Source organism: Pseudomonas fontis, from assembly GCF_028656955.1.
GTDB classification, from domain to species: Bacteria; Pseudomonadota; Gammaproteobacteria; order Pseudomonadales; family Pseudomonadaceae; genus Aquipseudomonas; species Aquipseudomonas fontis.
The window spans coordinates 1-55,485 of record NZ_JAMDGY010000005.1 but is presented as its reverse complement, the minus strand read 5'-3'; the positions used below and the strand labels follow the sequence as shown (position 1 = coordinate 55,485).

General features: G+C 62.3%; 57 protein-coding genes and 1 pseudogene (1 of these 58 only partly in view). 31 read left to right on the top strand and 27 right to left on the bottom strand.

Going from position 1 to position 55,485, the window contains the following annotated elements:
• From M5G11_RS00870 to M5G11_RS00830, 9 genes are all read right to left on the bottom strand, one after another.
• Positions 1 to 1,398, bottom strand: the 5' portion of a protein-coding gene (locus M5G11_RS00870; RefSeq protein ID WP_273912582.1) for a dipeptide ABC transporter ATP-binding protein. Its footprint begins 276 nt before the window's first position; only the first 1,398 of its 1,674 coding nucleotides appear in the window; the start codon lies at positions 1,396 to 1,398; its stop codon lies beyond the left edge, outside the window.
• On the bottom strand, positions 1,395 to 2,273 hold the full coding sequence (locus M5G11_RS00865) for an ABC transporter permease (RefSeq protein WP_273912583.1): 879 nt from the start codon (positions 2,271 to 2,273) through the stop codon (positions 1,395 to 1,397). The genes M5G11_RS00870 and M5G11_RS00865 overlap by 4 nt, the downstream gene beginning before the upstream one ends.
• A 1-nt stretch (position 2,274) precedes the next feature.
• The gene (locus M5G11_RS00860; protein ID WP_273912584.1) at positions 2,275 to 3,618 is read right to left on the bottom strand and encodes an LLM class flavin-dependent oxidoreductase; all 1,344 of its coding nucleotides are present in this window, start codon (positions 3,616 to 3,618) and stop codon (positions 2,275 to 2,277) included.
• 19 nt (positions 3,619 to 3,637) lie between these two features.
• Positions 3,638 to 4,891 (bottom strand): acyl-CoA dehydrogenase family protein, encoded by a 1,254-nt coding sequence (locus M5G11_RS00855; RefSeq protein WP_273912585.1) that lies wholly within the window; start codon positions 4,889 to 4,891, stop codon positions 3,638 to 3,640.
• Between the two features lie 25 nt (positions 4,892 to 4,916).
• Positions 4,917 to 5,849: an ABC transporter permease gene (locus M5G11_RS00850; protein WP_273912587.1), complete on the bottom strand. Its 933-nt coding sequence runs from the start codon at positions 5,847 to 5,849 to the stop codon at positions 4,917 to 4,919.
• A complete protein-coding gene (locus M5G11_RS00845) occupies positions 5,846 to 7,558 on the bottom strand; it encodes an ABC transporter substrate-binding protein (RefSeq protein ID WP_273912588.1) in 1,713 nt (570 codons plus the stop codon). The genes M5G11_RS00850 and M5G11_RS00845 overlap by 4 nt, the downstream gene beginning before the upstream one ends.
• Positions 7,559 to 7,616: 58 nt before the next feature.
• Positions 7,617 to 9,701 (bottom strand): TonB-dependent receptor family protein, encoded by a 2,085-nt coding sequence (locus M5G11_RS00840; RefSeq protein ID WP_273912589.1) that lies wholly within the window; start codon positions 9,699 to 9,701, stop codon positions 7,617 to 7,619.
• 306 nt (positions 9,702 to 10,007) lie between these two features.
• Positions 10,008 to 11,150 (bottom strand): glycerate kinase, encoded by a 1,143-nt coding sequence (locus M5G11_RS00835; protein ID WP_273912590.1) that lies wholly within the window; start codon positions 11,148 to 11,150, stop codon positions 10,008 to 10,010.
• Positions 11,151 to 11,361: 211 nt separating this feature from the next.
• Entirely contained in the window at positions 11,362 to 12,462 is a 1,101-nt protein-coding gene (locus M5G11_RS00830; protein WP_273912591.1) for a sugar diacid recognition domain-containing protein, read from the bottom strand.
• A 159-nt stretch (positions 12,463 to 12,621) separates the two neighbouring features.
• Here M5G11_RS00830 and M5G11_RS00825 point away from each other — a divergent pair, with 159 nt between their 5' ends.
• Entirely contained in the window at positions 12,622 to 13,950 is a 1,329-nt protein-coding gene (locus M5G11_RS00825) for an MFS transporter (RefSeq protein ID WP_273912592.1), read from the top strand.
• A gap of 161 nt (positions 13,951 to 14,111) precedes the next feature.
• Positions 14,112 to 15,119, top strand: a complete 1,008-nt coding sequence (locus M5G11_RS00820) for an aldo/keto reductase (protein ID WP_273912593.1) — start codon at positions 14,112 to 14,114, stop codon at positions 15,117 to 15,119.
• Here the strand turns inward: M5G11_RS00820 and nahK are convergent.
• From nahK to M5G11_RS00805, 3 genes are all read right to left on the bottom strand, one after another.
• Positions 15,097 to 17,703, bottom strand: coding sequence for a hybrid sensor histidine kinase/response regulator NahK/ErcS' (gene nahK, locus M5G11_RS00815; RefSeq protein WP_273912594.1), 2,607 nt, complete (start codon positions 17,701 to 17,703; stop codon positions 15,097 to 15,099). The genes M5G11_RS00820 and nahK overlap by 23 nt on opposite strands.
• Positions 17,633 to 18,796 carry a nitric oxide-sensing protein NosP gene (gene nosP / locus M5G11_RS00810; RefSeq protein WP_273912595.1) on the bottom strand — a complete coding sequence of 388 codons (1,164 nt, stop codon included), beginning with the start codon at positions 18,794 to 18,796 and terminating at the stop codon, positions 17,633 to 17,635. The genes nahK and nosP overlap by 71 nt, the downstream gene beginning before the upstream one ends.
• A 211-nt stretch (positions 18,797 to 19,007) precedes the next feature.
• Positions 19,008 to 20,189 (bottom strand): porin, encoded by a 1,182-nt coding sequence (locus tag M5G11_RS00805; RefSeq protein WP_273912596.1) that lies wholly within the window; start codon positions 20,187 to 20,189, stop codon positions 19,008 to 19,010.
• Between the two features lie 339 nt (positions 20,190 to 20,528).
• Between M5G11_RS00805 and M5G11_RS00800 the strand changes: the two genes are divergently transcribed.
• Together M5G11_RS00800 and M5G11_RS00795 are read left to right on the top strand one after the other, a co-directional pair.
• Positions 20,529 to 21,614, top strand: a complete 1,086-nt coding sequence (locus tag M5G11_RS00800; RefSeq protein WP_273912597.1) for an enoyl-CoA hydratase/isomerase family protein — start codon at positions 20,529 to 20,531, stop codon at positions 21,612 to 21,614.
• A 16-nt stretch (positions 21,615 to 21,630) separates the two neighbouring features.
• A complete protein-coding gene (locus tag M5G11_RS00795; protein WP_273912598.1) occupies positions 21,631 to 22,782 on the top strand; it encodes an acyl-CoA dehydrogenase family protein in 1,152 nt (383 codons plus the stop codon).
• Between the two features lie 139 nt (positions 22,783 to 22,921).
• Here the strand turns inward: M5G11_RS00795 and M5G11_RS00790 are convergent, their stop codons facing one another.
• From M5G11_RS00790 to pedF, 3 genes are read right to left on the bottom strand one after another with little or no spacing between them, the layout of a single operon-like run.
• On the bottom strand, positions 22,922 to 23,848 hold the full coding sequence (locus tag M5G11_RS00790; protein WP_273912599.1) for a quinoprotein relay system zinc metallohydrolase 1: 927 nt from the start codon (positions 23,846 to 23,848) through the stop codon (positions 22,922 to 22,924).
• Positions 23,849 to 23,857: 9 nt separating this feature from the next.
• A complete protein-coding gene (locus M5G11_RS00785; RefSeq protein ID WP_273912600.1) occupies positions 23,858 to 24,610 on the bottom strand; it encodes a quinoprotein dehydrogenase-associated SoxYZ-like carrier in 753 nt (250 codons plus the stop codon).
• A 4-nt stretch (positions 24,611 to 24,614) separates the two neighbouring features.
• Positions 24,615 to 25,001 carry a cytochrome c-550 PedF gene (gene pedF, locus M5G11_RS00780; protein WP_420793852.1) on the bottom strand — a complete coding sequence of 129 codons (387 nt, stop codon included), beginning with the start codon at positions 24,999 to 25,001 and terminating at the stop codon, positions 24,615 to 24,617.
• 311 nt (positions 25,002 to 25,312) lie between these two features.
• On the opposite strand from pedF, the gene exaA reads away from it, so the two are divergent.
• Together exaA and M5G11_RS00770 are read left to right on the top strand one after the other, a co-directional pair.
• Positions 25,313 to 27,184 (top strand): quinoprotein ethanol dehydrogenase, encoded by a 1,872-nt coding sequence (exaA, locus tag M5G11_RS00775; RefSeq protein ID WP_273912602.1) that lies wholly within the window; start codon positions 25,313 to 25,315, stop codon positions 27,182 to 27,184.
• A gap of 134 nt (positions 27,185 to 27,318) precedes the next feature.
• Positions 27,319 to 27,972: a pentapeptide repeat-containing protein gene (locus M5G11_RS00770; RefSeq protein ID WP_273912603.1), complete on the top strand. Its 654-nt coding sequence runs from the start codon at positions 27,319 to 27,321 to the stop codon at positions 27,970 to 27,972.
• 63 nt (positions 27,973 to 28,035) lie between these two features.
• Here M5G11_RS00770 and M5G11_RS00765 read toward each other — a convergent pair whose 3' ends face one another.
• On the bottom strand, positions 28,036 to 28,656 hold the full coding sequence (locus M5G11_RS00765; RefSeq protein WP_273912604.1) for a response regulator: 621 nt from the start codon (positions 28,654 to 28,656) through the stop codon (positions 28,036 to 28,038).
• A gap of 160 nt (positions 28,657 to 28,816) precedes the next feature.
• On the opposite strand from M5G11_RS00765, the gene M5G11_RS00760 reads away from it, so the two are divergent.
• The 13 genes from M5G11_RS00760 (at position 28,817) to M5G11_RS00700 (ending at position 43,280) form a co-directional block, all read left to right on the top strand.
• On the top strand, positions 28,817 to 29,362 hold the full coding sequence (locus M5G11_RS00760) for a PQQ-dependent catabolism-associated CXXCW motif protein (protein WP_420793853.1): 546 nt from the start codon (positions 28,817 to 28,819) through the stop codon (positions 29,360 to 29,362).
• Positions 29,363 to 29,409: 47 nt separating this feature from the next.
• The gene (locus M5G11_RS00755; protein WP_273912606.1) at positions 29,410 to 30,075 is read left to right on the top strand and encodes a response regulator transcription factor; all 666 of its coding nucleotides are present in this window, start codon (positions 29,410 to 29,412) and stop codon (positions 30,073 to 30,075) included.
• Positions 30,076 to 30,612: 537 nt separating this feature from the next.
• The gene (locus tag M5G11_RS00750) at positions 30,613 to 31,683 is read left to right on the top strand and encodes a 3-deoxy-7-phosphoheptulonate synthase (protein ID WP_273912607.1); all 1,071 of its coding nucleotides are present in this window, start codon (positions 30,613 to 30,615) and stop codon (positions 31,681 to 31,683) included.
• Positions 31,684 to 31,715: 32 nt separating this feature from the next.
• Positions 31,716 to 31,997: a peptidylprolyl isomerase gene (locus M5G11_RS00745; protein ID WP_273912608.1), complete on the top strand. Its 282-nt coding sequence runs from the start codon at positions 31,716 to 31,718 to the stop codon at positions 31,995 to 31,997.
• Between the two features lie 87 nt (positions 31,998 to 32,084).
• On the top strand, positions 32,085 to 33,926 hold the full coding sequence (locus M5G11_RS00740) for an extracellular solute-binding protein (protein WP_273912641.1): 1,842 nt from the start codon (positions 32,085 to 32,087) through the stop codon (positions 33,924 to 33,926).
• The gene (locus M5G11_RS00735) at positions 33,923 to 34,981 is read left to right on the top strand and encodes a microcin C ABC transporter permease YejB (RefSeq protein ID WP_273912609.1); all 1,059 of its coding nucleotides are present in this window, start codon (positions 33,923 to 33,925) and stop codon (positions 34,979 to 34,981) included. Before M5G11_RS00740 ends, M5G11_RS00735 begins: the two co-directional genes overlap by 4 nt.
• Positions 34,981 to 36,003 carry an ABC transporter permease gene (locus M5G11_RS00730; RefSeq protein WP_273912610.1) on the top strand — a complete coding sequence of 341 codons (1,023 nt, stop codon included), beginning with the start codon at positions 34,981 to 34,983 and terminating at the stop codon, positions 36,001 to 36,003. The genes M5G11_RS00735 and M5G11_RS00730 overlap by 1 nt, the downstream gene beginning before the upstream one ends.
• A 40-nt stretch (positions 36,004 to 36,043) precedes the next feature.
• The gene (locus M5G11_RS00725; RefSeq protein WP_273912611.1) at positions 36,044 to 37,435 is read left to right on the top strand and encodes a sigma-54 interaction domain-containing protein; all 1,392 of its coding nucleotides are present in this window, start codon (positions 36,044 to 36,046) and stop codon (positions 37,433 to 37,435) included.
• Between the two features lie 288 nt (positions 37,436 to 37,723).
• Complete coding sequence (locus M5G11_RS00720) at positions 37,724 to 39,115, top strand: GntP family permease (RefSeq protein WP_273912612.1); 1,392 nt, start codon at positions 37,724 to 37,726, stop codon at positions 39,113 to 39,115.
• Positions 39,116 to 39,125: 10 nt separating this feature from the next.
• Positions 39,126 to 39,896 carry a 3-hydroxybutyrate dehydrogenase gene (gene hbdH, locus M5G11_RS00715; protein WP_273912614.1) on the top strand — a complete coding sequence of 257 codons (771 nt, stop codon included), beginning with the start codon at positions 39,126 to 39,128 and terminating at the stop codon, positions 39,894 to 39,896.
• A gap of 68 nt (positions 39,897 to 39,964) precedes the next feature.
• A complete protein-coding gene (eco, locus tag M5G11_RS00710) occupies positions 39,965 to 40,444 on the top strand; it encodes a serine protease inhibitor ecotin (protein WP_273912615.1) in 480 nt (159 codons plus the stop codon).
• A gap of 113 nt (positions 40,445 to 40,557) precedes the next feature.
• Complete coding sequence (locus M5G11_RS00705; protein ID WP_273912616.1) at positions 40,558 to 40,833, top strand: peptidylprolyl isomerase; 276 nt, start codon at positions 40,558 to 40,560, stop codon at positions 40,831 to 40,833.
• Positions 40,834 to 40,991: 158 nt separating this feature from the next.
• On the top strand, positions 40,992 to 43,280 hold the full coding sequence (locus M5G11_RS00700) for an autotransporter family protein (protein ID WP_273912617.1): 2,289 nt from the start codon (positions 40,992 to 40,994) through the stop codon (positions 43,278 to 43,280).
• A gap of 130 nt (positions 43,281 to 43,410) precedes the next feature.
• Here M5G11_RS00700 and M5G11_RS00695 read toward each other — a convergent pair whose 3' ends face one another.
• Complete coding sequence (locus tag M5G11_RS00695) at positions 43,411 to 44,097, bottom strand: metallophosphoesterase (protein ID WP_273912618.1); 687 nt, start codon at positions 44,095 to 44,097, stop codon at positions 43,411 to 43,413.
• Positions 44,098 to 44,184: 87 nt separating this feature from the next.
• Here M5G11_RS00695 and M5G11_RS00690 point away from each other — a divergent pair, with 87 nt between their 5' ends.
• The 4 genes from M5G11_RS00690 (at position 44,185) to M5G11_RS00675 (ending at position 45,528) form a co-directional block, all read left to right on the top strand.
• A complete protein-coding gene (locus M5G11_RS00690) occupies positions 44,185 to 44,685 on the top strand; it encodes a DUF3016 domain-containing protein (protein WP_273912619.1) in 501 nt (166 codons plus the stop codon).
• A 68-nt stretch (positions 44,686 to 44,753) separates the two neighbouring features.
• Positions 44,754 to 44,981, top strand: coding sequence for a hypothetical protein (locus M5G11_RS00685; RefSeq protein ID WP_273912620.1), 228 nt, complete (start codon positions 44,754 to 44,756; stop codon positions 44,979 to 44,981).
• Between the two features lie 67 nt (positions 44,982 to 45,048).
• Positions 45,049 to 45,273: a hypothetical protein gene (locus M5G11_RS00680; protein WP_273912621.1), complete on the top strand. Its 225-nt coding sequence runs from the start codon at positions 45,049 to 45,051 to the stop codon at positions 45,271 to 45,273.
• Between the two features lie 48 nt (positions 45,274 to 45,321).
• On the top strand, positions 45,322 to 45,528 hold the full coding sequence (locus tag M5G11_RS00675; RefSeq protein WP_273912622.1) for a hypothetical protein: 207 nt from the start codon (positions 45,322 to 45,324) through the stop codon (positions 45,526 to 45,528).
• A gap of 6 nt (positions 45,529 to 45,534) precedes the next feature.
• On the opposite strand, the gene M5G11_RS00670 is transcribed toward M5G11_RS00675, so the two are convergent.
• The 5 genes from M5G11_RS00670 to M5G11_RS00650 all read right to left on the bottom strand — a co-directional run bounded on the left by M5G11_RS00670 (position 45,535) and on the right by M5G11_RS00650 (position 48,016).
• Positions 45,535 to 45,717: a hypothetical protein gene (locus tag M5G11_RS00670; protein WP_273912623.1), complete on the bottom strand. Its 183-nt coding sequence runs from the start codon at positions 45,715 to 45,717 to the stop codon at positions 45,535 to 45,537.
• A 149-nt stretch (positions 45,718 to 45,866) separates the two neighbouring features.
• Positions 45,867 to 46,262 (bottom strand): hypothetical protein, encoded by a 396-nt coding sequence (locus M5G11_RS00665; RefSeq protein ID WP_273912624.1) that lies wholly within the window; start codon positions 46,260 to 46,262, stop codon positions 45,867 to 45,869.
• Between the two features lie 115 nt (positions 46,263 to 46,377).
• Positions 46,378 to 47,019, bottom strand: a complete 642-nt coding sequence (locus M5G11_RS00660; RefSeq protein WP_273912625.1) for a hypothetical protein — start codon at positions 47,017 to 47,019, stop codon at positions 46,378 to 46,380.
• Positions 47,020 to 47,075: 56 nt separating this feature from the next.
• On the bottom strand, positions 47,076 to 47,501 hold the full coding sequence (locus tag M5G11_RS00655) for a GNAT family N-acetyltransferase (RefSeq protein ID WP_273912642.1): 426 nt from the start codon (positions 47,499 to 47,501) through the stop codon (positions 47,076 to 47,078).
• A 347-nt stretch (positions 47,502 to 47,848) separates the two neighbouring features.
• Positions 47,849 to 48,016: a hypothetical protein gene (locus M5G11_RS00650; RefSeq protein WP_273912626.1), complete on the bottom strand. Its 168-nt coding sequence runs from the start codon at positions 48,014 to 48,016 to the stop codon at positions 47,849 to 47,851.
• Between the two features lie 269 nt (positions 48,017 to 48,285).
• On the opposite strand from M5G11_RS00650, the gene M5G11_RS00645 reads away from it, so the two are divergent.
• From M5G11_RS00645 to tnpC, 6 genes are all read left to right on the top strand, one after another.
• A complete protein-coding gene (locus tag M5G11_RS00645; RefSeq protein ID WP_273925229.1) occupies positions 48,286 to 48,681 on the top strand; it encodes a hypothetical protein in 396 nt (131 codons plus the stop codon).
• 310 nt (positions 48,682 to 48,991) lie between these two features.
• A complete protein-coding gene (locus M5G11_RS00640) occupies positions 48,992 to 49,201 on the top strand; it encodes a hypothetical protein (protein ID WP_273912628.1) in 210 nt (69 codons plus the stop codon).
• Positions 49,202 to 49,237: 36 nt separating this feature from the next.
• Complete coding sequence (locus M5G11_RS00635) at positions 49,238 to 49,519, top strand: hypothetical protein (RefSeq protein WP_273912629.1); 282 nt, start codon at positions 49,238 to 49,240, stop codon at positions 49,517 to 49,519.
• Positions 49,520 to 49,703: 184 nt separating this feature from the next.
• Positions 49,704 to 50,036, top strand: a complete 333-nt coding sequence (tnpA, locus tag M5G11_RS00630) for an IS66-like element accessory protein TnpA (RefSeq protein ID WP_273912630.1) — start codon at positions 49,704 to 49,706, stop codon at positions 50,034 to 50,036.
• Positions 50,033 to 50,368 (top strand): IS66 family insertion sequence element accessory protein TnpB, encoded by a 336-nt coding sequence (gene tnpB / locus M5G11_RS00625; protein ID WP_273912631.1) that lies wholly within the window; start codon positions 50,033 to 50,035, stop codon positions 50,366 to 50,368. The genes tnpA and tnpB overlap by 4 nt, the downstream gene beginning before the upstream one ends.
• 61 nt (positions 50,369 to 50,429) lie before the next feature.
• Positions 50,430 to 51,977 carry an IS66 family transposase gene (gene tnpC, locus M5G11_RS00620; protein ID WP_273912632.1) on the top strand — a complete coding sequence of 516 codons (1,548 nt, stop codon included), beginning with the start codon at positions 50,430 to 50,432 and terminating at the stop codon, positions 51,975 to 51,977.
• Between the two features lie 83 nt (positions 51,978 to 52,060).
• Here tnpC and aac(6') read toward each other — a convergent pair whose 3' ends face one another.
• From aac(6') to M5G11_RS00595, 5 genes are all read right to left on the bottom strand, one after another.
• Positions 52,061 to 52,495, bottom strand: a complete 435-nt coding sequence (gene aac(6'), locus M5G11_RS00615) for an aminoglycoside 6'-N-acetyltransferase (RefSeq protein WP_273912633.1) — start codon at positions 52,493 to 52,495, stop codon at positions 52,061 to 52,063.
• Between the two features lie 347 nt (positions 52,496 to 52,842).
• Positions 52,843 to 53,031: a DUF2188 domain-containing protein gene (locus tag M5G11_RS00610; RefSeq protein WP_273912635.1), complete on the bottom strand. Its 189-nt coding sequence runs from the start codon at positions 53,029 to 53,031 to the stop codon at positions 52,843 to 52,845.
• A 119-nt stretch (positions 53,032 to 53,150) separates the two neighbouring features.
• Positions 53,151 to 53,327, bottom strand: coding sequence for a phage holin family protein (locus tag M5G11_RS27455; protein WP_420793851.1), 177 nt, complete (start codon positions 53,325 to 53,327; stop codon positions 53,151 to 53,153).
• A 115-nt stretch (positions 53,328 to 53,442) separates the two neighbouring features.
• Complete coding sequence (locus M5G11_RS00600) at positions 53,443 to 53,961, bottom strand: hypothetical protein (protein ID WP_273912637.1); 519 nt, start codon at positions 53,959 to 53,961, stop codon at positions 53,443 to 53,445.
• A gap of 177 nt (positions 53,962 to 54,138) precedes the next feature.
• Positions 54,139 to 54,354: a hypothetical protein gene (locus M5G11_RS00595; RefSeq protein ID WP_273912638.1), complete on the bottom strand. Its 216-nt coding sequence runs from the start codon at positions 54,352 to 54,354 to the stop codon at positions 54,139 to 54,141.
• A 42-nt stretch (positions 54,355 to 54,396) separates the two neighbouring features.
• Here M5G11_RS00595 and M5G11_RS00590 point away from each other — a divergent pair.
• Positions 54,397 to 54,713, top strand: a pseudogene (locus M5G11_RS00590) (site-specific integrase); the annotation flags it as partial.
• Positions 54,714 to 54,998: 285 nt separating this feature from the next.
• Positions 54,999 to 55,292, top strand: coding sequence for a hypothetical protein (locus M5G11_RS00585; RefSeq protein ID WP_273912643.1), 294 nt, complete (start codon positions 54,999 to 55,001; stop codon positions 55,290 to 55,292).
• The last annotated feature ends 193 nt before the right edge of the window (positions 55,293 to 55,485 follow it).

Below are 55,485 nucleotides of genomic sequence, written 5' to 3'. Positions count from 1 at the left end.
CAGCGCCGAAACCGGCTCGTCGCAGACCAGGATCTGCGGCCCGGCCGCCAGCGCGCGGGCAATGGCGATGCGTTGGCGCTGGCCACCCGACAGTTCGATCGGGCGCCGGCCCAGCAAGGCGGCGTCCAGGCGCACCAGGCCGAGCAGTTCCCTGGCGCGGGGCAACCAGTCACCGCGCAGATGCCCGGCGACCTGCAATGCCTCGAACAACACCCGTTGCACGGTGTAGCGCGGATCGAACGAACTGAGCGGGTCCTGGAACACCACCTGGATGCTGCGACGCAGCTCGCGGCGTTGGGCGTCGGACAGCTGCAGCCAGGGCTGGCCCTTGATCTGGATATCGCCGCTGTCGGGGGTTTCCAGGCCGAGGATCATTCGCGTCAGGGTGGTCTTGCCGGACCCCGACTCACCGACGATGCCCAGCGTCTTGCCGCGCTGCAATTGCAGCGACACCCCGTTGACCACCGTGCGCCGTTGCCCGTCGGGGCCCTTGAAGGCTTTGCTCAGGTTGCGCACCTGCAACAACGGCGGCGAAGCGACACCGCTGCTTGCAGCCACCGCCGACAACACCGGGCGCGCTGTCGCGGGCTTGCGTTGGAAGTGCACCGCCCGGCCCGCCTGCAGCAGGTATTGGGTGTAGGGGTGCTGTGGATCATGCAGCACCTGCTCGACGCTGCCCTGCTCGACGATCACCCCGTTGTGCATCACCGCCACGCGGTTGGCCAGGCGTGAGACCACCGCCAGGTCGTGGCTGACGATGAGCATCGCGGTGCGCTCGCTGCGCAGCGACTCCAGCAGGCTCATCACCTGTGCCTGCACCGTGGCGTCCAGCGCAGTGGTGGGTTCGTCGGCGATCAGCAGGCGCGGGTTGCAGGCGATCGCCGAGGCAATCAGCGCCCGCTGGCGCAGCCCACCCGACAGCTGATACGGATATTGCCGGGCACGCAGTTCAGGCTCCGGCACACCGACGGCACGCAGCAGTTCCAGCACCCGGGCCTGACGTTCGGCACGGTTGAGTGTCGTGTGCAGTTGCAGCGGTTCGGCAATCTCCTTGCCGACCGGGCGCAGCGGGTCGAGTGAGCCGAGCGCGTCCTGCATCACGAAGCCGATCTGTGCCCCGCGCACGCTGCGCCAGGTACGCTCATCGAAACGCCGCAGATCCTGCCCGGCAAAGGCCAGCCGGCTCGCCTGGACCTGCGCCCCGGCGCCGGTCAGCCCGGCCAGGGTGCACGAGGTCACGCTCTTGCCCGAGCCGGACTCGCCGACCAGCGCCAGGCATTCACCCCGGCGCAACTCAAAGGAAATCCCCTTGAGCGTTGCCGCCGGCTGATTGGCGAAGTGCACGTGCAGGTCGCGTACATCGATCAATGGTTCTTCAGGTTGCAGTGTCAGGCTCATGGGCGCTTCCCTTCGTTGCGGCGCAGCAGTTCGCGGCCGATGGCGGTGATCGAAACCACGGTCAAGGTGATCGCCAGGGCCGGCCAGGCCACCAGCCACCAGGCATTGCCCAGGTAATTGCGGCCGATGGCGAGCATCCCGCCCCACTCCGGCACCGGTGGCGGCGCGCCGAAGCCGAGAAAGCTCAGTGCCGCACCGGCAATGATGTTGCCGCCAATGCCGATGGTGGCGAGGATCAACACCGGCTTGATCGCGTTGGGCAGCACGTGCCGGGCGATCACCGCGCGGCGGCGCAGCCCGAGGGTGGTGGCCGCTTCGACATAGCCGGCGTTGCGCACCACCAGGGTTTGCGCACGCACCAGCCGGGCGTAGCGCGGCACACTGGCGATGCCCACGGCAATGATGGTGTTGAACAGCCCCTGGCCGAAAAAGGTGATTACCACCAGGGCCAGCAACAGGTCGGGAAACGCCAGCAGCACGTCCACCAGGCGCATCACCGCACCGTCCAGCCAGCGCGGGCCAAGGCCTGCGAGCAGGCCGAAGACGGTGCCGATGAGCAGGCCGATGGCAGTGGCTGCCAGCCCCAGCAACAAGGATGGGCGCACCGCATGCACCAGCCGCACGAGGATGTCCCGGCCGTTCTCGTCGGTGCCCAGCCAATGCACGCTGTCCGGCGCGCGGAAGGCCTGGCGGGCGTTGGCGTCGAGCGGATCGCCGCTGATCAGCCAGCCCGGTTGCAACGCCGCCACCAGCAACAGCAGCACGAACAGCGCCGCCAACGTCAGGCCAGGGCGCAACTGCCACGCACGGTGCGCGACGAACAGCGTTTCGCTTCCCGGCTTCAGGCTCGGGTTACCTAGGGTGAGTTCAGTCATTTCAGACGGCCTGCGCTGCGCGCTGATATTGGCTGGCCGGGTATGGCAGCCCCAGGTGATCACGCAAGGTGCTGCCGCGGTACTCGCGACGGAACACCCCGCGCTGCTGCAACAAGGGCACTACCTCATCGACGAACACCTCGACCCCCGAGGGGAACATGTCCGGCATGATGTTGAAGCCATCCGCCGCGCCATTGCGGAACCAGTGCTCCAGGGTGTCTGCCACTTGCTCAGGGGTGCCGACCAACAGGCGATGACCGACCAGAATCCGCCGCGACAGCTCGCGCAGGGTCAGGTTCTCGCGCCGCGCCAGGTTCAACTGGGCTTCAAGGAAGCCATGCGAGCCCCGTTCGAACGCACTGACCGGGCCGATCTTGTCCCACGGCAGTTGGGCGTCCGGATCGAGTTCACTTTCCACCAGCCCTACCCGCGCCGCGACCTGCTGGAGCAAGCCTTGCTCACCGTAATAGGCATTCAGCTCGTCGAAACGCGCATGAGCTTCAGCTTCGGTACTGCCGATCACGGTGGACAGGCCAGGCATGATTTTCAGGTGTTCAGGGTTGCGCCCCCACTGTTGCGCACGCTGCTTCATTTCGCGGTAGAAGGCCTGGCCATCGACCAGGGTGGTCTGGGTGGTGAAGATCGCATCGGCATAGCGCGAACCCAGCGCCTTGCCGCCCTCTGAAGAGCCGGCCTGGACCAATACCGGCCGCCCCTGCGGCGAGCGCGGCAGGTTCAGCGGGCCCTTGACTGAAAAGTGCTCGCCAACGAAATCGATGCTATGGACCTTGCTTGGGTCGGCAAAACGGCCCTGGCGGGTGTCGGCGATGACCGCGTCGTCTTCCCAGCTGTCCCAGAGCTTCAGGGTCACGTCGATAAACTCGTCGGCGCGGGCATAGCGGTCCACATGCAAGGGCGCGCCGGCCAGGCCGAAGTTCTGCGCGGCGGCATCAGTGGCGTTGGTCACCACGTTCCAGGCGGCGCGACCGCCGCTGATATGGTCGAGCGAGCTGAAGCGCCGGGCCAGATTGAAGGGCTCGTTGTAGGTGCTGGACGCGGTGGCGATCACGCCGATATGCCGGGTGGCCAGGGCCACGGCCGTCAACAACACCGTGGGTTCCAATCGCCCCGCCGGGTGCCGGGCGATATCGGCGCCCAACGCTGGGCCGTCGGCGAGAAAGATCGCGTCCAGGCAGCCACGCTCGGAAATCCGCGCGATGTTCTGGTAGTACGCCACATCCAGGTAGGCGTCTGCGGGTACTTCCGCCTTGCGCCAGGCCCCGGCGTGGGCGCCGAAGCCGAGGATGTTCATGCCGATGCTCATCTGTGCGTCTGGGGTATTCATCGTCGTTCCTCTCAAAGGCTCATACGGCACTGGCTTCATCACGGACACCACTCTGCTCGCCGGCCTGCCCGTGCAGGGTGCGCCAGGCAGCGCCGGGGCTGATGCCGTTGAGGTAGTAGTTGCCCAGCGCCTGTTCGCGGTAGATCGCCGGGTTGTGCGAGGCCAGCGTGCGGGCATTGCGCCAATGCCGGTCGAGGCGCCGGGCCTGGCTGGTGGCCGAGGCGCCGCCGACTTCGAACAGCAAGGTGGTGGCCTCCAATACCTGCTCCAGGACGATCTGCTGCGCCTGGTAGGTGCGGATATCCGCCTCGACGTAGTCGGCTTCGCTCGCGCTGCCGGCCAGCTCGGCCTGGTGCACGCCCTCCAGCACTTCAGCTGCGCCAAGTACCAGGGTCTCAGTGGCGTAGGCCAGGCTCGACAGGCGTCCGATCACCCGCTGTACCAACGGGTCGTCCTTGGGGCTCGATTGCCCCGGTACGCCGAAGGCGCGGGTGCGTCCCTGGACGAACGCCGTCGCATCGTCCAGGACCGCGCGGGCAATGCCGGCCAGGGTGGCCAGGTGGAACAGCTGGTAGAACGACGACAGGTACGACTCGGCGCGCAGTTCGCCCGGTTTGAAACGGCGCAACACGTGCGCCGGTGGCACCGCCACCTGGGCGAAGCGGGTCGTGCCACTGCCGCTCAGGCGCTGGCCGAAGCCGTCCCAGTCGTCCTCGCGGGTCACGCCCGGGGCATCGACTGCCACCACCACGCTGACGAAGTCCTTGTCGTGCATGGCCACGGCGGCGACCCAATCGGCATAGATCGCCCCGGTGCAGTAGTACTTTTCCCCGTCCAGCAACCAGCCGGCCTGCGGCTGCTGCGGGTCGGCCGCGCTGAGGGTGACCGAGTTGGTGCTGCTGTCGCTGCGCTCGGCCATCGCCGCGCCCCACAGCTGCCCGGCGACGACTTTGCCGAACCAGTAATCCTGCGAGGCGGCATCCTTGCTGGACAACCGACCCTCGACAAAGCCGAAATGCGCGCGAATGATCTGCGGCAGGTTGGAATCGGCCTGGGCCAGATCGATCAGCAGGCGGAACAACACCGGCAGGCTGACGCCCTCGCCCTGGTGCGCCTGGGGCACGCGCAACGCCGTGAAGCCTGCGGCGCGCAGCGCATTGACGGCCTCGAAGGCCAGTTCCCGCTGCTGCTCACGGGCCACCGCCCCGCTGGCAATCTGTTCGAATAGCGGTTCGAAGCGCGCGTGCAGCGCGCCGTAGCTTGCTTGGGTCATGACAGGTCCTTGTACGTGACGGGGCTCACACGGCATTGCTGCGTGGGTCTACCCAGTGATTGATCAGGTCGACCAGGAAATTGACGACCACATAGATCGCTGCAGCCAGCAGCGTGATGCCCAGCAGCATCGGCATGTCCTTGTTGATTGCCGCCTCAAGCATCAGCCGGCCAATGCCCTGGCGGGCAAACAGCAACTCGACCACCACCGCGCCGCCCAGCAGGCTGGCGAACACGAAGCCGGACAAGGTCACCAGCGGCACCAGGGCGTGGCGCAGGGCATGCTTGAGGCGCACGCCGGTTTCCGACAGGCCGCGAGCGCGGGCCATGGCGATAAAGGGTTGCTCGAGGGTCGATTCCAGCTCCTGGCGCAGCACCTGGGTCAGAACCGCCGCCAGCGGCAAGGCCAGCGCGAGGCTTGGCAGGATCAACGCGCGCCAACCGCTGGAGCCGGACGGCGGCAGCACGTGCCAGCCGAACGAAAAGACCAGCAGCAAAACCAGGCCAATCACGAAGGAAGGCGCCGAGGACAGCACCAGTTCGCTGCCCGAGGCCAGCGCGCGTACCCACGGTGCGCGGTTGGCGGTCAGCACCGCCACCAGCACCGACAGCAGCAAGGCCAGCGCCGCTGCCGCCAGCGAGAGTTGCAGCGTGGCGCCCAACTGCCCGCCGATCACCTGGCTGACCGGCACGCGCAACCGGTAGGACTCGCCAAGGTCCGCCTGGGCCAGACGGCCCAGGTACTGGCCGTACTGCACCAGCAAGGGCTGGTCGAGGCCGTATTCGGCGCGCACCTGGGCAATCAGTTCGGCGCTGGGCGAGGACTCCGGCCCGCCGAGGATGGCCAGCGCCGGGTCGCCGGCACTCAGGTTGATTGCCAGGAAAGTCAGGGTTGCCGCCCCCCACAGCACGCCGATGCCAGACAACAGGCGGCGCAGTACCAGCCATGCACGATTCATTGGGCCTCCTGGTCAAGCCAGACGCTGGTGAAGAACGGGGTGTTGTGCGAGGTGTCGAAAATCACGCCCTTGACCGCGTTGCGGTACGCCACCAGCACATGGCTTTCGAACACCGGCACGGCGGGTACGGTTTCCACCAGGCGTTGCTGGGCAATGCGGTATTGCCGGGCCAGCTCGGCCGGGTCGTGGGCCTGGCGCGCAGCGCTAAGTGCCTGGTCCAGCGCCGCATCGCGCAGGCGCCCGACGTTCTGCCCGATGAACGTCGGCGTACTGATCGACTGGCTGTGATAGAGGATGAACAGCCCGTCCGGGGTATTGGTGTGCCAATAGCCGCCGGCGATTGCATCGAAGTTGCTGGCATAGCGGCGCTCGGTGATCTGCGCCAGGGGCAGCAGGTCGATGTCCATGGCGAAGCCGATCTTCTTCAGGTCCGCCTGGATGGCCACCGCGATGCTGCCGGGGAACACCCCGGACTCGTAGATCAGCAACTGCGCCGCCAGGCGTTTGCCATCCTTGAGGCGGTAGCCCTGAGGGTCGCGCTGGGCCCAGCCGGCTTCATCGAGCAGGCGGTTGGCCGCGTCCACGTCGTAGCCCAGAGCATCCTTGAATGCCGGGTCGTAGTAGCCGGTGTTGGCGGCGAGGAAGTCACCCTTGGGCAAGAACTCGCCGAAGCCGGCGATCCAGGCGATGCCTTCACGATCGATGGCACGGGCCACGGCGCGGCGTACGCGGACATCCTCGAACGGAAAGCGCTCGACGTTGAAGGTCAGGCTGCGAAACGGGTTGGCCTTGCGCACCCGGCTGCGCATCTGCAGGTCAGGGTTGGCGCGGATGGCCTGGGCGTTCTGCGCCGGGGCATCGAGGGTGAAGTCCGACTGGCGCGCCTCCAGGGTGCTGAAGCGGATCATCGGCTCGGGCACGATGCTCAGTTCCAGGCGATCCAGGTAGGCCTCACCGACATGCCCGGTAACGCTGGGCGCCCAGTTGTAGCCTTGGCGCTTGACGAAGGTTGCGCCCTGGTCGCGGGTGTATTGCTCCAGCACGAACGGGCCGGAGCCTATGGGTTGCTGGGCGATGGTTTTCGGCGCCTCGAGGATCTGCCGGGGCGAGATCATGCTCAGCCACGATTGCGCGAGCACGTCGAGGAACGGCGAATACGGCTCGCGCAGGTGCGCTTCGAAGGTGTATTCATCGACCACCCGGCCGTCCACATACGGGGCGATATAGGCAGCCGCCAGCGGTGACTTGGTCGCCGGGTCGCGCATGTGCTCAAGGTTGATCTGCACCGCGCGGGCGTTGAATTTCTCGCCGTCGCTGAAGGTCACGTCATCGCGCAGGTGGAAGGTGTAGGTCTTGCCGTCGGGCGAGATGTCCCATGACTTGGCCAGCCAGGGCGAGATATTGCCCCGCTCGTCCTGGTACACCAGGCAGTCAAACAGGATCCGCCCGAGCCATTGCACATTGCCATGGGAAATCGAATGCACGTCGAACGTGGTGGTGTCGGACGCCGTGGACATCCGCAAGGTGCCGCCCGGTCGACCCGGCGCCGCTTCACGGTAGTCGTTGGCGGCATAGCGCAGCGTGCCGTCGGCCTGTGCGCCGTCCGCTTGCACGGCCGCGCCCTGCACGCTGGCCGGTGGTTTGCAGGCAGCGAGCAGCAACGCCGCGCCCAGCAGCGCCAGGCGGGCCAGCCTTGATAAGTGGTTCATGTCGCTCTCCCGCTGCCACCGGCACCCGTCACGGCATACCGGTGGCCGCCTCGCTGGCTCAGAAGTTGTAGGTGATGCCGGTGAATGCACCAAAGCCGTCACCGGGGTACAACGACGCCGTGTCCAGGCCGTTGGCGTTGTAGACCGGCGACACGGCGGTCACGTAGTGCTGGTCGGTGAGGTTCTTCAGGTCCAGGTACACCTGCCAGGTACGGCTCGGGTCGTCGTAACCAAAGCGTGCCCCCCACAGCGTGTAGGACGGCGCATAGAAGGTGTTGGCGTAGTCCACCGCCGTGCTCGACACCGTGCGCAGATTGACCCCAGCGTAGAAGCCGTTGGCGTACTGGTAGTTCAACTCACCCTGGTAGACATGCTTGGGCAGGCCCGGCAATTCGTTCTTGTTGAACAGCGGGTCGTTCTCGTAGTGGAAGTCGTTGAGGGTGTAGGTCTGGCGCCAGGTCAGCACGTCGCCGTTGTCGCGCTCCCACAAACGGGTGCTCAGGCCGGCTTCGATGCCCTGGTGCACGGTGGGGGTGGCGTTGGAAGTGGAATTGACCGCCGCCGAAGTCGGCGTGGCCGCCAGCACCTGGACCGTCAGCAGCTCGTTCTTCACCCAGGACTTGTACAGTGCCAGGCTGCCGTCGAAGATCCCGGCCTTGCCGCGAATGCCGAACTCGACGGTATTGGCGCTTTGCGGCAACAGGGGCTTGGCGTAGTTGCTGGTGATCCCGGAGCCGGAGCTGGACCAGGAACTGGGCGGATCAATCGAGCGGCTGGCGTTGGCGAACAGCTGGATGTCCGGGGTCAGGTAATAGCGCACGCCGATACGCGGCGCGAGTTTCCACTCGTCATATTGGTAGTGGTTGGACAGCCCGCTGGTGTTGGGCCGGTCGCTGTAGGTGACGTTGATGTCACGCTTGATCTCGATGGCCGAGAGCCCGGTGTTCAGGTACAGGTTGTCGGTCAGGCCCAGCTCGTTGCCGAGGGTGAACACATGGTCGAACGAGCCGTCGTACTCGACCTGCTTCTGTAGCACGCCAAGGTCCTTGTCACCTCTATAGGTGCGCACCCCGGAACGGATGTGCTCGGTGCTGCTCCAGCCGATCGAGGTATTGCTGGGCAGGCCGAACAGTTCGTCCTGGCGGTTGTACTTGAGCGAATAGTTGATGTCGCGCCAGTCCCAGTAGTTGGGGTTGATGCTGCTCTGGCGGCTGAGGATCTGCGGGTAGTTGTGGTAGACCAGCCCGGCGACCAGGGTCGCGTCGTCGTCGAAGGTATAGGTGGTCTTGCTGCCGACCCAGGTTGAACCGCGCTTGGTCGAATCGGCGCGGGCGCCTTCGGTGGCGGCGTTGCTCTGCTTGGGGTTGTGCTTGATCTGCTCGCGGGTCAGGGTCGCCGAGTTCTCGTGGTACTCCTCGCGGTAGCGCACGAACAGCCGGGTTTCCAGTTTGGGACTGAAGCGGTAGCCGAAGTTGCCGACCACGCCCTGGGCCTTGGCCAGGGTGAAGTCCTGGTAGCCATCGCGCCGGGAGTTGTCGATGCTGACGAAGTAGTCGGCATTGCCTTCGGCGCCGCCGCTGCTGAGGGTCTGCTTCTGCCAGCCGAAACTGCCACCTTCAAGCTTGACCCGACTGCCGGGCGCGGTAAGCCCGGACTGGGTCACGAAGTTGATTGCCCCGCCCAGCGACAAGGCGCCGTATTCAAAGGCGTTGGCCCCGCGCAGCACTTCGGTGAAGTTCAGGCCCTGGGTGTCGAGCAGCTCGTACGGGGTACCGCCTGCACCGGTCAGGGCCAGGCCGTCGAAGAGGAACTTGGTGCCCTCGCGAAAATACCCGGGTGAGGTGTTGGCCCCCGAGCCACGGATGGAAATCTTGATTGCATCGTTGCCGCCGGCGGCCTGGGCGTACACGCCGGGCTGGAATGCCAGGGTGTCTTCGAGGGTCGCCGAGCGGCCTTTTTCCACCTCGGCCTGGGTGACCAGGCTGGTGCCGCCGGGCACACCATCGAGTTCGGCCTGTGCGGCCTGTGCCGGGGTGGCTTTGGCGGCTTGTACGGTGACCGTTTCCAGGCGCTTTTCGCTGGCCTCCCCTGCGGCCCACGCCTGGGGTGCAAGGCTGAGCAGTGCGCTGCCTACGGCGGCCAATCGCAGTTCTCGGCTGGCCAACAATAATGAACGTCCGGTTGTTGCGGGTACTGCCAAAGGCACGCGTTTCAAGGTCTTGCTCCCCACCTGATTAAAATAGGCGAGTTTCTATTGGTATAGTCAATCTCCCTTGGACAATTGCAGCGATCGTGCCAATCGCCAGATTGCCTGTATCTATTGGGCTAGAGGGGTTTGTGCGGTTTTGCCGGGCTGTTTCAAATCGGCATTTGTGTTTGATAACTGTTGGCTGGGCAACAGTTGGAAGGGGCGGCGCTGTCGGAGGGCAGCGCCGTAAAGGCAGTGGGATTAGCGCGATGCCAGTGCCGTGCGCCAGACACCGGCAATGTCCCGCGCCCGCGCGCGCAGCAGTGCCGGGGCCTGGGCGCAGGCCTGTTGCAGGCTCATCGGGCCGCTGGTAACGGCGAATGCTGCATCGATGCCGTGGGCATACAGGGCCTCGTAGCCTTCGCCCAGGGTCCCGGCGATGACGATCACCGGCACACCGTGGCGCTGCGCCACCCGTGCAACGCCGAAGGGGGTCTTGCCGCGCAGGGTCTGGGCGTCGAAACGGCCTTCACCGGTGATTACCAGGTCGGCGTCGCGTACCGCGTCTTCCAGCCCGGCCAGCTCGGCCACCACTTCAATCCCCGGGCGAAAGCGTGCCGCGAGGAAGGCCTTGGCGGCAAAGCCCATGCCGCCCGCCGCACCGCAGCCGGGGAAGGCGCGTACGTCGTCGCCCAGCAGTTCGGCGCAGTGGTCGGCGAAGTGTTCCAGCGCCTTGTCCAGCAGCTTGACCTGCTCGGGAGTGGCGCCTTTTTGCGGGCCGAAGATCGCCGAAGCGCCATTGCTGCCGCACAGCGGGTTGTCGACGTCGGCGGCGACTTCAACGCTCACCTGGGCCAGGCGCGGGTCCAGGCCGCTGGCGTCGATGCGGGCCAGTTTGGCCAGGGCCAGGCCACCTTCGGGCAGGGCTGCGCCTTGCGCGTCGAACAGTTGCAGGCCCAGGGCGCGGAGCATGCCGCTGCCGCCATCGTTGGTGGCGCTGCCGCCGATGGCCAGGATGATCCGCTGGGCGCCGGCGTCCAGCGCCGCGCTGATCAGTTGGCCGGTGCCGTGGGTGCTGCTGCGGCAGGCGTCGCGTTGCTCCAGGGTGAGCAGTTGCAGGCCGCTGGCCTGGGCCATCTCGATGATCGCGGTGCGCGATTCGGCGAGCCAGCCCCATTGGGCCTGGGTGGTCACGCCTAGTGGCCCGCTGACTGGCAGGCTGCGTTGTTCACCGGCACAGGCGGCGACGATGGCCTCCATGGTGCCTTCGCCACCGTCGGCCATTGGGCAGCAGACCAACTGCGCCTGCGGCAATGCATCGGCCAGCCCCAGGGCAATGGCAGCGGCGACGCCTTCGGCGCTGAGGCTGTCCTTGAACGAGTCGGGGGCGATGACGATTTTCATGGGTGTACTCCTCTCCAGATGAGCAGCATGCTGCCAGTAGAGCACAGCGGCGGCCATCGGTCGGATGCACAAGTTGGCGGCGGGTTGTTTGGTCATTTGCCATGTTTGGCAGTGGTGGCCTCATCGCTGGCAAGGCCAGCTCCCACAGGTATCAGTGACAGAGTGAACCCGTGGGAGCCGGCCTTGCCGGCGATAGGGCCCGCATAGCCACTCACTGCTCCGGCGGCAACAACTGCAAGGCCAGGTACAAACTCAGCATCCCTTCCAGGCGCAACGGATCAACCCCGCTCAGTTCAGCAATGCGCTCCAGCCGATAACGCAGGCTGTTGCGGTGGATCCCCAGCGCCTCGGCGCAGGCCTGGCTTTGCCCGTCATTGGCACACCACGCACGCAAGGTCGCCAACAACTGCCCACTGGCATCCTTGGCCCGCACCCGCTGCAACGGCTCCAGCAGTTCATCCAGCGCATCGTCATGCCGATGCCGCCACAGCAGCGCCGGCAACCGATAACGGGACAAGGTCAGCAAGCGCTCACGCGGCAGCACTTCCCGCCCATACGCCAAAAGATCGCGAACCCGCCGATAGCCACGGCGCAACTGCTCCACTCCTTCCGCCGCACCCGCCACCGCCAGGCGCTGCACTTGCCAGCCCTGCCCGTGCAGCTTCTCCAGCAAACGCTGTTCATCCAGCGCCATGCCCTGCGGCCGGCACCACAGCAGCGACTGCCGCGCCGGGCTGACGCACCAGCTTTCCGGGTAACGGGTCATCAGCCAGGCCGCCAGTGGCTCGGCGCCCGGCCCTTCGCCCAGCTCGAACAAGCACGGAATGCGCGCCAGGTCCGGCTTGAGCCCCAACTGCCGCGCTTCATCCACCAAACGCGGCGAGTCGCCGCTGCCACCGAGCAACAACGCCAGCAGGTCATCACAGCGCTGACGCCGCCATTGCTGCTCGACTTGCAGGTAGCGCTGGGCCAACAGCATCTCGGCAGTCATGCGTACCAGCTCGGCATAGGTGCGCAACTGTTCGGGCTCGCCGGTAATGCCTAGTACGCCGATCAGGCGCCCGTCGAGCAGCAATGGCAGGTTGACCCCAGGCTGCACGCCCTTGAGGCACTTGGCCGCCTCGCCGTCGATCTCGACAATCCGCCCATTGGCCAACACGAGCTGCGCGCCCTCGTGGCGGGTGTTGATACGCTGCGCCTCGCCACTGCCCAGAATCAGGCCCTGGCTATCCATGACGTTGACGTTATAAGGCAGAATGGCCATCGCCCGGTCGACGATGTCCTGTGCCAGGTCATGGTCCAGTTCGAACATGCGGGTTTCCTTGAGGTCAACAGGTTGGTCCGGGGCACAGCAGGCTGGCGAAAAACCTGTGCAAAAGCACAAAGACAGCCGCCACGCGCTCGCCGAGACTCATCGCAGCACTGCCACGATGCAGATTGCCGCGATAACCATAACAACAGAGAGAGAATCATGTCATACAGCCCTGCCCCTGACCAAGGCCACGACGTCGACCGCAATGCGCTGTACCGGCGCATCACCTGGCGGTTGATCCCGTTCATCTTCGTCTGCTACCTGTTCAACTACCTGGACCGCGTCAACGTCGGCTTTGCCAAGCTGCAGATGCTCGACGCGCTGAAATTCAGCGAAACCATCTACGGCCTCGGTGCCGGTATCTTCTTCATCGGCTACGTGCTCTGCGGCCTACCCAGCAACCTGGCGCTGAACCGCTTCGGGCCACGCCGCTGGATTGCCCTGATGATGATCACCTGGGGCACGCTGTCGACCTGCCTGCTGTTCGTCACCACGCCAACCGAGTTCTATGTACTGCGGCTGTTCACTGGCGCAGCGGAAGCCGGCTTCTTCCCCGGCATCGTGCTGTACCTCTCGCAGTGGTTCCCGGCTGACCGCCGTGGTCGCATCATGGCCCTGTTCATGTCGGCCATCCCGGTTTCTGGCCTGCTCGGCGGGCCGTTCTCCGGCTGGATCCTCAACCACTTCGCCGCCGGCCAAGGTGGCCTGGCCGGCTGGCAGTGGATGTTCCTGATCCAGGGCCTGCCGACCGTGGTACTGGGCTGCATGGCGGTGTTCCTGCTCAGCGACGGCTTTGCCAAGGCCAGCTGGCTGACCCAGGCCGAGCGCGATGCAGTGGCCTTTGACCTGCGCAAGGACGCCGAAGGCAAGCCCAAGCAAGTCAGCGACAAGCTGCTGTCGGTGTTCACCAACCCGATGATCTGGACCTTCGGCTTCATCTACTTCTGTATCCAGAGCGGTGTCTACGCGATCAACTTCTGGCTGCCGTCGATCATCAAGAACATGGGCTTCAACGATGCCCTGCTGATCGGCTGGCTGAGTGCGATCCCGTACCTGCTGGCAGGCGTGTTCATGCTGCTGGTCGGGCGTTCGGCAGACCTGCGCAACGAGCGTCGCTGGCACTTGGTAGTGCCAATGCTGATGGGCGCCATTGGCCTGCTGATCGCGGTGAACTTCGCGCATAACCCGGTCATCGCGATTGCCGGCCTGACCATCGCGACCATGGGTGCGCTGACCGGCCTGCCAATGTTCTGGCCAATGCCGACGGCGCTGCTGGGTGCCGGCACCGCTGTGGCGGGCCTGGCGATCATCAACTCGGTTGGGCAGATGGCCGGTTTCCTCAGCCCTTACCTGGTGGGCTTCATCAAGGACCAGACCGGTTCGACCGACGCGGCGCTGTATTCGCTGGCGGGGTTGATCGTGGTGGGTAGCCTGGTGGCACTGCGGGTTTCGCGGGCGCGGGCGGGTGCGGCGGTTACTGCAAACTGACGAGGACCGCGTCGAGCCAATCGCCGGCAAGGCCGGCTCCCACACAAACCAGTACTCACTGGTATCAATTCTGTGGGAGCCGGCCTTGCCGGCGATGCTTTTCAACCCTCGGATAACTGTGTAAAACAGATCGGATCCAAACCGCGAAGGGATTACCGATCATGATCTACCGTCCGCTGGGCCGCAGTGGTCTGCAGGTTTCCGCCCTCACCCTGGGCAGCATGATGTTCGGCGAACAGACCAGCAGCGAAGACTCGCTGCGCATCATCGACAAGGCCTGGGGCCAGGGCATCAATTTCATCGATACCGCTGACGTCTACAACGGTGGGCGCTCCGAAGAAATCGTCGGCGAAGCCATCGCCCGCAACCGCCAGGACTGGATCCTCGCCTCCAAGGTCGGCTTCGGCCCCCTCGACGGCCTGCCCAACCGCAGCGGCCTGGGCCGCAAACATATCTTCAACGCCATCGAGGCCAGCCTGACCCGCCTGGGCACCGACTACCTCGACATCTACTACCTGCACCGCGAAGACCACAGCACCCCGCTGGAAGTCAGCGTATCGGCCATCGGCGACCTGCTGCGCCAAGGCAAGATCCGCCACTGGGGCGTGTCCAACTTCCGCGGCTGGCGTATCGCCGAAATCTGCAACCTGGCCGAACGCCTGGGCATCGCCAAGCCGGTGGTCAGCCAGCCGCTGTACAACATCGTCAACCGCCAGGCCGAACCCGAGCAGTTCACCGCCGCCGCCCACCACGGCCTCGGCATCGTGCCGTTCAGCCCCCTGGCCCGTGGCGTGCTCAGCGGCAAGTACGCGCCCAATGCCACCCCCGACGCCAACAGCCGTGCCGGCCGCCAGGACAAGCGCATTCTGGAAACCGAATGGCGCCCGGAGTCACTGGAAATCGCCCAGAAGATCCACGCCTACACCGCCGACAAAGGCGTCGGCATGGTCGAGTTCGCGATTGCCTGGGTCCTCAACAACCAGCACATCAGCTCGGCCATCGTCGGCCCGCGCACCGAGGCGCAATGGGACACCTACAGCGGCGCGCTGGAAGTGAAGATCACCGCCGAGGACGAAGCCTTCATCGACTCGCTGGTAGCCCCCGGCCACGCCTCGACCCCTGGCTACAACGATGTCGCGCACTTCGTCAGTGGGCGCCTGGCGCGCTGAGTTCGCTGCCGAGCAAGTGGCTGATGGCGGCCTTGAGCTTCATCGGCCGCACCGGCTTGTGCAGCAACGCATGGCCCAGCGCCCGTACCTGCTGGCGCAGTTCGTTGCTGTAGTTGGCGGTGATCATCAAGGCCGGCAAGGGTGACGCCCGCCGAGCATTGATCGCGGTCACCGCTTCCACGCCATTGCGGCCGTTGTCCAGGTGGTAATCAACGATCAGCAGGTCCGCCTGCGCCCGGTCGGTGGCCACCTGCCGGGCCAGGTCCTGCTCGCTCAGCGCGGTGACCACCTCGCAGCCCCACTGCTCCAGCAGGGTGCGCATGCCTTCGCAGATCGCCGCATCGTTATCCAGCACCCAGATCCGTGCGCCTTCCAGGCGCTCCATCAGCAGCAGCGGCTCAGCTGCCGGGATCTGGACCTGCGTCAGCGGCTCACTGCGTGGCACCTCGATTGCGAACACCGAGCCTTGGCCCGGTGTCGAGCGCAGACTTACCCGGTGCTGCAAAATACCGGCGATCTTGTCGACGATGGCCAACCCCAGGCCCAGGCCACGGTCCTGATCAGGGCGCTGCACATCACCGCGCTTGAACTCCTGGAACACCTCTTCGCATTTGTCCGGCGCAATGCCGATGCCGGTGTCCCACACCTCGATCCACACCTGCGCCCCGCGCCGGCGACAGCCCAGCAGCACCCGGCCACGCGGGGTGTAGCGGATGGCATTGCTCAGCAGGTTGCGCAGGATCCGCGCCAGTAGCTGGATGTCGCTGTGCACCCACAGGCTGCTCGGCACATAGACCAGCTGCAAGCCTTCGCCAGCGGCGGCCCGCGCGTACTCGGCGGCAAGGTTGTCGAGCAGGTCGCTGGCGGCGAAACGGGTCTGCTCGGCCTTGATCACCCCGGCATCCAGCTTGGAAATGTCCACCAGCGTACCCAACAGGCTTTCGACATCGTCCAGCGAATTGCTGACATTGCGCACCAGTGCAGGGTTGGCCGATTGCTGCTCCTGCAGGGCGCTGGTGAACAGCCGCGCGGCATTCAGCGGTTGCAGCAGGTCATGGCTGACGGCGGCAAGGAACTTGGTTTTCGACAGGTTGGCCCGTTCGGCCTCGTGCTTGGCGTCGCGCAGTTGCTGATTAAGCTGGGTAAGCTCGGCCGTACGCTCGCGTACCCGCACTTCCAGGTGCTGGTACGCCTGATGCAGGGCCTCGGCGGTACGCCGACGCTCGGTGATATCGCGGATCAACACGAAGATCCCCACCACTTCCCCGCTGGCCAGGCGGTTCGGCACATAGGAGCGCAGCATGTAGCGCTGCTCGCCGTGGGCGTTGGTCTCGGCAAACTCGAAGGTCACGCTCTCCCCGGCCAAGGCCTGCTCGATATAGCCTTCAAGACGGCGGTAGTGTTCGGGGCTGTGCACTTCACTCAGGCGCTGGCCAAGCATCATCGCGCTGGGCCAGCAGTACCACTGCTCGTACACCTTGTTGGTGAACTCGTAGACCAGCTCGGCGTTGAGGTAGGCGATCAGGGCCGGGACATGGTCAGTGATCAGGCGGATCCAGCGTTCGCTCTCGCTCAAGGCCTTGGCATGCTGGTAGCGCTCGGTGATATCGGTGAAGGTGTTGACGAAGCCGCCGGTGGGCAAGGCATGGGTGCGAATTTCCAGGACTCGGCCGTCGTACAGGCGCTGTTCCAGTTCATGGATGGCACGCCCGTTGTCGTTGCGGCTGGCGGGAGTCAGCAAGGCCAGCTCGCTGTCGGCGATGACCTCGGCAAACGGGCGGTGGGCGGCAATCGGCGCCAGGCCGCTGAGCTCGAGGAAGCGGCGGTTCCACAGCTCCAGCACCCCGTCGGCGTTGACCATCGCCACCCCCTGGGACAGGTTGTCTACCGCGCGTTGCAACAGATGCGATTTTTGCGCCACCGCCTGCTCGCGGCGCTGGGTTTCGCTGAGCTTGACCTCGGTGATGTCGGTGAACAGCATCACCCGCCCGCCGCCATGGGTGGGCCGTTCGCTGACCTGCAGCCAACGACCATTGCGCAGGCGGTACAGCAGGTGTTCATCGCTGTGCCCGCGTTGTTCCTCGCTGAACGGGCCGGAGCTCTGCATCAGCCGCTTGACCTCGGACAGGCGCATGCCGGCGATGATGCGGATGCGGCTGTTGGCCCAGAATGCCTTGAAACGCTGGTTGAACAGGACGATGCGCAGGTCCTGGTCGAACAGCACGAAGGCATCGGAAATGCTCTCGATGGCATCGACCAGGTGCTGGTGCGCGGTTTCTGCGCGCAGGCGGGCGTCACTGAGCAAATGATTGCTGGCCTTGAGTTCGGCCATGGCCTGGTTCAGCGCGTCGGTGCGTTCGCGCACCTGCTCGGCCAGCACCACGGAATACTGGAAGGCCGCGTAGGAATCGTCCGGGCGCGCGGCGCCGGACTCCAGGCGTTCGATCAGCGCCGCGTTGATCCGCTCAAGCTTGTGCTTGTCGTGCAGCAGCTGGGCGATCAGTGCCTCGGGCTCAAGCGCCACGACGGCTGCGGGGGTGGGCGATGGCAACGCCGGTGAAGGTCTGGTTGATGTGCATGCCATTGAACTGCTCTCCGTAGGAGTTGAAACCGACCACCGGTTGTTGGCGCAGGAACGCGCCGACCGCATCCAGTTGCGCACCACTTTCCAGCTCCAGGCGGCGCAGGAAACAGTCGCAGCCGATGGTCATCTGCAAGGGACCGAGGCGTTGGCGCAAGCCGTCGAACAATGCGTCAAGGTTGGGCAGCAAGGGCCCCGGGCGCATGGCGGTGAGGACGATGCCGTTTTCCACTGCGCAGTAGAAGCTCAGGCTGAGGTCGTCGTGCACCTGCTGGATGGCCCGCACGTAGTAGCGCTCGTTGATGCGCACGGCCAGCGGGTGGGCAGCGAACACCCGGTGATCGAGCGCGTCCAGCGGTACGCCGATCAGTTGCGCGTATTCTTCGGCGGCGGGTTCGGCGTTGAGTTCATAGACCCGGCGGCTGGCCCGGTCGGCGCGGGTGACCACCAGTTTCTCTTCGCGTGGCTGGATGTGGTGGGTGGTGAACACCTCGAAATCGAGCCAGGTGTTGACCAGCAAGACCACTGCCGCGCTGCTGTGAAAGTGCCCGTCGTAGTAGACGTGGGTGTGGTTGAGGTAGTTGTCGTCCCCGGCTGAGCCACCGAAATGCGGGATATCGCCGAGGGCGGCGCTGAGTGCGGCGAGGAGCATTTCCTCGCGGCTGGACAGGCCGTCAAGCAGGGTCAGGGCGAAGCTGTGGCCCTTGATGGGTGCCAGGGTGTTGCTGCGGCAGGTGCCGATCAGGCGCTCCACGCATTGCTGGGCGTCGATCAGGCTGAAGTCGTGCATGGGTGCGATAAGTTCGGCGGCAATCGAGAAATGCCGGTGGTCGAAGCCCAGTGCCGTGATGCCGCCACGGCCATAGCCTGCGGGGCTGATCTCGCCAGCGCTGGTGCAGCCGGCCAGGCGTATGCCGCCAAAGCTCTGTTGCAGTGCCTGGGCCAGGGCTGGCAGGTCGTATTCGGCGGAACAGAAGAACAGCACGAAGCCCAGGTGCGGGTGCAACAACTGGGCGGCGAGGTCCTGGGCAGCGGCTTCGGCAGCGCTGGCCCGGGACACCGCGCTGATGATGCCCTCGGCGGGGGAATGCGGCATGACGGCTTCTCGCGGGGCGGGATCGGATGCACGCAGTTTAGGGAGATTGCCGGTTTGCCCGAATGCTACTTGGGTAGCGGGTTTGGGTGGCAATGGTTGTAGATCGGTGGGGGCTCAATCGCGGGACCAGCCCGCTCCCACAGGGAACACTGTTGCCTCCCATTGTGGGAGCGGGCTGGTCCCGCGATTGGGCTACCACAAGCCTCAGCCCCTACCAGGTCAACACCGCCCCCACTGCGAAGGTATCGGTATCCTCGTTCTGGCTGTCCCCCTCATGCCCGTCGATCTCGAACTGGTTGTACTCGGCCACCAGCTTCAGGTTGTCATTGATGTCATGAAACAACGCGATCCCTCGCGTCTGGTAATCCGCCCCGGTGTTCACCGCGCCATTGCCGTCATCCTTGGTCTTGCCATAGGACAACGCCACGCGGTTCTTGCCGACCTTGTACGAGCCCTGCAGCAGATAACCGGTGCTGTCCACCTCACGCAGGGTCGCCTCCCCGGCATTGTTGGTAAAGAACGGGTTGATGCCCTTGGCGGTAAAGCCCGACCCGGTCAGCGACAACCCACCCAGCTTCGCCTGCACGCCATAACCCAGGCCCTTGGAGGTCACCGAGTCCACCGTGTTGTCGGTGTTCTCCGAAGTCTGGTAGCTGCCGTTCAACCAGCTGTAGATCTGCGCTCCACCCAGGTCGAACTGGTAGGTGATCTCGCTCTCGGTACGCGGGTTCTTCTGGTAAGCCTTGCCCACTGCACTGTCATCGTTGGTATCGACCGGGTCCATGATCCCCACGGCGACCCGCAGCCCGTCCATCACCGGGGTCCGGTAGGTGATCTGCGAAGTCGGGAACGGATACGGGTAACCGCTGCCGATATTGCCGAACGACACCCCGCCGCCGTCGACCAGGCCCAGGGTATCGCTGACCTGGCCATAGCCTGCCAGCAACTCGTCGAGGAGGATGTTGGAGCGGGCAAACAGGCCGAAATCCTTGCCGATCAGCACTTCACCCCAGCCCGGGTTGGCCACCGTGCCGTAGAACTGGCGCACATCGATGGCCGTGTCGGTGCCGTTGGTTTCACTGTCGTTGATCGTCACCCAGAACGACGCACGCGCGCCCAGCTTGAGGTCATCGACCTGGCGGGTCATGTTGAAACCCAGGTAGTTGGGCAGAAAGCCCATCTTCACCCGCGACTGGCGCCGGTCGTACTGCTCACCCGCGCGGTCGACGTCGCTGTTCACATAGAAGGCGTTGATATAGCCATCGGTGGAAAAGGTCGTCTGGTCCTTGTCGTACAGCATGATCTCGGCCTCGGCCAGCGGGCTCAAACCCAGGGCGGTGGCGCTGATCAGCAGGGGCAGGAAACGGGTCTTGGCATTGTTATTGTTGTGCATGACGCTCTCCGCAAACGGGGGGACGGTTGTCGGAGGCGATTATCGAAAGCCGCACGCTCGAGCCCTACGCTGCGTTGGCCGCAACCCCCTGCTGCTTTGGCGTGGCGCAGCACCACGCCGGGCAAGGGAACTAATCCCTTGCCCGGCGGTGTCACAAGGCTAAAGTGGCAAGACCCGGTGCGAAGGACCGAGCTCGTCATGCAAAAATGCAGGCAGCACCTGCAGTTTTGCTGATTGTATTGGGCAAATTTGCACTGATACGATCCGGACGATCCTTGAACCCATCTCCACACCGTGTTAATTCATGTGGAAAATCAATAACAAAGCAGGGAGACAGCGATGACCGCGCACGCTACTACTTCGGCCGCAACGGACGCGACCGCGCCAGATGTATTGGCCGAAGTCCGCAACCATATCGGTCACTTGACCCTCAACCGCCCCGCCGGCCTCAATGCCCTGACCCTCGACATGGTCCGCCATCTGCATCGGCAGCTGGACACCTGGGCGGGCGACGCGAACATCCATGCCGTGGTACTGCGTGGCGAAGGCCCCAAGGGCTTCTGCGCCGGCGGCGATATCCGCTCGCTGTACGACAGCTATAAAAGTGGCACCAGCCTGCACCGCGACTTCTTCATCGAGGAATACGCCCTCGACCAGCTCATCCACCATTACCGCAAGCCGGTAGTGGCGTTGATGGACGGTTTTACCCTGGGTGGCGGCATGGGCCTGGCCCAGGGCGCCGACCTGCGCGTGGTCACCGAGCGCAGCCGCCTGGCCATGCCGGAAGTCGGCATCGGCTACTTCCCGGATGTCGGCGGCAGTTATTTCCTTTCGCACATTCCCGGTGAACTGGGCACCTACCTTGGCGTCACCGGTGTCCAGGTCCAAGCCGCCGATGCGCTGTATTGCGGGCTGGCAGACTGGTTTGTCGACAGCAGCTTGCTGGCCAAGCTGGATGAGCGCCTCGACAGCCTGAACTGGGGCGAATATCCGCTCAAGGACCTGCAAGGCCTGCTGGCCAAGCTCGGCACCCAGACCCTCGACAACCCGCCGCTGGCCGCCTTGCGCCCGGCCATTGACCACTTCTTCGGCCTGCCGGACATCGCCAGCGTGATCGAGCAACTGCGCGCCGTCACTGTCGCCGACAGCCATGAATGGGCACTGAAAACCGCCGACCTGCTGGAAACCCGCTCGCCGCTGGCGCTGGCGGTGACCCTGGAGCTGCTGCGCCGCGGTCGTCACCTGAGCCTGGAGCAGTGCTTTGCGATGGAACTGCACCTGGACCAGCAGTGGTTCGAGCATGGCGACCTGATCGAAGGCGTGCGTGCCCTGTTGATCGACAAGGACAAGCAACCGCGCTGGAACCCCGCCACCGTTGCCGGCCTGAGCCGTGCACGGGTGGACCAATTCTTCGAAGGCCTGTGAAGGTCGGAGTACGCACATGCAAGACCTGGAACTGAGCGAAGAACAGATCATGATCCGCGACATGGCCCGGGATTTCGCCCGTGGCGAGATCGCCCCGCACGCCCAGGCCTGGGAAAAGGCCGGCTGGATCGACGATGGCGTGGTGCGCAAGATGGGCGAACTGGGCCTGCTTGGCATGGTGGTGCCCGAGCAATGGGGCGGCAGCTATACCGACTATGTGGCCTATGCCCTGGCCGTCGAGGAGATCGCGGCGGGTGATGGCGCCACCGGCGCGTTGATGAGCATCCACAACTCAGTGGGTTGTGGCCCGCTGCTCGCCTATGGCAATGATGAACAGCAACAGACCTGGCTCGCGCGCCTGGCCAGTGGCGAGGTGATCGGCTGCTTCTGCCTGACCGAACCGCAGGCTGGCTCAGAAGCGCACAACTTGCGCACGCGGGCTGAATTGCAGGGTGACCACTGGGTGATCAATGGCGCCAAGCAGTTTGTTAGCAACGCACGGCGTGCGGGGCTGGCCATCGTGTTCGCGGTGACCGACCCGGAGTTGGGCAAGAAAGGCATCTCGGCGTTCCTGGTACCTACCGAGAACGAAGGCTTCGTGGTGGACCGCAGCGAGCACAAGATGGGCATTCGCGCGTCGGATACCTGTGCCGTGACCCTGAACAATTGCCGCATCCCGGCGGCCAACATGCTCGGCGAGCGTGGCAAGGGGCTGGCGATTGCCCTGTCCAACCTTGAGGGCGGGCGGATTGGCATTGCGGCCCAGGCATTGGGCATTGCCCGTGCGGCGTTTGAGGCGGCGCTGGTGTATTCGCGCGACCGTATCCAGTTCGGCAAGCCGATCAACGAGCACCAGAGCATCGCCAACATGCTCGCCGACATGCAGATGCAGATCAACGCCGCACGCTTGCTGATCCTGCATGCCGCGCGTTTGCGCAGTGCCGGCAAGCCCTGCCTGAGCGAGGCCTCGCAGGCCAAGCTGTTTGCCTCGGAAATGGCTGAGCGGGTGTGCTCGAAGGCGATTCAGGTGCATGGTGGCTATGGCTATCTGGAGGATTACCCGGTGGAGCGCTACTACCGGGATGCGCGGATTACCCAGATTTATGAGGGGTCGAGCGAGATCCAGCGGATGTTGATTGCGCGGGAGTTGAAGCACTACCCGATCTGATCCAAATCGGCGGGGGAGTCATCGCTGGCAAGGCCAGCTCCCACAGAGGTCAAGGCAAGACGGTTGCTCCCACAGGTGATTTCACTGCATATCAATATTCCTGTGGGAGCCGGCCTTGCCGGCGATAAGGCCCGCACATTCAGCGATCAACCCGAGCCATCACCGCCTGCTCATACTGCGGATACAGATGGCTCACACTGCGAATCAACTCATACCGGGTCAAGCTGATCGCCGCGAACCGAGGCGGAATCGGCGTGGCAATCACCTCGTTCATCTCCAGCCCCGCTTGCGCGCTCTCACGCAGCAAACCGTCCAGCCACCCCAGGTAGTCCAGCATCTGCACAAACGGCTTGGCGTCGCGAGCCACTGGCCCATGCCCCGCCACCAGCACTTGCCACGGCGTCGCCTGCAACTGCTCAAGCTGCTTGCGCCAAACCGCCAGCCCCGGGCTGTGCGGCGTAGTCAGCGCACGCTGGTAAAACAACAGATCCCCCGCAAACAGCACCCCGGTCCGCTCATCCAGTATCGCCAGGTCCGCCCCGCTATGCCCGCTGAACGCCATCAAGCGCAGCGAATGCGATCCGAACACTCGCACCCCAGGCTCAAGCGCCTGATCCGGCAAGCGCACCTGCGTGCCACGCATCCAGTCGCCGACCAGGCGGTACAGGTTCTCCGCCAACGCATCGCCCTCTTCCCCCAGTAGCTCGCGCGTGGCACTGAGCGCCGCAATCGGCACATCGGCAAACGCCTGGCTGCCCAATGCATGGTCCGGGTGATGGTGGGTCAGCAGCACCTGTACCACCGGCTTGTCCGTCACCAGCCCGATGGCCTGGCGCATCGCCCGGCCATAGCGCAGCGATGGCCCGGTATCGATCACCACCACCCCCGCTTCAGTGACGATAAACCCGGTATTGACGATATTGCCGCCATTGGCCCGGGAGAAATTCTCCGTGCTGCCTTCAAATACATAAGTGTCCGGCGCAACCTGGCGCGGGGCCAGGCGGTACTCAAGGTCCGCCTGGCTCGGCAGGCTGACCACCAGCATCACCAGCAACAGTGCCCGCATGTCTGCCCCCTAGTCGATTGCCGCATCGAACGTATTGCCGTTGTTGTCGCGCAAACTCAGGCGCAGCGCTTCGGCGCGGCGCAGGTCGAACGACAGGTTCGGGTTCTCGCTGACCGCCGGGAACAGCTCCAGCGTCGCCAGTACCTGCCCCTGTGCGTCACGCAACTCGGCATGCTCGATATAGAACTCCGGCACGCCACCCACCAGGCCGTTGTCCATGGGGTGCGACACCTCCAGGCGCAAGCGGCTGAAATCCTCCCGAGGGAAGCGAGCGCCAAGCACCTGGCCCAGACGCTCCTCCCAGCCTGCCTCGCTGCGCACCACGCTGGGGGCGGTGCAGCCGCCACCAGCGGCATCGATCAGGGTCGAGCCGACATGCCAGATACCATCATCGGTAAGCACCGCCGCACGCAGCGCAGTCGCTTGCTCGATGCGAATGCGCACCGCCAGCCACGGCAACACCTGCGGGCCGGGCTGAAAGTCGACGATCTTCGGCAAAGGGTTGAGCTCGGCCCAGACCAGTATCCGCTGCACCGTGCCCGGTAGCGCCCGGGCATCCACCTGCAACGGCACTTGGCGGGCATCCTCGGCAAATGGCGGGGCGATCACCCGCACCCGCGCATCGAACTGATACGGGGCATCCATCAGCCATTGCTGGCGATAGAACTCCCACATCACCGAGGGCACCGGGTCCGGGCCCGGGTCCACGGCAAAGGCCGGGGCGCACAACAGCATGGCGAGCAGCAGCGGCACCCGGCCCATGGCATCACTCCTCGACGTGCACGCTGTCCAGGTAGGTGCGTACCGCCCAGAGCGCTTCCTGGCTCAGGTAGTCGGCCATCTTCGGCATGTACACCCGACCATCGCGCACCGCGCCATTGCGCACGCGCTCGACGAACCATTCATCACCGTTGACGCCCTCGTCCAGCAGGCGCAGGTCCGGGGCGATGCCGCCGGACTTGGCTTCCAGGCCATGGCAGGCCGCGCAGTTCTGGTTGTAGGCCGAGGCGCCGATGGACACCGCCTCGTCGTGATTCTTGCCGTTGCGGTAAGGGTTCTCGGTGCGCCACTCCTCACCCAGCTTTTCCAGGCCGCCGGTGTTTACCGCGGTCGGTGTCACGTTGCCATGAGCGAATGCCGCCCCGGTACTCATCAGGCCGCTGACCAGCACGGCGCTTATCCAGGCGTTTTTCTTGATTGTCATTGTTCTGCCCTCGGCTACTTGTCTGCACGCGAAAACCTCTCTGGCGAAAGGTTGTGCCGGCATCTTAGAAAGCCCGTGCAAACGCCCCCATGCTGCTTTGGTGGCCGCGCCCTCCTCCCTTGGTAGTAGCGCTTGTGGAGCAGTGCCAAATCATGCCCGACCTGGGAAGTTTTCCCGGCAAAGGCGGGAGTTTTTCCGTATCTGTGCAGGCAGCGACGTTCCAGTCTAGGCAGGCCAAAACCACACCTGGATCACCCACCATGACAATAAGAACGTTACCCGCTGCGCTTTCCCCCCTGTCTCTCGCCGTGCAGACCGTACTGCTGGTCGGCACCCTGGCGCTGGCACCTGCCAGCCAGGCCAAGCCGGTGACCTGGGAGGACATTGCCAACGATCACCTGAGCACGCAGAACGTGCTGCAGTACGGCATGGGCACCAACGCCCAGCGCTGGAGCCCGCTGGCCCAGGTGAACGATCAGAACGTGTTCAAGCTGACTCCGGCCTGGTCGTATTCCTTCGGTGATGAAAAGCAGCGCGGCCAGGAGTCCCAGGCAATCATCAATGACGGCGTGATCTACGTCACCGGCTCCTACTCGCGGGTGTTCGCCCTCGACGCCAAGACCGGCAAGCGCCTGTGGACCTACAACCACCGCCTGCCGGACAACATTCGCCCGTGCTGCGACGTGGTCAACCGTGGCGCTGCCATTTATGGCGACAAGATCTACTTCGGCACCCTGGATGCCCGCGTCATTGCCCTGAACAAGGACACCGGCAAGGTGGTGTGGAACAAGAAGTTCGGCGATCACAGCGCCGGCTACACCATGACCGGCGCGCCAACCATCGTGAAAGACCAGAAGAGCGGCAAGGTCATGCTGATTCACGGCAGCTCCGGCGATGAATTCGGCGTGGTCGGCCAGTTGTATGCGCGCGACCCGGAAACCGGTGATGAAGTGTGGATGCGCCCGTTTGTCGAAGGCCACATGGGCCGCCTGAATGGCAAGGACTCGACCACCACCGGCGACGTCAAGGCGCCGTCCTGGCCGAACGACCCGACCACCGAAACCGGCAAGGTCGAAGCCTGGAGCCACGGCGGTGGTGCACCGTGGCAGAGCGCAAGCTTTGATGCCGAGACCAACACCATCATCGTCGGCGCCGGCAACCCCGGCCCGTGGAACACCTGGGCGCGTACCGCCAAGGATGGCAACCCGCATGAATGGGACAGCCTCTACACCTCCGGCCAGGTCGGCGTCGATGCCACCACCGGTGAAGTGAAGTGGTTCTACCAGCACACCCCGAACGATGCCTGGGACTTCTCCGGCAACAACGAGCTGGTGCTGTTCGACTACAAGGACAAGGACGGCAAGCAGTTCAAGGCCACCGCGCATGCCGACCGCAACGGCTTCTTCTACGTGGTTGACCGCACCAACGGCAAGCTGAAGAACGCCTTCCCGTTCGCCGACAACATCACCTGGGCCAGCCATATCGACCTCAACACCGGGCGCCCGGTGGAAAACCCAGGCCAGCGTCCGGCCAAACCGGAACCTGGGCAAACCAAGGGCAAGCCGGTGGAAGTCTCGCCGCCGTTCCTCGGTGGCAAGAACTGGAACCCGATGGCCTACAGCCAGGATACCGGGCTGTTCTATGTGCCATCCAACCAGTGGAAGGAGGAGTACTGGACCGAAGAGGTGAACTACAAGAAGGGCTCGGCGTACCTGGGCATGGGCTTCCGTATCAAGCGCATGTACGAGGACCACGTCGGCTCGCTGCGGGCGATGGACCCGGCCACCGGCAAGATGGTCTGGGAGCACAAGGAGCGTCTGCCGTTGTGGGCCGGGGTGCTGGCGACCAAGGGCAACCTGGTGTTCACCGGCACCGGCGATGGCTTCTTCAAGGCGTTCAACGCCAAGACGGGTGAGGAGCTGTGGAAGTTCCAGACCGGCAGCGGCATCGTCTCGCCGCCGGTCACCTGGGAACAGGATGGCGAGCAGTACATCGGCGTCACGGTCGGTTACGGCGGCGCGGTGCCGCTGTGGGGCGGCGACATGGCCGAGCTGACCAAGCCGGTAGCACAGGGCGGGTCGTTCTGGGTATTCAAGATCCCGGCGTGGGATACCAAGACGGCACAGCGTTGATGTGACCCCGGGGTGCCTTGCGGCACCCATCGCCGGCAAGGCCGGCTCCCACAGGAAACAGCACTTTTGCAACCCTGCTCATTGAGGGAGCCGGCCTTGCCGGCGATAACTTCCTGACAGCCAAAGGAGTCTTCATGAAGTACCTCCCGCTCATTTTCGCCATAGCGCTTCCACCTGCCTTCGCCACCAGCAACGACCTCGGCGACGACACCCCGCTCACCCTCAACGGCTGCATCATCCAGGCCGAAAGCCAATGCCCGAATGCCAAGCTGCAAAACGCCGACCTGAGCAACCAGGACCTGCGCAAGATGAACCTGGCCGGTGCCGACCTGCGCGGGGCCAACCTGCGCCATGCGCGACTGGACTTGGCCAACCTGGAAAAAGCCGATCTACGCGGCGCCAACCTGACCCGCGCAAGCCTGCAACAAAGCAACCTGCGCCTGGCCAACCTCAGTGGTGCCAGCTTGATTGCCGTACAAGGCTGGGGCATGTTTGCCCAAGGCGCGAACTTCAATGACGCCAACCTCAGCGCCGCCTACCTGGAGTTTGCCCGCCTCTCGGGCGCCAAGCTGCACAACACCAACCTGCAGGCTGCGGACCTGGAGATGACCTGGCTGAGCAAGGCCGACCTCAAGGGCGCCAACCTGGCCGATGCCAATCTGCAGGAAGCCAAGTTTGGTGAAAGCAACCTGGAGCAAGCCGACCTGCGCGGCAGCCGTCAGCACTACGCCAACTTCCAGGACAGCAACATGGATGGCTGCAACGGCTGCCCGAAAACCTGGGACTGACGCACTTACCGATGCAACAAACAACCCTGTGAGCCGGCCTTGCCGGCGATGAGGCAGCCAGTACTAGGCAGCAATACGCAACAACCCCGCCTCAATCGCCAAATGCACCAGCTCCGCATGGGAACTCACCTGCAATTTGCTCTTGAGCAAGGTCAGGTAGTTGGACACTGTCTTGCTGCTGATGCACAGGTAGTCGGCGATCTGCCGGGTCGGCATGCCCTTGGCCAGCATCAGGAAGATCTCCGCCTCGCGCGGCGTCAGCCCCTGGCCGACCTGTGGCTGGCAAGCCAGCTGGGTCGCCAGCGCCTGCTCGATGTAGGCATGCCCGGCCAGCACTCGGCGCACCGCCTCAACCATCACCAGCGCCGGCGCCGCCTTGGACAGAAAACCACAAGCCCCCGCCTCCAGCGCCTGGCGCACCAGGCCCGTTTCGGCATGTTCGCTGAAAAACAGCACACGCAACTGCGGCAGGCGCTGACGTAGGCGCCGTGTGGTTTCCAGGCCGCTGATGCCCGGCAGGTCAAAGTCCATGATGACCAGCCCGGGGATCTCCAGCTGTACCTGCTGCAACGCTTCCTCGCCGGTACTCGCCTCGCGGATCGGCACCCCTTCCAGGCCACTGCTCAAGGCGAAGGACAGCCCCAGGCGCATCATCGGGTGATCATCAACCAGCAAAATGGCCATGGTCGAATAACTCCTGTATTCATCAATACGCCATGCTAGAGCGCCGCGCCCCCCATGCAGCCAGTACTTTAGTAGCGCTTTTGCTGTCGATGGTCGCATTCCCAAAGCGCCAACACTGGCCTGTAATACCGGCATAACAAAAATGAGACTGCCGACCATGCTGCCGCGCGCCCTGTCCGCCCTTGCCTGCCTGACGCTGTGTACGTCACTGGCCGCCACTGCCCTTGGGCAAACGCCGCTGTTTTCCAGCGACGGGTATCGCCTGGGCCTCTATCGCAGCCCTACACCGGCCCAATCCGATGCCGGCGATACGATTGACACCGCAACCGTGCAAACCCTGTTGCAACAGCAACCGCCCCCACTGCTGATCGACGTCTACAAGCGCCAATGGCTCAATGGCCGCTTCATCGACAGCGAAGCGCACGCCAACCTGCCCGGCAGCCACTGGCTGGCCAATACCGGCGATGGTGTGCTGAACGCTGACTGGGCCGGCTATTTCGCACGTCACCTGCAACGCCTGAGCAACGGCGACCGGCAACGCCCGCTGGTGTTCTACTGCCGCGCCGATTGCTGGTTGAGCTGGAACGCGGTCAAGCGCGCCGCCGCACTGGGCTATACCCGCCTGTACTGGTACCGTGACGGCCTGGACGCCTGGGAAGGCGCCGGGCTGCCGGTCACCCTGGCCACCCCGGAAACCTTCCCCTGAATCGCACTTGCCTTGCGGCCATACCCACAACAATAAGGTGCAAAGCCATGTACAAGATTCTGATCGCCGACGACCACCCACTGTTTCGCGAAGCCATCCACAACGTGATCAGCGACGGCTTCCCCGGCAGCGAAGTGATGGAAACCGCCGACCTCGACAGCGCCCTGGCCGTTACCGGCGAGCATGACGACCTGGACCTTATCCTGCTCGACCTGAACATGCCCGGCATGCATGGCCTGGGCGGCCTGATCAACCTGCGCAACGAGGCGCCGACCATTCCGGTGGTGATCGTCTCGGCGGAACAGGACAAGCAGGTGGTGCTGCAAGCCATCACCTACGGTGCGGTCGGCTTCATCACCAAATCCTCGCCGCGCGCGCAGATGACCGAGGCGATCGAGCAGATCCTCAACGGCAACGTGTACCTGCCGCCCGACATCATCCGCACGCAAAAAAGCAGCGGCCGGCGCACCCACAGCGAAACCCAGGGTTTCGCCCCGGAGCTGCTCCAGGCCCTGACGCGCAAGCAATTGCTGGTGCTCGAACGCATGACCAAGGGCGAATCGAACAAGCAGATCGCCTACCACCTCGACATCGCCGAAACCACGGTCAAGGCGCATGTCTCGGCGATTTTGCGCAAACTCAATGTGCACAACCGGGTGCAGGCGATCCTCAGTGCCGGCGACATCGACTTCAGTGCCTACCTGCGACGATAGTCATGAATGATCGGCGCAATGGAAATTAACCATTGAAACCGCAATGCCCCGTGCAGTAAGCTCGGTCGCATTCAACTGGAGCAACAGCATGTCGCACATCACCCACACTCACGCTTGCAACACCGGTCGCCTTGCGCGCCCTGTGGCTGTGGCCGAGTGCGCGACCGTTGCACCGGCTGGCTTCTATTTTGGGTATTGGTTTAGCCAAAGGCGCCGCTGATACCCTCAACGGCGCCCACTCACAAGGGGCCGCCGAAAACGAGAATACTCAAACCCCCGGTCGGCCCACCCCGACCGGGGGTTTTGTTTTTTGGCGCTGTACACAACTGACACGTATTGAGGAATTGAACATGAACTACGCCACTTCTTACCGTTACCAACCCTTTACCTGGCGATTTAGCCATTGCCGTTCGGGCCAGCCAGCCGCCTCCGATCGGTCCGTTTCAGGTGGCAACCACACACAGTCAAGAAATCGAACACCTCGATAGGGCCGAAGCCGCGGGCCAGACCCCGCCTTCCGCCCCAGGAAACCCGAACATGAACGCGTCCGCCCAAGCTCTGCCCCTGACCCAGCAACACACCGCAGCGGCCAACACTTCGGTCAGCCTGCGCCTGCCAAGCCCGCTGCAACTCAAGCAGCAATTGCCCCTTTCCAGCGCCCTCGCCGCCCTGGTCCAGCAGCAACGCCAGGCCGTCAAGGCCATCCTCGAAGGCCGTGATTCGCGCCTGCTGGTGATCGTCGGCCCTTGCTCGTTGCACGACCCGCGCGCCGCCCTCGAATACGCCGAACGCCTGGCCAGCCTGTCCAAACAGGTGGATGACCAGTTGTTGCTGGTAATGCGTGCCTACGTCGAAAAACCACGCACCACCGTTGGCTGGAAAGGCCTGGCCTACGATCCGTTCCTTGATGGCAGCGATGACATGCAAACCGGCATCGCGCTGTCTCGCGAGCTGATGATCGACATGCTCAAGCTCGGCCTGCCAGTCGCAACCGAGTTGCTGCAGCCGATGGCCGCCGGCTACTTCGATGACGTGCTGGGCTGGGCCGCGATTGGCGCGCGCACCACCGAGTCGCAGATCCACCGCGAGATGGTCAGTGGCCTTGGCCTGCCGGTCGGTTTCAAGAACGGCACCGACGGGGGCGTCGGTATCGCTTGCGACGCGATTCGCAGCGCGGCCCATCCGCACCGGCATTTTGGCCTGGATGCCCAGGGCCACCCGGCCATCGTCGAAACCTTGGGCAACCCGGACACCCACCTGGTATTGCGCGGCGGCCACAAGGGCCCGAACTACGATGCAGCGAGCATCGAGCAGGCGCGCCAGGGCTTGGCCAAGGGCGGGATTGCAGCGCGAATCATGGTCGATTGCAGCCATGCCAACAGCGGCAAAGACCCGCTGCGCCAACCGGCGGTGTTCGACGCCGTGTTGCAGCAGCGCCTGGCTGGCGACCGTTCGATTGTCGGCATGATGCTGGAAAGCAACCTGTTCGAAGGCTGCCAGGCACTGGGCAAGGGCGCGCTGGAGTACGGCGTGTCGATCACCGATGGCTGCCTGGGTTGGGCAGGCACCGAGCAACTGTTGCGTGACGCGGCCAGCGCGCTGCGCTAGGCTCTGCTTTTTACTCAATCAGGAGCCTTATCATGGCCAAAGCTACCGCCCGTCACATCCTCGTTGCCACTGAAGACAAGTGCAACGAACTGAAGACCCAGATCGAAGGCGGCGCCGATTTTGCCGAAGTTGCCAAGGCCAATTCCACCTGCCCATCCAGCCGCCAAGGCGGTGACCTGGGTTCGTTCGGTCCAGGCCAGATGGTCAAGGAATTCGACACCGTGGTGTTCAGCGCGCCAATCAACGTGGTGCAAGGCCCGGTGAAAACCCAGTTCGGTTACCACCTGCTGGAAGTGACCAGCCGCCAGGACTGATTTGTCTTGAAACGCATCGCCGGCAAGGCCGGCTCCCACAGTGACATCTACCCGTCACGCTACCTGTGGGAGCTGGCCTTGCCAGCGATGAAGTTTGCAAGAAACCTCCTGCTTGTCTGCCTGCTCCTACCTCATACCCCCCTGTTCGCCGCCCCCTCCCACGCCCTCACCGTCTACGGCGAACCACCCCGCTACCCCGCCAGTTTCCAGCACTTCGACTACACCAACCCGAATGCCCCGAAAGGCGGCAGCCTGCGCCGCTCGGCCATCGAGATCGGCCAGTTCGACCATGTGCTTCCTTATATAGACAAAGGCATCGGCGTCAGCGAAGTCGATGGCTGGGTCTACTCGCCACTGGCCGTGCGCTCCCTGGATGAGCCCTACACGGTCTACGGGCTGATCGCCGAGAAGATCGAACGCAGCGCCGACGGCCTGTCGCTGCGCTTCTACCTCGACCCACGCGCGCGCTTTGACGATGGCCAACCGGTGCGCGCCGAAGACGTGCGCTACACCTACCAACTGCTGCTGCGCGAAGGCGACCTCAAGTACCGCAGCCAGTTCGCCGATGTCGCCGAGGTGGTCGTCGAGTCGCCCCGCCAGGTACGCTTCGACTTCAAGAACAACCTCAACCGCACCCTGGCACTGGACCTGGCCACCCTGCCGGTGCTGCCCGAGCACTGGTGGAAAACCCGCGACTTCGCCAACGGCGGCGGTTTCGAGGCCCCGTTGGGCAACGGCCCCTACCGGGTGGCGCGGATCGACAACGGCCGCAGCATCACCTTTGAACGCAACCGCGACTGGTGGGCCAAAGACCTGCCGGTGAACCGCGGCCGCTACAACTTCGACCAGCTGCGCATCGAGTACTTCGGCAACACCGAGGTCGCCCGCCAGGTGCTGCGCGGCGGTGGCTACGACTACAACCGCGAATTCTCCGCCACCGGCTACACCATCGGCTACAACGGCCCAGCGCTGGATGACGGCCGCCTGCAACGCGCGCAACTGGCCCGTGAAGCACCGCAGCCGGCACAGGGCTTTGTGTTCAACCTGCAACGGCCAGTGTTCCAGGACCGTCGCGTGCGCCAGGCGCTGGGCCTGCTGTGGGATTTCGAGTGGAGCAACCGGCAGATGATGCGCGACCTGTACATCCGCCAGCAGAGCTTCTTCTCCAACACCGAACTGGCCGCCCGCGCCCTGCCGGATGCCGCTGAACTGGCGATCCTGGAGCCGTTGCGCGGGCAAGTGCCGGGCGAGGTCTTCACCCAGGTGTTCGAAGCGCCGCGTACCGACGGCTCGGGGATCATCCGCGACAAGCAGCTGCAAGCCCTGGCCCTGTTGCAAGCGGCCGGCTGGCAGCCTGAGGGCGATCACCTGGTCAACGCCCAGGGCGAGCCACTGGCCTTCACCTTCCTCAACGGCCAGAGCGGCATGGAGCGCCTGCTGCTGCCCTGGAAACGCACGCTGGCGCAGATCGGCATTACCCTGGACATCCGCAAAGTCGACTCGGCCCAGTACGTCAACCGGCTGATGGCCCGCGACTATGACTTGATCGTCACCGGTTACCCGGTCACCGCCGCGCCAGGCCTGGAGCTGTACAGCTACTTCGGTTCGGCCGCCGCTGACGACCCCGGTTCGAACAACTACATGGCACTGCGCAACCCCGCCGTCGACAGCCTGCTCGACGGCCTGGTCAAAGCGGCTACCCAGGCTGATATGCTGCGCTACGCCCACGCCCTGGACCGCGTGCTGCAATGGAACTACTACTGGATCCCCAACTACTACCCACCCGGCACCTCCAGCGCCTGGTGGAACCGCTTCGGCCGGCCGAAGACCGAGGCCGCCAATGACCCGGGCCTGGACACGTGGTGGGAAATCAGCCCCAGCGCACTGACCAACGCAGAAATGGCCGAGCGCCTGAGGCAGCGGCCATGACCGCGTATATCCTGCGGCGCCTGCTGCTGATCATCCCGACCCTGCTGATCATCCTGCTGGTGAATTTCGCCATCGTCCAATCCGCCCCCGGTGGCCCGGTGGAACAAGCGATTGCACACCTGCAAGGCATCGGTGGTGGCGCGCCCGGCGCAAGTGCGGAGACTGTGGGTGGCGGCTCACGGGCAACGCGCGGCCTGGACCCGAAACTGCTGGAAACCATCAAGCAGCAATACGGTTTCGACAAGTCAGCCCCCGAGCGCCTATGGCTGATGCTGACCAGCTATGCCCGCCTGGATTTCGGCAACAGCTTCTTTCGCGGGGCCAAGGTCACCGACCTGATTCTGCAAAAGCTGCCAGTGACCTTCTCGCTGGGCATCTGGGCGACCCTGATCACCTACCTGGTGTCGATCCCGCTGGGCATTCGCAAGGCGGTGCGCCACGGCAGCCTGTTCGATGCCTGGAGCAGCACGCTGATCGTGATCGGCTACGCCTTGCCGGCGTTCCTCTTCGCCCTGCTGCTGATCGTGCTGTTCGCCGGCGGCACCTCGCTGAACTGGTTCCCGGTGCGCGGGCTGGTCTCGGAGAACTTCGCCGAGCTGAGCCTGCTGGGCAAGGTCGCCGACTATTTCTGGCACCTGGTGTTGCCGGTTGGCGCCCTGGTGATTGGCGGCTTTGCCACCCTCACCCTGCTGACCAAGAACGCCTTCCTCAATGAAATCACCCGCCAGTACGTGGTCACCGCGCGTGCCAAGGGCCTGAGCGAGCGGCGGGTGCTGTACGGGCATGTGTTCCGCAACGCCATGTTGCTGGTGGTGGCCGGGATTCCCCAGGCCCTGATCACCGTGTTCTTTGCCGGCTCGCTGCTGATCGAGGTGATCTTCTCCCTCGATGGCCTGGGCCGCATGAGCTACGAAGCGGCGGTTTCCCGTGACTACCCCGTGGTGTTCGGTACGCTGTTCATCTTCACCCTGTTCGGCTTGTTGATCCGCCTGATCGGCGACCTCTGCTACACCCTGGTCGACCCGCGCATCGACTTCGACTCAAGGGGGCACTGATGTTCGCCCTGTCGCCCGTATCCCGTCGACGTTTCGCGCGCTTTCGCAAGAACCGTCGCGGCTGGTATTCGCTGTGGGCATTCGGCCTGCTGATGCTGCTGAGCCTGGGCGCAGAGCTGATTGCCAACGACAAGCCGCTGCTGCTTGGCTACCAGGACAGCCTGTATTTCCCGGCGCTCAAGCGCTACACCGAGCAGGAGTTCGGCGGCCAGTTGCCGTTCCAGCCAGACTACCGCAGCGATTACGTGCGCAAGCTGATCGCCGATCAAGGCGGCTGGATGCTGTTTGCACCGATCCCGTTCAGTGCCGACACGCCCAACTATGATTTGCGCGTGCCCACGCCCAGCCCACCCACGGCCAGCAACTGGCTGGGCACGGACGATCAGGGCCGCGACGTGCTGGCCAGGGTGCTGTATGGCACGCGCATTTCCATCCTATTTGCCTTGGCGCTCACGGTCATCTCGACGCTGATCGGCGTCACAGCCGGGGCGCTGCAGGGCTACCACGGTGGCTGGATCGACTTGATGGGCCAGCGGCTGATGGAGGTATGGTCCGGGCTGCCGGTGCTGTACCTGTTGATCATCCTCAGCGGCTTTGTCGAGCCGAATTTCTGGTGGCTGCTGGGGATCATGGCGCTGTTTTCCTGGCTGGCCCTGGTCGATGTGGTGCGTGCGGAGTTCCTGCGTGGGCGCAACCTCGAATACGTGCAAGCGGCCCGCGCGCTGGGGCTGCCGGATCGCCTGGTGATCCTGCGGCACATCCTGCCCAATGCCATGAATGCCACCTTGACCTACCTGCCGTTCATTCTCACGGGAGCGATTTCGACCCTGACCGCCCTGGACTTTCTGGGCTTCGGCATGCCGGCCGGCAGTGCCTCGCTGGGTGAACTGGTCAACCAGGGCAAGCAGAACCTGCAAGCGCCCTGGCTGGGCTTTACCGCGTTTTTTGCCCTGGCACTGATTCTCTCGCTGCTGGTGTTCATTGGTGATGCCTTGCGCGAGGCCTTCGATCCGCGCGCCTGATCCGGGCATAATCGCAGCCCTTACCTCGGCGGAGTGGCCCATGCACGACAGCGACAGCCTCAAGGACTATCAACGGGTCAGCCTGCTGGCAATCCGCTCGCTGTTCAAAATCATCGAGCAATCGAGCGAAGGCACGGTGATCGTCGACCGCGATGCGCGCATCGTCTGGATCAACGAGCGCTATGCCAAGCGTTTCGGCCTGGTGGATGCCAGCGCGGCCATCGGCCAGCCCTGCGAAAGCGTGATCCCCGGCAGCCTGATGCGCGAGGTGGTGACCCAGGGGCAGCCGATCCTGCTGGACATGCTCGACACGCCAAAAGACCCGCTGGTGGTGATGCGCCTGCCGATCCATGACGATGCTGGCAGCCTGATCGGCGCCATCGGCTTTGCCTTGTTCGATGAGTTGCGCAGCCTGTCACCACTACTCAAGCGCTACGCGAGCATGCAGCAGGAACTGGCCTCGACCCGTTCGTTGCTGCGCGCTCGTCAAGCTAAATACAGCTTTGCCCAGTTCATTGGCACCAGTGCCGCGAGCCTTGAGGTGAAACGCCGGGCCAGGCGCGGCGCAAGCAGCGATTCGCCGGTGTTGTTGCTGGGCGAGACAGGGACCGGCAAGGAACTGCTCGCCCATGCAATTCACGCGGCGTCGCCACGGGCGCACAAGGCGTTTGTCAGCATCAACAGCGCGGCGATCCCGGAAACCCTGCTTGAGGCGGAGTTCTTCGGCACGGCGCCGGGCGCGTTTACCGGGGCGGATCGCAAAGGCCGGGCCGGCAAGTTGCAGATCGCCGAAGGCGGCACGCTGTTCCTCGACGAAATCGGCGATATGCCGCTGGCCTTGCAGAGCAAGCTGTTGCGGGTGTTGCAGGAGAAGGAGTACGAGCCAGTCGGCTCCAACCAGATGCTGCGCAGCGACGTGCGGGTGATTGCCGCCACGTCCAAGGACCTGGCGGCGGCCATGGCCCGTGGCGAGTTTCGCGCAGACCTGTATTACCGCCTGAATGTATTGCCTATCCATGTGCCGCCGCTGCGGGAACGGCTGGATGATTTGCCGGCGCTGAGCGAGGCGATTCTGGAGGAGTTGGGCAGCCGGCATGAGCTGGAGGACGAAGCGCAGGCGTTGCTCGGGCGTCACGCCTGGCCGGGGAACATTCGTGAATTGCGCAATGTGCTGGAGCGGGCGACGTTGCTGGCGGAGCAGGTGCGTTTGAGCAGTGCGGATATTCAGGTGGCGCTGGGGCCGTTGAGCCCTTTGGCGGTGGAAGCCACGCAGCAAAGTTATAGAGAAGCTTGCGAGGCATTTGAACGGCAGTTGCTGGAGAGCGCCCTGGCACGTTGTGCGGGGAATGTGCCCGAGGCGGCGCGGGAACTGGGTTTGGGGCGGTCTACCTTGTACAAGAAGTTAGTCGCGCTTGGAATAAAGTCTCTATAGAGAGACTTGAATCTCATATTCAAGACAGAACCAATCCAAACACTGACACGCCCTGTGGGAGCTGGCTTTGCCAGCGATCGACCGCAAATCGGTCGCTGATTTTACTGGCCTCATCGCCGGCAAGGCCGGCTCCCACAGGGGTTAGTTGTCTACAAATTGAGACTTATTGCAGGATCATTTTGAGAAAATCATATAAATCATTTAAATATCAACAACTTATAAAATTGGCACGATTCCCGCTATCTCCTGCAACCCAACAAAAACAAGATTCACCCAAGGAGACACTCGATGAGTGTAATCATCGCCCTGGCAGCCCTCGCGCTGCTGATGCTGGCTGCTTACCGTGGTTATAGCGTTATCCTCTTCGCCCCGATCGCCGCCCTCGGCGCGGTCCTGCTGACCGACCCCTCCGCTGTCGCCCCCGCCTTTACCGGGGTGTTCATGGAAAAAATGGTCGGTTTCATCAAGCTCTACTTCCCGGTCTTCCTGCTCGGCGCCGTGTTCGGTAAGCTGATCGAGTTGTCCGGCTTCTCCCGCTCCATCGTCGCCGCCGCCATTCGCCTGCTCGGCACCCGCCAGGCCATGCTGGTGATCGTGCTGGTGTGTGCGCTGCTCACCTACGGCGGCGTGTCGCTGTTCGTGGTGGTGTTCGCGGTGTACCCGTTTGCCGCCGAGATGTTCCGCCAGAGCAACATCCCCAAGCGCCTGATCCCGGCGACCATCGCCCTGGGCGCGTTCTCCTTCACCATGGATGCCCTGCCCGGTACGCCGCAAATCCAGAACATCATCCCCAGCACCTTCTTCAACACCACGGCCTGGGCAGCGCCCTGGCTGGGGCTGATCGGCACGATCTTCGTGTTCTGCACCGGCATGCTCTACCTGCAACGCCAACGCAACAAAGCCCTGCGCGCCGGTGAAGGCTATGGCACAGAGCTGCGCAACGAGCCCGAGACGGCTCCCGACCTGAAGCTGCCCAACCCGTGGCTGGCCCTGTCGCCGCTGATTCTGGTGGGGGTGATGAACCTGCTGTTCACCCACTGGATCCCGCAGTGGTATGGCAAGACCCACAGCCTCAGCCTGCCTGGCCTGAGCGCACCGGTACAGACCGATATCGCCAAGCTCACCGCCATATGGGCAGTGGAAGCAGCCTTGCTGCTGGGGATTTTGCTGGTGCTGGTCAGCGCCTTCGGGGTGATCCGCACACGCTTGGCCGAAGGCAGCAAAAGTGCGGTCAGCGGCGCCTTGCTGGCCGCGATGAACACCGCTTCCGAATATGGCTTTGGTGCCGTCATCGCCTCGCTGCCCGGCTTCCTGGTGCTGGCCGATGCACTGCGCAGCATCCCCAACCCGCTGGTCAACGAAGCCATCACCGTCACCCTGTTGGCGGGGATCACCGGTTCGGCCTCCGGCGGCATGAGCATCGCATTGGCGGCCATGGCCGACAGCTTCATCGCCGCCGCCCACGCCGCCAATATTCCGCTGGAAGTCCTGCACCGCGTGGCTGCGATGGCCAGTGGCGGCATGGATACCCTGCCGCACAACGGCGCGGTGATCACCTTGCTGGCCGTGACCGGGCTGACCCACCGCGAAGCCTACAAGGATATTTTCGGCATCACCCTGATCAAAACCCTGGCGGTCTTCGTGGTGATCGCTACTTTCTACGCTACTGGCATCGTTTAAGGAGCTGCCCATGAACCTCACTGGAAAAGTCGCCCTGGTTACCGGGTCCACCAGCGGCATTGGCCTGGGTATCGCCCAGGCCCTGGCGCAGGCCGGTGCCGATGTCATCCTGAACGGCTTTGGCGATGCCAGCACAGCGCTGGCCGAGGTCGGCCGCCACGGCACCCGGGTCGGCCACCACCCGGCGGACCTGAGCAGCATCGAACAGTTGGCCGAGCTGTTCAGCTACGCCGAGCGCGAGTTCGGCGGCGTCGATATCCTGGTCAACAATGCTGGCATCCAGCATGTCGCACCGGTCGAGCAATTCCCGGTCGAGCGCTGGGACGCGATCATCGCCCTGAACCTTTCGGCCGTGTTCCACAGCACCCGCCTGGCCCTGCCTGGCATGCACCAACGCAACTGGGGGCGGATCATCAATATCGCCTCGGTGCACGGCCAGGTTGGCTCGGTGGGCAAGGCCGCCTATGTGGCAGCCAAGCACGGCGTGATCGGCCTGACCAAGGTGGTTGGCCTGGAAACCGCCACCAGCCAGATCACCTGCAATGCCATCTGCCCCGGCTGGGTGATGACCCCGCTGGTACAGAAACAGATCGACGATCGCATCGCCACAGGCGTTGACCCACAGCAAGCACAGCAAGATCTGCTTGCAGAAAAGCAGCCGTCCCTGGCCTTCGTCACCCCGCAACACCTGGGTGAGCTGGTATTGTTCCTGTGCAGCGAAGCCGGTAGCCAGGTTCGCGGCGCCGCCTGGAACATCGACGGTGGCTGGCTCGCCCAGTAACCCCCCAGGCAACGGGCGCTTGAATCCTGGCTGGCTTCGGACCTTATTTTCATCAGCAAGGAGCCTTCATGCGCCCTATTACCCTGACCGCCCTGTTCACCCTGTCGCTGGCCGTTGCCGCCCACAGCCAGGCGGCCAGCCTCAAGGATGTTGCCCCCTACCCTGAAGCCGACAAAGGCTTCAAGCGCCAGGTGATCCACTTGCCGCCGCAAACCGACGAGTATGCCTTCAAGGTCGAGATCCTGGCCGGCAAGCAACTTGAAGTGGACTGCAACAAGCAGCGCCTTGGCGGCAAGCTCGAAGAGAAAACCCTCGAAGGCCGGGGCTACAACTACTACCGCCTGGACAAGGTCGTCGGCCCCATGACTACCTTGATGGGCTGCCCCGACAACAGCAAAACCAAGGCCTTCGTGCCAGTTGTCGGCGATGGTTTCCTGCTGCGCTACAACAGCAAGCTGCCCATCGTGGTCTACGCCCCGAAAGACATCGAGGTGCGCTACCGCATCTGGTCGGCGTCTACCGAGGTGAAGCAGGCCAGCGTGGAGTAACCTGTGTCAGGTGCCCCGGTGCCTATCGGTGCTGGGGCATTTTCATGCGCACATCGTGCCGCACGATCAGGCATAATCCGCCGTTTTCCGCGCACTGCCGAGGCACCCACCTGATGAAAGCACAGGCCCGTCACATCCTGGTCAAGACCGCCGAAGAGGCTGAACAGCTCAAGCAACGCATCGCCAAGGGTGAAGCATTCGACGTGTTGGCCAAGAAATACTCCACCTGCCCGTCCGGCAAACGCGGTGGCGACCTGGGCGAAGTGCGTCCAGGGCAGATGGTCGGCGCCATCGACCAGGTGATTTTCAAGAAGCCGGTGCGCACCGTACACGGCCCTATCAAGAGCAAATTCGGCTATCACCTGGTGCAGGTGGTGTACCGCGACTGAGGGTCGTCTACTCGACTCCAGGCAATCTGCCAACTGGTATTTATGCCAGTTGTCGATATTTCCAATTGCTCTATATCTGTCAGGCAAGACCCATCCAGTGCTAGCAGGGTACTGGAACGGCTGTGGTCGCCGACCTGTGTGGATATGGAGTCTGCCCGATGCGCGCCTCACTCATTGTGGTTCTCAGTGCCCTTCCCCTGGCCTCTGTGGCTGACAACCTGGTGGTCAACCCTGGCGACAGCCTGGGCGCCATCGTCCAGACACCGCTGATCGACGACTTCAAAATGTTCGGTGGCACGGTGCAGTCCCTGGCCCAAGGGGATGGCCGGGATACGTTCCTGATGGAGAGCGGAACCATTGTCGGTGCCTTTGAAGACGGAGACGTCGCGACACAAACTGGCGGCAGCATTGGCCGCGTCGACATGAAGCTGGATAACAACATCTACAACATGAGCGGCGGCACGATCATCGGCAACCTGGTGACGGGGTTCGGCAACGACACCATTACGGTCAGCGGCGCGAGCAAGATCGGCGGTAACATCAGCACCAGCGGCGGCGTGGACATTGTCACGGTTACCGGCGGCGACATTGGCGGCAATATCCTGCTCAGCGCCGGCAATGACGTCTTCAACTGGAACACTGGCGGGCTGATCCATGGGCTGGTGCAGATGGGCATTGGTGATGACCAGGCGACACTGACTGGCCTTAGCGAAACCCAGTTGAGTTCGACTGCGTTGATCAATGGCGATACTGGCAATGACACACTGGTGTTCGACCAAACCACGACCAGTGTCGCAGCGCGTTATACCGGCTGGGAAAACATTGCCCTGATCAAAGGCTCGAAGTTCGACCTGAATGATCCACTCGTACTCGGTGATTCAGCCTCGGGTACCGGGATACTTTCCGTGGATGGCCAAAGCACAATCTCGTCACGCAGCGGCAGCATTACGTCAGCAGTTGCCGGGCAACACGTGACGGTGACCAACGCGGGGACGATAGACCTCACTGGCGGCAACGATGCCCAGGGGCGCCTGACCATCAATGGCAATTACACGGGCAACAGCGGCACCCTGAAACTCAACAGTGTGCTGGCAGGTGACGGTGCGGCTTCGGACAGACTGGTAGTCAACCAGGGCGCGATTTCCGGAACCACCAACCTGACGATCAACAACCTGAAAGGTGCAGGCGCGCTGACCAGCCAGAACGGCATTCAAGTGGTCGAAGCCGCCAATGGCGCCACCAGCAGCAATGGCGCCTTTGTGCAGACCCAAACCCTCTCAGCCGGAGCCTTTGACTATCGCCTGTTCAAGGGTGGGGTCACGGCGGGCAGTGAAAACAGCTGGTACCTGCGCTCTACCGTGGTGGCGCCGGTCGCGCTGCCACCGGCGGACCAGCCACAACCAGTCGTGCCACCGGCTGTCAGCGTCCCGGTCGCTGCGCCCGCACCCAATCAGCCCGCGCTGCCTCAGGCCGTTGCAGGCAAGAGCATCCCGCTGTACCGCCCGGAAGTGGCCGTTTATGCCGCCGCACCGCGCGCGGCAGCACTGGTCGCCCGCAGTGCATTGGGCACATTCCACCAGCGTCAGGGCGATCAAGACTTGCTGCAGGAAACCGGCGCGGTGTCGGCCAGTTGGGGCCAGGCCTACGGCAGCAGTTTCCATCAAAGCTGGTCGGGTACGGTCAGCCCAAGCCTGGATGGCAACCTGTACGGTTTCAAGGTCGGCCAGGACCTGTACGCCTGGCTCAGCGACAGTGGCTATCGCCAGCATGTCGGCGTTTATCTCGGGCACGGCAGGATCGACGGCGATGTAAAAGGCTTTGCCCTTGGCACCCAGGACACCTCTGTGGGCGACCTGAGGATCGACAGTGACAGCGTCGGCGCCTACTGGACCCTGATCGGCCCGCAGCGCTGGTACGTGGATGCCGTGGTGCAGCATTCGAGCCTGGACGGCCGGGCGCGCTCTGATCGTGGCGCCAAGTTGGACCTGGATGGGCACGCCTGGACCGGCTCGCTGGAAGTGGGCTACCCCTTTGCCCTGTCACCTGAGTGGAGCTTGGAGCCGCAGGCGCAGATCATTGCGCAAAAGGTCTCGCTGGACAGCGCCAACGACAGCGTCGCCCATGTCAGCTATGACGCGCAGACCGAGCTGACCGGGCGTCTTGGTGTGCGCCTGGAAGGCAAGTTCAAGTCGGCTAGCGTGCCACTGCAGCCGTACTTGCAGGCCAACGTCTGGCACGGCGATGGCGGCCGCGACACCTTGACGTTTGATAATGTCGACCAGATCAAGACTGACTACCGCACGACCTCAATGGACGTCGGCACTGGCCTGGTGGCGCAGATCAACGCGAATTTCAGCGTGCATGCCGGCATCGACTACAGCACCAACCTGGATGCACGTCAGCAGGAGCGTGTTGGGGCCAATCTGGGGCTGCGCTTGAGTTACTAAGCTGTACGGCAGTGTTTTTTGTGGGAGCGGGCCTTGTCCCCCTCCCACAAAGGGCTCCACCAACCGTCCGAAATTACTACCGTGAGCATGCTGAACAGTTCCTTCTGCAATGAGCCCGGTAGACTCCAGATCAGGGCGCCACAACCTCCAACGTACCCAGATCCAGCAAGGTGAAATGCCCGCTCGCCCACCCGCCCGTATCGATATGCCAGACATTGCCCAGCACTTTCACCTCAGCTAACGGCGTATGCCCGACCACCAGGGCCCGCAGCCCCGCGACGTGGGTCTCGTCGTCATGCTGCACCCGCCGGCGCGACCATTGGCAGACTTCCTGAACCTTGGCTTCCAGCGTCGGTGCCCGCAACATCTCACGCAGTCGTCGCCAGTCGGCAAACGGACAATCCGCATGCAACAGCCCCACAGGCCCCAGCGCCGTTTCCAGCTCGACAGCCAAGGGAATCCGTTCAAAACGTTCAACATAGCGCAACTGCTGCTCAGCCGGCAGATCGAGGAACCAGCCACCACCCGCAGTCCGGTACATGCCCAGGTCCAGCCACTGGCCGCGCACATGCGCAACCGCCAGGCCTTCATGGTTACCCTGCACCGCCACCAGCCACGGCTGATCAAGCCAGGCCAGCACCTGCTCGCATTCCGGCCCTCGGTCTACCAGGTCGCCGACGCTGAACAGGCGATCCACCGCCGGGTCGAAACCCACCGCATCCAGCGTGTGCTGCAACCGCGTAAAATGCCCATGCACATCGCCTACCGCCAGATCACGCCCGCGCGTGTTGGCCGCTACCTGCAGCATGGTGTTCATTGCATCCTCCTTTCACGGGTGCTGATGCGCAGGCGTACAATAAATGCCATGCCGCAACTCGCGCCCATTTGCGCCTGGAGTTCAATCATGCGCCCTGCCCTGGCTCTTGCCGCCCTGGCCTTGCTGGCCTTCAACAGCATGGCACAACCGACCGCCGAAGCGCCGGTGAAGGTCGACTACATCCACCCCGAAAAATTTCGCGATGCCAGCCTGAACAGCGCAGGCTACGAACGCGGCGCCGATCCCTATGTCATGAAGCAACTCAGCGCCGAGCTGGAAAAACTCGCCAGCCGCTACCTGCCAGCAGGCCAGGCCCTGCAGATCGACATTCGCGATATCGACCTGGCAGGCCGCTACGAGCCCTGGCAGCCGAATGCCTACAGTGTGCGTTTCATGCGTGATATCACCTGGCCGAGTATCGACCTGCACTATGTACTGCTGCAAGACGGCCAGATGCTGCGCCAGGCGGATGCTCGTGTCGATGACAAGTTCTACCTGCAACGCCCTGGCCGGCAAACCAGCAGCGACCGGCTGTTTGCCGAAAAGGCCATGCTCGATGAATGGTTCCGCAAGACCTTCAAAGGTTGACCCAGGTCGAACGGATACCCCGGTTGGCCTGTTAGACTCGCCGCTTTAACGTACCTGCGGAACCGCCCATGGCCATCAAGAAGTCTTCCATCGAACTCAAGCGCGACCTCAAGGCGGTGGCCAGTAACCTGGAGCGCACCGCAGGCGAGATCAGCAAGCTGGCCGAACGCATCAAGGACGTCGACGTTGTCGCCGTGCTGCATCTGATGAACCGCCTGTACAAGGACTCGGACAAGCTCAAGGCCTATGCCGACGAAATCAAGGATGGCCGGATCGTGCGGGCCAAGGCCGACTGACAGCCGGTCAGCGGGCTGTTCTGGCGGGCCCTGCTACACTTATTTTCGCCTACGGGAGGAATACGCCATGTCCGATAAACAACTCACCGAACTGCTCAGCCTGATCAACCAACGCCAGGATCGGCTGGCTTTCGCCTGCAAGGAAATCGCTGACTGGATCGACAGCCAGGGCGACAGGCCGGTCGCCGGCAAGATCCGCGACAGCCTCAAGGCCGTTGAAGCCGATGAAGTGCTGGTGAAAAAGACCCTGACCTCACTGACGCTGGAGCGACCACTACCGCGCTTCCGTTGACAGCGGCTGCTCACACCTCGTTTTCCTCTCGCCCAGGAGGCCCCTGCCATGGCGACGCATGAGCTCATCCCTTCGGTGCTGTTCAAGCTCAACGAAAACCAGGTAGCCCTTGCCGGCGCCGTCGAAGCACTGTCGAAATGGGTCGAGCAGCACGGCTCGACCGATGTGGCGCAAAGCGTGCGGGTGGCCCTGAGCACCGTGGACAACAACCTTGAACACATCACCCGGGGCATAGCCGAACTGATGAACGACTAAGCGTGCTCAGTCGTCGTCATGATCGTCGTGGTCTTCATCGTCCAGCACATCCAGGCCGTATTCCTCTTCGTCATCGCTGTCATCAAACAACGGGTTGACCTCGTCTTCGGCCAGCTCGTAGCCTTCGTCGAATTCGTGGTCAAGCAGGTGGTCGTGCTCGGGTTCGTGGATATCGAGGTCATCGTGCATGGGGCGGCTCCTGTCAGCAGCGTGTTTGCCAGGGCGCCTATATAAGGAAGTGCGAAGCCAAGGTCAATGCCGGGTACTCGCTGCGGTCACTAAACCCCGGCCACCGAAGCGACCGGAGCTTGTCACACCAGGGCTACCATGCCCGGCGATCAGGGACGACCATAGACATAAAAGTCCAGGTTGCTCGAGCTTTTACCGGCGGGGAACAACCCTTGCAGGTTGTTCATCGAGACGCTGCGGATGTTGAAGGTTTCTCCGCTGGCGGTGGTGGTGACCGTGACGTAGTTCAGGTTCTTGTCACTGCCACCCTTGTAGTCCAGACGCACCATGAAGGTGCCGGACCCGGCTGCTGCGACCAACTGGTAGGACTTGTACTGCTGCACCTGCGAGCCGACGAAGTTGTTGCCGGCGCGCTCACCTTCCTTGCCTTTCACATCGCAACGTCCGTTGCCGAGGTAGGTGAACTCTTGCAGGGCTTGTTGCAGCTCGGCCGTAAAGGTGCGCCGAGGGTCTTGGTCTTTCAGTTGCTGTACTGAGGTTGACATGACTCATCTCCGTATGAGTGGGATATCCGTACAGCACACGGAAGTCTAGATGGGGTAATCGAAGCCACCTGCCGGCCAGACGGACGGCGCAAAGCCAGTGTCTACGCCGCCTTGGTCAGTCCGTAGCAGCACTGACGGCCGCGCCGACCAGCACGAAAGGCAACATGGCAACCACGAAGACCCCGAACCAGAAGCCGTTGTAGGCATCCTTGAACGAATCTCCAAAACCTCTCTTGGGTTTGGCAGTCGCTACTTCTGCGGCAACGTTCAGTGTGTATTGGTAGGCTTCGGGCTGCTTGCCCTGGCTAACGACGCAGCCGTCGTCGCTCATGCGCACATACCGCTCCCCCGGCTCATAGTCGCGCCCTTCGTTCGCGCGAGTCGTACGGTTGTGGTGGAGAATGCGTTCCTGGAGTTCAGGCAGCTTTGCTTCAAGTGCGGCCACGCATTCATCCCGGGTGGCGAAGCTTCGGCTTATCTCGCCGATCAGCAGGGGGCGATTGTTACGATCGAGGAACACCTGCAACACCCCGCCCTGGCCATCGTCGCGCTTGTAAATCGTGGCATCCCGGCCATACGGTACGGCCCTGGTGTTGGTAAAGACTTTGAGTTCGTCGTTGCTCAGAGGCTGATTCAAGGTATAGCCAAATACCTGCGGCCCTTCGACGATGCCTTGCTTGACTGGCGAGGTGGAGCAACCTGCGAGTGATGAAACGACAATAGTCAGACTCAATGTGACACACAGCGCCCTGCTCATGACTCATCCTTTGTGTTGCATCGATAGCTTGAGGGCGGGTACCAGACCACGCTGCTTCAGTTCAAGCGCTTCTGGAAAAAGTGCAGTGAGTGCCCTGGCGGATAGTCGGTAATTTTCCCGAACTCGCTGAACCCAAGTTTCTGATAGAAGTGCGGCGCCTGGAAACTGGAGGTATCTAGCCAAATGCCGATGCAGGCTTTTTGCCGAGCGACATCTTCAGCCATCTTCATTAATTGCGAGCCGGTGCCTTGGCCGCGAACCTGCTCGGGAACGAACAAGTGCTCGATATGCATCCACTGGTAAGCAATTGCGCCGTGCAGGCCACCAATGACTTCATTGCTCGCAGAGTCGCGCAGCAGCAGTGCGAAGTTCTCATGCGCGGGCGCTCCGCCGTTGGCCACGTTGTAGGCCCGCAAGGGCTTCAGAATGGCCTGGTGATCAGCCTCTTTGACGTCCCACGATAGTTCGATCCTTGATGCCATTTGCTTGTCCTTGCTGGTGAATGTCAGGTCGCTCAACATCATCAGCGCTTGGCTCGCTGGGTGAAACCGATGGTCATGAAGACTGCGCCGGGAACCCACAAGCCGGGGCTGGAGGTACCCAGGCCGACGGCGAGTAGTGATAGACCAACAGCAAACATGGATGTTCTCCTTAACAAAAATTGCCAGTCCCTGGCGGAGTATTGAAGCATATATCGGTTACCCGGGAGCCCACCACCACGCACCTTGTTTGACTATTGGGTGCTCAACTCAACAAAGGCCGACCTTGCCTTTTTCCCGTTGCGGGCTCTTTTCCTATAAGGAGTTTCATTACTCCCTCAGCCTGCAGCTCACTGCGACTGCTTGGCCTTGCGCTGGTTTTTGATCCGGATGATTGTGAAGACGATGTTCGGCAGCATCATGATGATCAACATCCCTGAAAAGCCCACGAGCTCGGCACTGTAAGCATAGGAGCCCAGCGCGATGAAAATCATCGTGAACAAGAAACGTTGCGACAAAAATTTCTCTAGACCTCTCACTCTAACCTCTTCAATTCGTTAATAAACCTTTGGCGATTCTACAGCTTGCTCCGCGGGCAGGGAGCGCTATTGCCCCTTCGAAGCGTTTGGCAACAGAAAAGAGGGCCTTTGAGTTTGTGTCTTTCACCGGCGCTTGCCTATCGGGGGCTCGCTCCGCGGTTGTACCACTCAGCGCACCTTGCTGGCAGTGTAGGCCGGTCTGCTGCCACCTCCGTTCGTTGGCTATATTGTGGGAAACGAAACGGGGAATGGCCATGATGCATCTACTCGCAGTGCTGACGTTGTTGACCGCCACAGCAACAGCGGCACCTTCAGAGAGCGAGAAAGAGTCCATCAGGAATATCGTTGATTCCTCAGGCCCGATGCTCGGAATGCTGCTGGAATGTGATGCCTTGCCGCTATACGCCCAGTATACGGCCGCCCTTTCCGATGCAATGCATGCTTATCCTGGAACAGACCCAGCCAAGGTTCGAGCACTACTAAGGAAGATCGAACGACAAGCTGAAGTCCTTGGCTCCCTAGGCATGAAGAGGATCCCCAACCCTACTCCGGAAGAAATCGAGAATCATCAGGAACTGTGCCAACTACACGCTCGAATGGCTACCAACTCTTTGCAGAAACTAGACGACTTTATTCTGAAATGACCCGAGCATCGGCACGTACGTGGAGTATTGCAGGCGAGCCTTGTTTGCTTGAACATTGATAGGTTCAGTGCATCCTGTGTGATCGCCAAGCAGTTGGAGGTTGCCGGGTGGACGCGCCAGAAGCTGGCCTGTTCCATGCGATGTTTGCGACATCTCTTTTCTTACAGAGCCTGGTCCTTTACCCTCAAGCGCTTGCAGGAAACTGCCATGCACCGAACCAAACCGAACCAAAAGCTGCGTCACCACTCTCACTGAGCTATCGCACCTCAATCCCCAGGTCATGGTGCAGGCCATGCTGAAGTTTTACTGAATGCCTAAGAAACAGCCGGCGGATGCCAAGGCAGCAAGTGCTGCCGATATCGAACGATCCATCCAGGCCCTCAACAAACTGGCTGAACGCCTTTGGGGGGATGGCCGGGAGGTCGAAGCAAAAGCCCTCCTGGACGCATTGGATGGATTAAACCGGGCTTTGGACCGAATCAGAATCGGCGAAAGTCGCAGGGTTAAGACGCTCCATTGAAACGGCTATGCCGAACTCGAATGATATGGAAATCACATGAAGAAGATCGCAGCAATTTTGGCACTTTCCGCTCTCGCTGGTTGTGCTCATGAAAAATCTCAGTACGTACTCGATGTAGAGAATGCTCCTGCCCCCGCCTCACCCGAGGCAAAAGCAGTTGAGTGTGCTCACCTTTTCAGCGAAATTGATCGCAACAACGCCATCATGCTTCGCAGCTCTCAAGACGGCACCTTCACAATGAAGAACCAAAACGAAAAGGACGCGAGAAACGAAGCGCTGTCCATTCGGACGTTCAAAATTGGCTGCCCACGCCGGTAATAGGTATCTGCCCCCACTGGCCGAGCAGTAGCTACGCAGTCTGCTTCGAGTTCGTGTTCTTCACCGCCAAGCTGGTTGAGGGTATGCGTCTGGCCAAATCATCTACCCAGCTCCGCAAAGCCAAGACATGGTGTGCACTTAAATTTAAGTGGGCACCAGTTCTAGCCTTATAAGCGGGTACTTCATGCAGCCAACACGCCGTTCCTATTCCAAGTCCTTCAAAGCCCAAGTCATTCAAGAGTGTGCCCAGCCCGGCGCTTCGATTGCCAGCGCCGCGCTCAGCCATAACCTCAATGCAAACCTCGTCCACAAATGGATTCGCCTACAAGCGCAGAAAAGCACAGCGCTGCAACCTGCATTTATTCCGTTGCCCGTGCCGCTGACCGGGGCAAAGTCCCACGCATCATCATCGAATATCTGCGTTGAAATACAGCACTCGCGCGGCACCGTCACAGTGAACTGGCCCACTGAAAGTGCTGCTGCCTGCGCGACCTTTCTTCGAGGCCTTCTGCGATGATTCGTATCGACTCCATCTGGCTCGCCACCGAGCCTATGGACATGCGCGCAGGCACCGATACGGCGTTAGCCAAGGTGATTGCGGTATTCGGTGCGGCGCAGCCGCACTGTGCCTATCTGTTAGCCAATCGCCGCGCCAATCGCATGAAAGTGCTGGTGCATGACGGCTTCGGAATATGGCTGGCGGCGCGCCGCTTGAACCTAGGCAAGTTTCACTGGCCTGGTATTCGCCATGGCTCCGAAGTGGAACTGGATACCGAGAAACTTCAGGCATTGGTGCTGGGTCTGCCATGGCAACGCGCAGGCTCCGGCGGCTCGATCATACTGCTTTAACGGCTGCCACTAGCCTATAGGTCTATCGCCGCGAAGCGACTGCTCTGGCAAAATCCGGCGCATGACTTCTTCGCCCAATCTCGACCAAATGACTCCCGACCAACTGCGTGCCTTAGCTGCGCAGTTGCTCTCGCAAGTCGAAACAATGGGTAAGACGGTCGAAACCATGGGCAAGAAGATCAACCGCGATCAGACACTGATCGAGAGGCTGACCTTCGAGATCGCGCAGCTCAAACGTTTGAAGTTTGCCAAGCGCAGCGAGCAGATGAATTCTGAGCAGGCCAGTTTGCTCGTTGACCTGATAGATACTGATATCGCAGCGATTGAAGCAGAGCTTCAAGCCTTGCAAACAGTGCCAGCGGCGACCGAGAACAAGCAGAAGCCCAAGCGCACTGCATTGCCGGCTGAGTTTCCTCGCGCGTTGATCCATCACGAACCGGATAACACTCACTGCCCATGCGGCTGCGCCCTCAAGCGCATCGGCGAGGACGTCAGCGAGAAGCTGGACTACACTCCCGGCGTGTTTACCGTCGAACGCCATGTGCGTGGCAAATGGGTCTGCAATGACTGCGAAACGCTGATCCAGGCACCCGTTCCGGCGCAGATCATCGATAAGGGCATCCCAACCGCCGGGCTGCTGGCCCACGTGATGATCGCCAAGTTTGCCGACCACCTGCCGCTTTACCGTCAAGAGTCGATCTTCGGTCGAGCGAGCCTGGCGATTCCACGCTCAACCTTGGCTCAATGGGTTGGCGTGACTGGGGCTCAGTTGCAGCCGCTGGTCGATGCGCTGCGCGACGTGGTGCTCGGGCAGCAGGTCATTCATGCCGATGAAACACCCGTGCAAATGCTCATGCCGGGAACAAAGAAAACTCACCGTTCCTATGTTTGGGCCTACGTCACCAGCCAGTTCTCGGACGTGACAGCGGTGGTTTATGACTTCAGCCCCAGCCGTGTTGGAGAGCATGCTCGCAACTTCCTGCAAGGCTGGAAAGGCAAGTTGGTCTGCGATGATTTTGGTGGCTACAAGGCCAGCTTCGAACTTGGCGCTACCGAAATCGGCTGCATGGCCCATGCACGGCGTAAGTTCTTCGAACTGCACGCTACGAATAAAAGCACGCTTGCTGAGCAAGCCCTGCGCTATATCCAGTTGTTGTACGAAATCGAAAGCGAAGTCCGCGACTTGGAGCCGGATTTACGGCGCCGAATACGGCAAGAAAAAGCCGTCCCGGTGATGGACATGCTACATGCCTGGATGAGCGCCCAGCGTAACCTCGTGCCCGAAGGCTCAGCCATCAGCAGAGCAATGGATTACAGCCTGAAACGCTGGACAGCGTTGTCGCGCTACCTTGATGACGGGGCCGTACCCATTGACAACAATTGGGCCGAGAACCAGATACGACCTTGGGCTCTTGGACGCAAGAACTGGCTCTTTGCAGGGTCGTTGCGCAGCGGCAAACGAGCGGCGGCGATTATGAGTTTGATCCAATCGGCGCGACTGAATGGGCATGATCCGTATGCTTATTTGAAGGACGTCCTAACGCGACTGCCGACGCAGCGTGCGAGTGAAATTACCCAACTACTGCCGCATCGGTGGGCGCCTGTTTAATCTGGCAACGTGTGTTCGGCGAATGTGCCTTGATTTTCGCCTAGATTACCGCTGACAACCGAATGCTGATCATGTGCCCACTACTACGTCTTGATAGCCCCCAACGGCTTCAAAAAATAAACCACTCGCTCGGTCTCTGTGAAGCCCAATGCCTCATGCATGGCGTGGCTTCCTTGGTTATTCAGTAGCGCATCCGAGGCCAGTTCGGTGCAGCCCATTTCTTCGGCCCAGTGTTGGATTTCCGCCACGAGTTGCCGCGCTATGCCTTGGCTCCGACTAGCGGGTCGGACATACAGGCCTTCGAGAAAGGCCACAGGCGATGAGCTGGTACCGTTGACATAGTCCACCCGGATCGACGCCTCGGCAAAACCTAGAGTATTGCCATGTTCATTAACGAAGATAAGTACCACATAGCGCTCTGGTGCGTTCAGTATTGCCCGTTTGTCATTCTCATTGTTCGAGGAGGAATCAGGCCACAGAGCAACACGGAGGGGCAGCCAACCATCATGGTCAAGCATAGTGCAGCGTTTTATCATTGAAGAAATACTCGAAGGAATAACTGACCAAGATCATATGTCATCCTCGGTCAGTCTTGGAAGACCAACTCGCGCTTTCAAGGGTAGTGTTACGGGTGAGTAGAGCCGCATCCATTTTGCGGGCGAAAATTTAACGTTAATACTGTGGCATAGCGGTCGCATAGAAACTCCGCTTGAAAGGCCAGGAATGACGGGCCAGTAAGGTGTATTGCCCGGACGGATACGGTTGAGGAGCACGTGCCGTAGGCGGGTTACGTTGTTCATAAATTACCCAGACATAAAAAAGCCCCAGCGTTTGCCGAGGCCGATTTGAGCGTCACCGCTGACTACTACGTATTTGCATGCCGCCTGGATCGCACCACCCGAGTAGGCAGCGCTGCGGCAAAGGCAAAGGCCTCTTCCCGTGAGTGGAAGGAGCCAAGCCGGTCAGCATTGGTGCAGACCTTCCAGGGGCCGTTATTCACGCTGAGCACGTCATACCCATTGATATGCATCTTGGTAAGGATTGGAACACTCATCGTCACCTCCTTTCGCAGAGATAATCTAGGTTCGTCCCGAACACCTTACACTTGCTTTTTGCATCTGTGGCAACCACATGTCGCGCCACGAACCGCCCCCCTTGAATTTGTGGCGTGGACTACAGTTCATCCGCCTTGCGTTCAGCCCAGCGCTTACCGAGCTGGCGGGCCTGCTCAACGCCGAGGATGCCGATGAACGAGGCAGTGGCAATCGACCACGCAATGCTGAACCCGAACGCTTTCACGGTCAGGCCAACCACCATCACGATCAGCGCGCCGAGCGCTGCCTCGATCAACTGTCGGACTGGCTTCGTCTCTCTGCCGTCGTAGTGAATGCGCAACCCTGATAGATATGGGCACACCCACTGGCGACACCCGTAGCACTCAGTGCTATGCGTACAAGACATCGATTCATTCCACTCTTAATTCGTCGTAGGGAATATCAAGGCCCATGTGAGCCCAGCCTACAGGCATGATTTCCTGACCCGGATAAGCGCTCAGGATTATCGCTCCTTTTACCACCGTGCAGGTAAAGCAAGCGCCTGCTTTAGTTGGCTCATGATTAAACACCTTGATGATTAGCCTGATGAGTTCAAAGCGGCGAACATCAGTCAAGGGGTAGCCTTGAGGGTTCTTCTTACCTGAGGCCTCAGCAGTATTGAACCAAACCAAGCCAAGGCCAACCACGAATTGGGTTGCCCGGGTCTCACTGACGAACCAATCGCGGAACTTCGTGAGCGATGCTTCATTCCATGACCATGAGGCCTCATGGGCAGTCACGCAATTCAACGTGTCGTAATGAGCAATAGCCATTGTCTCATTAGAGGTATTGAAGCCAACAACGGCAATGCAGTTGCCAAGGCCAGCGGTACCCACTAACCCACTGAAGGGGGTCGACTTGGACAGTTTGTTAAACCCAGCTGCTTCCATTGCATAGGTCCTCCTTTGATTTGGGCTACAAGCATAGACGCGGAAAAACTACAGCGAAGGCATAGGCCTCGAACTGAGCTGGACAAACCTTGTAAGCATGCGCGACGGCCCCTACCGCCTGCCCGCACTACCCGACTATCCACATCCAGACCTACCCGAGGGCTGTCCTGGCTACAGTTAAAGCTGAAATTCCTTGGCCTGCTGCGGTACCGCCCGGACCAATACAGCTTGCTGAGTGAAGCGCAACGGCGCCGAGCTCTGCACCACCGAAACCAGGCGCCCGATTGAATCGATCCTCTTGCCGCGATGTGTGCTGTACTCGGCCACAAGAGCGTTCCAATGACGCGGCTTGAGCTGGGCATGCAGCAGTTTGTGCACGATGCACTCGGCCAACAGTGCAGCGTCCTTACCGGAGAATTCGCCCTTCTGCTTGCCGAAACACCCTACATCCCCCCCCTTTGCAGAATGCCGAGCACGTCAAGCAGACCTCCGACCTGCACCACCAGTGGCCACCGATCCTCGCCAAACTGGGGATTCGCTATCGGAAGCCATACAACTGCCGTCACACGTATGCGACAATATGCTCAATGTCTGGTCTCAACCCCGCCTTTATCGCCCAACAGCTTGGGCATAGCGTGCAGATGCTCTTATCGACATATGCGCGTTGGATCAACTCGTCCAGCGACTGGCAGGAGCTTGAAAAACTCCAGATTGGTCCGGAATTGGTCCGGAGCCGTGAAAGCGTTCCGTAAGTTATTGATAGGTAAGCCCTTTGATCTCCACAGCAAATATCACCATGCAAAAAAAATGGGGGTATTGGGCGGTATAGAGTGCAATGTTTCCGGGGGTTTCAGCCTCTCCTGAACGCACCAAAACGCATGCATTGGCCCAAAAATTGGCCCAAGAATGTGCCCTCTTTTCGGCGTCCTGCCGAGTAAAAAACAATCCTCCTCCGCAGTGCAGTTCGTCGCCTCAGCGCGCAGAATTTCTACGAGCCATATACTGTATATCCGAACAGTACAATTTCGGAGATTGCCATGCCCCTCGTCGACGATGATGACTTCGATCTCGGCGCCCCCACTTTGCTGGAGATGTGGAAGCACCAGGTCGTTCTGGTCACCAATGAAGCTGAATACCTGACCCACGAACTGGTGAAGGCGCGACAGAACATCGCCAAGCTGGTTGAGATGAATGAGGCGCTGTCGAAAGACCTACAGGCCTTGCAGATGAGAACACTGGGCAAGGCCCAGCCAATGGCATGCGGGGCTAGTGGCGGGTTGCCGTTGGACCGCCCAGTGCACCTTGCTGATAGTCCCCGACAGCCTGCATAAGAGACTCTGCCTCAAGACGTAGGCGCTCGACCTCTTCAGCGGGTGTAATGGAGTCACGGGCCTCGTGGTAGCGGCGCATCGCCTCAAGCGCCTGCTGCATCAGCGATTCACCATTTGCCATTTTCTCCTCAAGGTCTTTCATCCGCACCGCCTGGCTGTTCAATCAGGGCAGTATAGGCCTGCTCACAGGTCA

Excerpts from the sequence above, each read along its gene's own strand:
- M5G11_RS00865 (WP_273912583.1), bottom strand. The coding sequence starts at position 2,273 with ATGACTGAACTCACCCTAGGTAACCCGAGCCTGAAGCCGGGAAGCGAA.
- M5G11_RS00860 (WP_273912584.1), bottom strand. The coding sequence starts at position 3,618 with ATGAATACCCCAGACGCACAGATGAGCATCGGCATGAACATCCTCGGC.
- M5G11_RS00855 (WP_273912585.1), bottom strand. The coding sequence starts at position 4,891 with ATGACCCAAGCAAGCTACGGCGCGCTGCACGCGCGCTTCGAACCGCTA.
- M5G11_RS00850 (WP_273912587.1), bottom strand. The coding sequence starts at position 5,849 with ATGAATCGTGCATGGCTGGTACTGCGCCGCCTGTTGTCTGGCATCGGC.
- M5G11_RS00845 (WP_273912588.1), bottom strand. The coding sequence starts at position 7,558 with ATGAACCACTTATCAAGGCTGGCCCGCCTGGCGCTGCTGGGCGCGGCG.
- M5G11_RS00835 (WP_273912590.1), bottom strand. The coding sequence starts at position 11,150 with ATGAAAATCGTCATCGCCCCCGACTCGTTCAAGGACAGCCTCAGCGCC.
- M5G11_RS00830 (WP_273912591.1), bottom strand. The coding sequence starts at position 12,462 with ATGTTCGAACTGGACCATGACCTGGCACAGGACATCGTCGACCGGGCG.
- M5G11_RS00825 (WP_273912592.1), top strand. The coding sequence starts at position 12,622 with ATGTCATACAGCCCTGCCCCTGACCAAGGCCACGACGTCGACCGCAAT.
- M5G11_RS00820 (WP_273912593.1), top strand. The coding sequence starts at position 14,112 with ATGATCTACCGTCCGCTGGGCCGCAGTGGTCTGCAGGTTTCCGCCCTC.
- nahK (WP_273912594.1), bottom strand. The coding sequence starts at position 17,703 with ATGGCATGCACATCAACCAGACCTTCACCGGCGTTGCCATCGCCCACC.
- nosP (WP_273912595.1), bottom strand. The coding sequence starts at position 18,796 with ATGCCGCATTCCCCCGCCGAGGGCATCATCAGCGCGGTGTCCCGGGCC.
- M5G11_RS00805 (WP_273912596.1), bottom strand. The coding sequence starts at position 20,189 with ATGCACAACAATAACAATGCCAAGACCCGTTTCCTGCCCCTGCTGATC.
- M5G11_RS00800 (WP_273912597.1), top strand. The coding sequence starts at position 20,529 with ATGACCGCGCACGCTACTACTTCGGCCGCAACGGACGCGACCGCGCCA.
- M5G11_RS00795 (WP_273912598.1), top strand. The coding sequence starts at position 21,631 with ATGCAAGACCTGGAACTGAGCGAAGAACAGATCATGATCCGCGACATG.
- M5G11_RS00790 (WP_273912599.1), bottom strand. The coding sequence starts at position 23,848 with ATGCGGGCACTGTTGCTGGTGATGCTGGTGGTCAGCCTGCCGAGCCAG.
- M5G11_RS00785 (WP_273912600.1), bottom strand. The coding sequence starts at position 24,610 with ATGGGCCGGGTGCCGCTGCTGCTCGCCATGCTGTTGTGCGCCCCGGCC.
- pedF (WP_420793852.1), bottom strand. The coding sequence starts at position 25,001 with ATGAGTACCGGGGCGGCATTCGCTCATGGCAACGTGACACCGACCGCG.
- exaA (WP_273912602.1), top strand. The coding sequence starts at position 25,313 with ATGACAATAAGAACGTTACCCGCTGCGCTTTCCCCCCTGTCTCTCGCC.
- M5G11_RS00770 (WP_273912603.1), top strand. The coding sequence starts at position 27,319 with ATGAAGTACCTCCCGCTCATTTTCGCCATAGCGCTTCCACCTGCCTTC.
- M5G11_RS00765 (WP_273912604.1), bottom strand. The coding sequence starts at position 28,656 with ATGGCCATTTTGCTGGTTGATGATCACCCGATGATGCGCCTGGGGCTG.
- M5G11_RS00755 (WP_273912606.1), top strand. The coding sequence starts at position 29,410 with ATGTACAAGATTCTGATCGCCGACGACCACCCACTGTTTCGCGAAGCC.
- M5G11_RS00750 (WP_273912607.1), top strand. The coding sequence starts at position 30,613 with ATGAACGCGTCCGCCCAAGCTCTGCCCCTGACCCAGCAACACACCGCA.
- M5G11_RS00745 (WP_273912608.1), top strand. The coding sequence starts at position 31,716 with ATGGCCAAAGCTACCGCCCGTCACATCCTCGTTGCCACTGAAGACAAG.
- M5G11_RS00740 (WP_273912641.1), top strand. The coding sequence starts at position 32,085 with ATGAAGTTTGCAAGAAACCTCCTGCTTGTCTGCCTGCTCCTACCTCAT.
- M5G11_RS00735 (WP_273912609.1), top strand. The coding sequence starts at position 33,923 with ATGACCGCGTATATCCTGCGGCGCCTGCTGCTGATCATCCCGACCCTG.
- M5G11_RS00730 (WP_273912610.1), top strand. The coding sequence starts at position 34,981 with ATGTTCGCCCTGTCGCCCGTATCCCGTCGACGTTTCGCGCGCTTTCGC.
- M5G11_RS00725 (WP_273912611.1), top strand. The coding sequence starts at position 36,044 with ATGCACGACAGCGACAGCCTCAAGGACTATCAACGGGTCAGCCTGCTG.
- M5G11_RS00720 (WP_273912612.1), top strand. The coding sequence starts at position 37,724 with ATGAGTGTAATCATCGCCCTGGCAGCCCTCGCGCTGCTGATGCTGGCT.
- hbdH (WP_273912614.1), top strand. The coding sequence starts at position 39,126 with ATGAACCTCACTGGAAAAGTCGCCCTGGTTACCGGGTCCACCAGCGGC.
- eco (WP_273912615.1), top strand. The coding sequence starts at position 39,965 with ATGCGCCCTATTACCCTGACCGCCCTGTTCACCCTGTCGCTGGCCGTT.
- M5G11_RS00705 (WP_273912616.1), top strand. The coding sequence starts at position 40,558 with ATGAAAGCACAGGCCCGTCACATCCTGGTCAAGACCGCCGAAGAGGCT.
- M5G11_RS00700 (WP_273912617.1), top strand. The coding sequence starts at position 40,992 with ATGCGCGCCTCACTCATTGTGGTTCTCAGTGCCCTTCCCCTGGCCTCT.
- M5G11_RS00695 (WP_273912618.1), bottom strand. The coding sequence starts at position 44,097 with ATGAACACCATGCTGCAGGTAGCGGCCAACACGCGCGGGCGTGATCTG.
- M5G11_RS00690 (WP_273912619.1), top strand. The coding sequence starts at position 44,185 with ATGCGCCCTGCCCTGGCTCTTGCCGCCCTGGCCTTGCTGGCCTTCAAC.
- M5G11_RS00685 (WP_273912620.1), top strand. The coding sequence starts at position 44,754 with ATGGCCATCAAGAAGTCTTCCATCGAACTCAAGCGCGACCTCAAGGCG.
- M5G11_RS00680 (WP_273912621.1), top strand. The coding sequence starts at position 45,049 with ATGTCCGATAAACAACTCACCGAACTGCTCAGCCTGATCAACCAACGC.
- M5G11_RS00675 (WP_273912622.1), top strand. The coding sequence starts at position 45,322 with ATGGCGACGCATGAGCTCATCCCTTCGGTGCTGTTCAAGCTCAACGAA.
- M5G11_RS00670 (WP_273912623.1), bottom strand. The coding sequence starts at position 45,717 with ATGCACGATGACCTCGATATCCACGAACCCGAGCACGACCACCTGCTT.
- M5G11_RS00665 (WP_273912624.1), bottom strand. The coding sequence starts at position 46,262 with ATGTCAACCTCAGTACAGCAACTGAAAGACCAAGACCCTCGGCGCACC.
- M5G11_RS00660 (WP_273912625.1), bottom strand. The coding sequence starts at position 47,019 with ATGAGCAGGGCGCTGTGTGTCACATTGAGTCTGACTATTGTCGTTTCA.
- M5G11_RS00655 (WP_273912642.1), bottom strand. The coding sequence starts at position 47,501 with ATGGCATCAAGGATCGAACTATCGTGGGACGTCAAAGAGGCTGATCAC.
- M5G11_RS00645 (WP_273925229.1), top strand. The coding sequence starts at position 48,286 with ATGGCCATGATGCATCTACTCGCAGTGCTGACGTTGTTGACCGCCACA.
- M5G11_RS00640 (WP_273912628.1), top strand. The coding sequence starts at position 48,992 with ATGCCTAAGAAACAGCCGGCGGATGCCAAGGCAGCAAGTGCTGCCGAT.
- M5G11_RS00635 (WP_273912629.1), top strand. The coding sequence starts at position 49,238 with ATGAAGAAGATCGCAGCAATTTTGGCACTTTCCGCTCTCGCTGGTTGT.
- tnpA (WP_273912630.1), top strand. The coding sequence starts at position 49,704 with ATGCAGCCAACACGCCGTTCCTATTCCAAGTCCTTCAAAGCCCAAGTC.
- tnpB (WP_273912631.1), top strand. The coding sequence starts at position 50,033 with ATGATTCGTATCGACTCCATCTGGCTCGCCACCGAGCCTATGGACATG.
- tnpC (WP_273912632.1), top strand. The coding sequence starts at position 50,430 with ATGACTTCTTCGCCCAATCTCGACCAAATGACTCCCGACCAACTGCGT.
- M5G11_RS00610 (WP_273912635.1), bottom strand. The coding sequence starts at position 53,031 with ATGAGTGTTCCAATCCTTACCAAGATGCATATCAATGGGTATGACGTG.
- M5G11_RS00600 (WP_273912637.1), bottom strand. The coding sequence starts at position 53,961 with ATGGAAGCAGCTGGGTTTAACAAACTGTCCAAGTCGACCCCCTTCAGT.
- M5G11_RS00585 (WP_273912643.1), top strand. The coding sequence starts at position 54,999 with ATGCCCCTCGTCGACGATGATGACTTCGATCTCGGCGCCCCCACTTTG.